The organism is Bacillus sp. FMQ74 (assembly GCF_001875785.1).
Classification (GTDB): domain Bacteria; phylum Bacillota; class Bacilli; order Bacillales; family Bacillaceae; genus Bacillus; species Bacillus stercoris.
In genome coordinates, this window is the sequence record NZ_MOEO01000004.1 from 288,008 (window position 1) to 345,678 (window position 57,671).

57 protein-coding genes and 4 riboswitches (1 of these 61 cut by a window edge) are annotated in these 57,671 nt (G+C 46.4%); of the genes, 25 read left to right on the plus strand and 32 right to left on the minus strand.

Features of this window, described 5'->3' with window-relative positions:
* The 6 genes from dltA to BLL41_RS10460 all read left to right on the plus strand — a co-directional run.
* Positions 1-65, plus strand: the 3' portion of a protein-coding gene (gene dltA, locus BLL41_RS10435; RefSeq protein WP_071577779.1) for a D-alanine--poly(phosphoribitol) ligase subunit DltA. It extends 1,447 nt beyond the left edge of the window; the window shows 65 of its 1,512 coding nt (coding positions 1,448-1,512); its start codon lies off the left edge, out of view; it ends in the stop codon at positions 63-65.
* The gene (dltB, locus tag BLL41_RS10440; protein ID WP_014665890.1) at positions 62-1,249 is read left to right on the plus strand and encodes a D-alanyl-lipoteichoic acid biosynthesis protein DltB; all 1,188 of its coding nucleotides are present in this window, start codon (positions 62-64) and stop codon (positions 1,247-1,249) included. The genes dltA and dltB overlap by 4 nt, the downstream gene beginning before the upstream one ends.
* A 16-nt stretch (positions 1,250-1,265) precedes the next feature.
* Entirely contained in the window at positions 1,266-1,502 is a 237-nt protein-coding gene (gene dltC, locus BLL41_RS10445; protein ID WP_003227325.1) for a D-alanine--poly(phosphoribitol) ligase subunit DltC, read from the plus strand.
* A complete protein-coding gene (gene dltD, locus BLL41_RS10450; RefSeq protein WP_071577780.1) occupies positions 1,502-2,680 on the plus strand; it encodes a D-alanyl-lipoteichoic acid biosynthesis protein DltD in 1,179 nt (392 codons plus the stop codon). Before dltC ends, dltD begins: the two co-directional genes overlap by 1 nt.
* A gap of 88 nt (positions 2,681-2,768) precedes the next feature.
* Positions 2,769-3,527: an SDR family oxidoreductase gene (locus tag BLL41_RS10455; protein WP_071577781.1), complete on the plus strand. Its 759-nt coding sequence runs from the start codon at positions 2,769-2,771 to the stop codon at positions 3,525-3,527.
* A 141-nt stretch (positions 3,528-3,668) separates the two neighbouring features.
* Complete coding sequence (locus BLL41_RS10460) at positions 3,669-4,760, plus strand: branched-chain amino acid aminotransferase (protein WP_071577782.1); 1,092 nt, start codon at positions 3,669-3,671, stop codon at positions 4,758-4,760.
* Between the two features lie 33 nt (positions 4,761-4,793).
* On the opposite strand, the gene licH is transcribed toward BLL41_RS10460, so the two are convergent.
* The 7 genes from licH to BLL41_RS10495 all read right to left on the minus strand — a co-directional run bounded on the left by licH (position 4,794) and on the right by BLL41_RS10495 (position 11,145).
* A complete protein-coding gene (gene licH / locus BLL41_RS10465; RefSeq protein WP_071577783.1) occupies positions 4,794-6,122 on the minus strand; it encodes a 6-phospho-beta-glucosidase LicH in 1,329 nt (442 codons plus the stop codon).
* Positions 6,119-6,451, minus strand: a complete 333-nt coding sequence (gene licA, locus BLL41_RS10470; protein ID WP_071577784.1) for a PTS lichenan transporter subunit IIA — start codon at positions 6,449-6,451, stop codon at positions 6,119-6,121. The genes licH and licA overlap by 4 nt, the downstream gene beginning before the upstream one ends.
* Before the next feature lie 18 nt (positions 6,452-6,469).
* On the minus strand, positions 6,470-7,828 hold the full coding sequence (licC, locus tag BLL41_RS10475) for a PTS lichenan transporter subunit IIC (RefSeq protein ID WP_071577785.1): 1,359 nt from the start codon (positions 7,826-7,828) through the stop codon (positions 6,470-6,472).
* A gap of 15 nt (positions 7,829-7,843) precedes the next feature.
* On the minus strand, positions 7,844-8,152 hold the full coding sequence (gene licB / locus BLL41_RS10480; protein ID WP_069150575.1) for a PTS lichenan transporter subunit IIB: 309 nt from the start codon (positions 8,150-8,152) through the stop codon (positions 7,844-7,846).
* Positions 8,153-8,279: 127 nt separating this feature from the next.
* A complete protein-coding gene (gene licR, locus BLL41_RS10485) occupies positions 8,280-10,205 on the minus strand; it encodes a transcriptional regulator LicR (RefSeq protein WP_071577786.1) in 1,926 nt (641 codons plus the stop codon).
* Between the two features lie 162 nt (positions 10,206-10,367).
* On the minus strand, positions 10,368-10,526 hold the full coding sequence (locus tag BLL41_RS10490) for a hypothetical protein (protein ID WP_071577787.1): 159 nt from the start codon (positions 10,524-10,526) through the stop codon (positions 10,368-10,370).
* Between the two features lie 28 nt (positions 10,527-10,554).
* A complete protein-coding gene (locus BLL41_RS10495) occupies positions 10,555-11,145 on the minus strand; it encodes a DNA-3-methyladenine glycosylase (protein ID WP_071577788.1) in 591 nt (196 codons plus the stop codon).
* Positions 11,146-11,273: 128 nt separating this feature from the next.
* Here BLL41_RS10495 and katX point away from each other — a divergent pair, with 128 nt between their 5' ends.
* Positions 11,274-12,917, plus strand: a complete 1,644-nt coding sequence (gene katX / locus BLL41_RS10500) for a catalase KatX (protein ID WP_071577789.1) — start codon at positions 11,274-11,276, stop codon at positions 12,915-12,917.
* A gap of 103 nt (positions 12,918-13,020) precedes the next feature.
* Entirely contained in the window at positions 13,021-14,223 is a 1,203-nt protein-coding gene (locus BLL41_RS10505) for an MFS transporter (protein WP_071577790.1), read from the plus strand.
* Here BLL41_RS10505 and BLL41_RS10510 read toward each other — a convergent pair.
* From BLL41_RS10510 to sigY, 6 genes are read right to left on the minus strand one after another with little or no spacing between them, the layout of a single operon-like run.
* A complete protein-coding gene (locus tag BLL41_RS10510; RefSeq protein WP_071577791.1) occupies positions 14,220-14,996 on the minus strand; it encodes an ABC transporter permease in 777 nt (258 codons plus the stop codon). The genes BLL41_RS10505 and BLL41_RS10510 overlap by 4 nt on opposite strands.
* Positions 14,993-15,880, minus strand: a complete 888-nt coding sequence (locus BLL41_RS10515) for an ABC transporter ATP-binding protein (protein ID WP_071577792.1) — start codon at positions 15,878-15,880, stop codon at positions 14,993-14,995. Before BLL41_RS10515 ends, BLL41_RS10510 begins: the two co-directional genes overlap by 4 nt.
* A gap of 6 nt (positions 15,881-15,886) precedes the next feature.
* Positions 15,887-16,075, minus strand: a complete 189-nt coding sequence (gene yxlE / locus BLL41_RS10520) for a sigma Y negative regulator YxlE (protein ID WP_071577793.1) — start codon at positions 16,073-16,075, stop codon at positions 15,887-15,889.
* Complete coding sequence (gene yxlD, locus BLL41_RS10525; protein WP_071577794.1) at positions 16,072-16,278, minus strand: sigma Y negative regulator YxlD; 207 nt, start codon at positions 16,276-16,278, stop codon at positions 16,072-16,074. The genes yxlE and yxlD overlap by 4 nt, the downstream gene beginning before the upstream one ends.
* Positions 16,275-16,595: a YxlC family protein gene (locus tag BLL41_RS10530; protein WP_071577795.1), complete on the minus strand. Its 321-nt coding sequence runs from the start codon at positions 16,593-16,595 to the stop codon at positions 16,275-16,277. Before BLL41_RS10530 ends, yxlD begins: the two co-directional genes overlap by 4 nt.
* Positions 16,588-17,124, minus strand: a complete 537-nt coding sequence (gene sigY, locus BLL41_RS10535) for an RNA polymerase sigma factor SigY (RefSeq protein WP_071577796.1) — start codon at positions 17,122-17,124, stop codon at positions 16,588-16,590. Before sigY ends, BLL41_RS10530 begins: the two co-directional genes overlap by 8 nt.
* 210 nt (positions 17,125-17,334) lie before the next feature.
* Between sigY and BLL41_RS10540 the strand changes: the two genes are divergently transcribed.
* The gene (locus BLL41_RS10540) at positions 17,335-18,708 is read left to right on the plus strand and encodes a cytosine permease (RefSeq protein ID WP_071577797.1); all 1,374 of its coding nucleotides are present in this window, start codon (positions 17,335-17,337) and stop codon (positions 18,706-18,708) included.
* A 14-nt stretch (positions 18,709-18,722) separates the two neighbouring features.
* Here BLL41_RS10540 and BLL41_RS10545 read toward each other — a convergent pair whose 3' ends face one another.
* The 5 genes from BLL41_RS10545 to cydA form a co-directional block, all read right to left on the minus strand.
* Positions 18,723-19,553 carry an NAD(P)H-hydrate dehydratase gene (locus BLL41_RS10545; protein ID WP_071577798.1) on the minus strand — a complete coding sequence of 277 codons (831 nt, stop codon included), beginning with the start codon at positions 19,551-19,553 and terminating at the stop codon, positions 18,723-18,725.
* Positions 19,554-19,836: 283 nt separating this feature from the next.
* Positions 19,837-21,564, minus strand: a complete 1,728-nt coding sequence (cydC, locus tag BLL41_RS10550) for a thiol reductant ABC exporter subunit CydC (RefSeq protein ID WP_071577799.1) — start codon at positions 21,562-21,564, stop codon at positions 19,837-19,839.
* Positions 21,561-23,264, minus strand: a complete 1,704-nt coding sequence (gene cydD / locus BLL41_RS10555; protein WP_071577800.1) for a thiol reductant ABC exporter subunit CydD — start codon at positions 23,262-23,264, stop codon at positions 21,561-21,563. The genes cydC and cydD overlap by 4 nt, the downstream gene beginning before the upstream one ends.
* The gene (gene cydB, locus BLL41_RS10560; RefSeq protein ID WP_071577801.1) at positions 23,264-24,280 is read right to left on the minus strand and encodes a cytochrome d ubiquinol oxidase subunit II; all 1,017 of its coding nucleotides are present in this window, start codon (positions 24,278-24,280) and stop codon (positions 23,264-23,266) included. The genes cydD and cydB overlap by 1 nt, the downstream gene beginning before the upstream one ends.
* Positions 24,264-25,670, minus strand: coding sequence for a cytochrome ubiquinol oxidase subunit I (gene cydA / locus BLL41_RS10565; protein WP_071577802.1), 1,407 nt, complete (start codon positions 25,668-25,670; stop codon positions 24,264-24,266). Before cydA ends, cydB begins: the two co-directional genes overlap by 17 nt.
* Positions 25,671-26,224: 554 nt before the next feature.
* Here cydA and cimH point away from each other — a divergent pair.
* The 3 genes from cimH (at position 26,225) to BLL41_RS10580 (ending at position 29,639) form a co-directional block, all read left to right on the plus strand.
* Positions 26,225-27,577 carry a citrate/malate transporter CimH gene (cimH, locus tag BLL41_RS10570; RefSeq protein ID WP_071577803.1) on the plus strand — a complete coding sequence of 451 codons (1,353 nt, stop codon included), beginning with the start codon at positions 26,225-26,227 and terminating at the stop codon, positions 27,575-27,577.
* Positions 27,578-27,698: 121 nt separating this feature from the next.
* Positions 27,699-29,387, plus strand: coding sequence for a M56 family metallopeptidase (locus tag BLL41_RS10575; RefSeq protein ID WP_083427984.1), 1,689 nt, complete (start codon positions 27,699-27,701; stop codon positions 29,385-29,387).
* 57 nt (positions 29,388-29,444) lie between these two features.
* Positions 29,445-29,639 carry a hypothetical protein gene (locus tag BLL41_RS10580; protein WP_071577805.1) on the plus strand — a complete coding sequence of 65 codons (195 nt, stop codon included), beginning with the start codon at positions 29,445-29,447 and terminating at the stop codon, positions 29,637-29,639.
* Positions 29,640-29,652: 13 nt separating this feature from the next.
* Here the strand turns inward: BLL41_RS10580 and BLL41_RS10585 are convergent, their stop codons facing one another.
* The 3 genes from BLL41_RS10585 to BLL41_RS10595 all read right to left on the minus strand — a co-directional run bounded on the left by BLL41_RS10585 (position 29,653) and on the right by BLL41_RS10595 (position 32,708).
* Positions 29,653-30,492 (minus strand): polysaccharide deacetylase family protein, encoded by an 840-nt coding sequence (locus BLL41_RS10585; protein ID WP_071577806.1) that lies wholly within the window; start codon positions 30,490-30,492, stop codon positions 29,653-29,655.
* 105 nt (positions 30,493-30,597) lie between these two features.
* Positions 30,598-31,695 carry a maltodextrin ABC transporter ATP-binding protein MsmX gene (msmX, locus tag BLL41_RS10590; RefSeq protein ID WP_003242648.1) on the minus strand — a complete coding sequence of 366 codons (1,098 nt, stop codon included), beginning with the start codon at positions 31,693-31,695 and terminating at the stop codon, positions 30,598-30,600.
* Positions 31,696-31,814: 119 nt separating this feature from the next.
* The gene (locus BLL41_RS10595) at positions 31,815-32,708 is read right to left on the minus strand and encodes a PucR family transcriptional regulator (RefSeq protein WP_071577807.1); all 894 of its coding nucleotides are present in this window, start codon (positions 32,706-32,708) and stop codon (positions 31,815-31,817) included.
* Positions 32,709-32,891: 183 nt separating this feature from the next.
* Between BLL41_RS10595 and BLL41_RS10600 the strand changes: the two genes are divergently transcribed.
* Positions 32,892-34,349 (plus strand): aldehyde dehydrogenase family protein, encoded by a 1,458-nt coding sequence (locus BLL41_RS10600; protein WP_071577808.1) that lies wholly within the window; start codon positions 32,892-32,894, stop codon positions 34,347-34,349.
* Between the two features lie 41 nt (positions 34,350-34,390).
* On the opposite strand, the gene BLL41_RS10605 is transcribed toward BLL41_RS10600, so the two are convergent.
* A complete protein-coding gene (locus BLL41_RS10605; RefSeq protein WP_003242615.1) occupies positions 34,391-35,227 on the minus strand; it encodes a YitT family protein in 837 nt (278 codons plus the stop codon).
* Between the two features lie 76 nt (positions 35,228-35,303).
* A riboswitch (guanidine-I (ykkC/yxkD leader) is annotated at positions 35,304-35,406 on the minus strand.
* A 388-nt stretch (positions 35,407-35,794) separates the two neighbouring features.
* Between BLL41_RS10605 and BLL41_RS10610 the strand changes: the two genes are divergently transcribed.
* Positions 35,795-36,337: a DUF4352 domain-containing protein gene (locus tag BLL41_RS10610; RefSeq protein WP_141770198.1), complete on the plus strand. Its 543-nt coding sequence runs from the start codon at positions 35,795-35,797 to the stop codon at positions 36,335-36,337.
* 75 nt (positions 36,338-36,412) lie between these two features.
* Here the strand turns inward: BLL41_RS10610 and galE are convergent, their stop codons facing one another.
* On the minus strand, positions 36,413-37,432 hold the full coding sequence (gene galE, locus BLL41_RS10615) for a UDP-glucose 4-epimerase GalE (RefSeq protein ID WP_071577810.1): 1,020 nt from the start codon (positions 37,430-37,432) through the stop codon (positions 36,413-36,415).
* Between the two features lie 228 nt (positions 37,433-37,660).
* Here galE and BLL41_RS10620 point away from each other — a divergent pair, with 228 nt between their 5' ends.
* The 9 genes from BLL41_RS10620 (at position 37,661) to BLL41_RS10660 (ending at position 45,470) form a co-directional block, all read left to right on the plus strand.
* A complete protein-coding gene (locus BLL41_RS10620) occupies positions 37,661-38,134 on the plus strand; it encodes a CcdC protein domain-containing protein (RefSeq protein WP_071577811.1) in 474 nt (157 codons plus the stop codon).
* Between the two features lie 17 nt (positions 38,135-38,151).
* Entirely contained in the window at positions 38,152-39,372 is a 1,221-nt protein-coding gene (locus tag BLL41_RS10625; RefSeq protein ID WP_071577812.1) for a sensor histidine kinase, read from the plus strand.
* Positions 39,359-40,015, plus strand: coding sequence for a two-component system response regulator YxJL (yxjL, locus tag BLL41_RS10630; RefSeq protein WP_071577813.1), 657 nt, complete (start codon positions 39,359-39,361; stop codon positions 40,013-40,015). The genes BLL41_RS10625 and yxjL overlap by 14 nt, the downstream gene beginning before the upstream one ends.
* Positions 40,016-40,064: 49 nt before the next feature.
* Positions 40,065-41,297, plus strand: a complete 1,233-nt coding sequence (gene pepT / locus BLL41_RS10635; protein ID WP_071577814.1) for a peptidase T — start codon at positions 40,065-40,067, stop codon at positions 41,295-41,297.
* Between the two features lie 104 nt (positions 41,298-41,401).
* Positions 41,402-41,530, plus strand: a complete 129-nt coding sequence (locus tag BLL41_RS23045) for a hypothetical protein (RefSeq protein ID WP_003227241.1) — start codon at positions 41,402-41,404, stop codon at positions 41,528-41,530.
* Positions 41,531-41,821: 291 nt separating this feature from the next.
* Entirely contained in the window at positions 41,822-42,076 is a 255-nt protein-coding gene (locus tag BLL41_RS10645) for a hypothetical protein (RefSeq protein ID WP_083427985.1), read from the plus strand.
* A 128-nt stretch (positions 42,077-42,204) separates the two neighbouring features.
* Positions 42,205-42,693 (plus strand): LURP-one-related/scramblase family protein, encoded by a 489-nt coding sequence (locus BLL41_RS10650; RefSeq protein ID WP_032725093.1) that lies wholly within the window; start codon positions 42,205-42,207, stop codon positions 42,691-42,693.
* Positions 42,694-42,758: 65 nt separating this feature from the next.
* A riboswitch (SAM riboswitch) is annotated at positions 42,759-42,865 on the plus strand.
* 82 nt (positions 42,866-42,947) lie between these two features.
* A complete protein-coding gene (locus tag BLL41_RS10655; protein ID WP_071577815.1) occupies positions 42,948-44,081 on the plus strand; it encodes a 5-methyltetrahydropteroyltriglutamate--homocysteine S-methyltransferase in 1,134 nt (377 codons plus the stop codon).
* Between the two features lie 69 nt (positions 44,082-44,150).
* A riboswitch (SAM riboswitch) is annotated at positions 44,151-44,257 on the plus strand.
* A gap of 76 nt (positions 44,258-44,333) precedes the next feature.
* Positions 44,334-45,470: a 5-methyltetrahydropteroyltriglutamate--homocysteine S-methyltransferase gene (locus tag BLL41_RS10660; protein WP_071577816.1), complete on the plus strand. Its 1,137-nt coding sequence runs from the start codon at positions 44,334-44,336 to the stop codon at positions 45,468-45,470.
* Between the two features lie 49 nt (positions 45,471-45,519).
* Here BLL41_RS10660 and BLL41_RS10665 read toward each other — a convergent pair whose 3' ends face one another.
* The 5 genes from BLL41_RS10665 to BLL41_RS10690 all read right to left on the minus strand — a co-directional run bounded on the left by BLL41_RS10665 (position 45,520) and on the right by BLL41_RS10690 (position 50,109).
* On the minus strand, positions 45,520-46,293 hold the full coding sequence (locus tag BLL41_RS10665) for a 3-hydroxybutyrate dehydrogenase (protein WP_071577817.1): 774 nt from the start codon (positions 46,291-46,293) through the stop codon (positions 45,520-45,522).
* Between the two features lie 16 nt (positions 46,294-46,309).
* The gene (locus tag BLL41_RS10670; protein WP_071577818.1) at positions 46,310-46,960 is read right to left on the minus strand and encodes a 3-oxoacid CoA-transferase subunit B; all 651 of its coding nucleotides are present in this window, start codon (positions 46,958-46,960) and stop codon (positions 46,310-46,312) included.
* Entirely contained in the window at positions 46,957-47,673 is a 717-nt protein-coding gene (locus tag BLL41_RS10675) for a CoA transferase subunit A (protein WP_071577819.1), read from the minus strand. Before BLL41_RS10675 ends, BLL41_RS10670 begins: the two co-directional genes overlap by 4 nt.
* A gap of 23 nt (positions 47,674-47,696) precedes the next feature.
* Positions 47,697-49,112, minus strand: coding sequence for a GntP family permease (locus tag BLL41_RS10680; RefSeq protein ID WP_071577820.1), 1,416 nt, complete (start codon positions 49,110-49,112; stop codon positions 47,697-47,699).
* 151 nt (positions 49,113-49,263) lie between these two features.
* The gene (locus tag BLL41_RS10690) at positions 49,264-50,109 is read right to left on the minus strand and encodes a putative RNA methyltransferase (RefSeq protein WP_071577822.1); all 846 of its coding nucleotides are present in this window, start codon (positions 50,107-50,109) and stop codon (positions 49,264-49,266) included.
* Positions 50,110-50,496: 387 nt separating this feature from the next.
* Positions 50,497-50,598: riboswitch (purine riboswitch) on the plus strand.
* Between the two features lie 127 nt (positions 50,599-50,725).
* Between BLL41_RS10690 and BLL41_RS10695 the strand changes: the two genes are divergently transcribed.
* Positions 50,726-51,919, plus strand: coding sequence for a NupC/NupG family nucleoside CNT transporter (locus BLL41_RS10695; RefSeq protein ID WP_014478419.1), 1,194 nt, complete (start codon positions 50,726-50,728; stop codon positions 51,917-51,919).
* 41 nt (positions 51,920-51,960) lie between these two features.
* Here the strand turns inward: BLL41_RS10695 and BLL41_RS10700 are convergent, their stop codons facing one another.
* From BLL41_RS10700 to BLL41_RS10710, 3 genes are all read right to left on the minus strand, one after another.
* Positions 51,961-52,632, minus strand: a complete 672-nt coding sequence (locus BLL41_RS10700) for a DUF3298 and DUF4163 domain-containing protein (protein WP_071577823.1) — start codon at positions 52,630-52,632, stop codon at positions 51,961-51,963.
* A gap of 144 nt (positions 52,633-52,776) precedes the next feature.
* Positions 52,777-53,061 carry a hypothetical protein gene (locus BLL41_RS10705; protein ID WP_071577824.1) on the minus strand — a complete coding sequence of 95 codons (285 nt, stop codon included), beginning with the start codon at positions 53,059-53,061 and terminating at the stop codon, positions 52,777-52,779.
* 49 nt (positions 53,062-53,110) lie between these two features.
* A complete protein-coding gene (locus tag BLL41_RS10710; RefSeq protein WP_071577825.1) occupies positions 53,111-55,171 on the minus strand; it encodes a catalase in 2,061 nt (686 codons plus the stop codon).
* 200 nt (positions 55,172-55,371) lie between these two features.
* Between BLL41_RS10710 and citH the strand changes: the two genes are divergently transcribed.
* Positions 55,372-56,652, plus strand: coding sequence for a citrate transporter CitH (gene citH / locus BLL41_RS10715; protein ID WP_071577826.1), 1,281 nt, complete (start codon positions 55,372-55,374; stop codon positions 56,650-56,652).
* Positions 56,653-56,808: 156 nt separating this feature from the next.
* Here citH and bglS read toward each other — a convergent pair whose 3' ends face one another.
* Positions 56,809-57,537 carry a beta-glucanase gene (gene bglS / locus BLL41_RS10720; protein ID WP_071577827.1) on the minus strand — a complete coding sequence of 243 codons (729 nt, stop codon included), beginning with the start codon at positions 57,535-57,537 and terminating at the stop codon, positions 56,809-56,811.
* Positions 57,538-57,671 lie beyond the last annotated feature (134 nt).

Sequence of the window (57,671 nt, forward strand, 5' to 3'; positions counted from 1 at the left end):
ACATTCAAATGACGGCTAACGGCAAAATTGACCGAAAACGCATTGGCGAAGAGGTTCTTGTATGACGCCTTACAGCTCGTTTTTATTCTTTATACTGCTTGGCATTCTTCTTCTGCCGACGATCATTCTCGGCTTAAACGGAAAAAGATTTCAAGCATACAACATGTTCATATCTATCATTATATTGGCTTTAATTTTTTCGCACGACTTACACGGGGTCATTGCACTGTGCCTGTTTACAATATGGCAGGTGCTCCTGGTCAGCGGCTATCTGGCATACCGGCAGAAAGCGAACAGCGGCTTTGTGTTTTGCGGGGCTGTTATCGCGTCGATTCTGCCTTTATTTCTGTCAAAAATATGGCCGTTTCTTTCACACCCGCAGCCGCATCATCCGCCGCATAACCTGATCAGCTTTTTAGGGATCTCATATTTAACCTTTAAAGGCGTTCAGCTGATTATGGAAGCAAGAGACGGACTGCTGAAAGAACAGCTGCCATTGCACCGCCTGCTGTATTTCATCCTGTTTTTCCCGACGATCTCCTCCGGTCCGATCGACAGATACCGCCGGTTCGTCAAGGATGAACAAAAGGCTTGGACGAAAGAAGAATACGCCGACCTGCTGTATACGGGGATCCATAAAATCTTCATCGGCTTCCTGTATAAATTTATTATCGGCTACGCGATCAATACGTACTTCATCATGAATCTTCACGCAATCACGCACAATAAGATTCTTGGGAACCTGCTGTACATGTACGGCTACAGCATGTATTTATTCTTTGATTTCGCCGGCTATACGATGTTTGCCGTCGGGGTCAGCTACATTATGGGCATTAAATCCCCGGAAAACTTTAATAAACCGTTTATCAGTAAAAATATTAAAGATTTCTGGAATCGCTGGCATATGTCTCTGTCATTTTGGTTCAGAGATTATGTGTTTATGAGATTCGTATTTTGGATGACAAAGAAAAAGTGGATCAAAAACCGCATGGCTGTCTCAAACATCGGGTATTTCCTGCTGTTTATGCTGATGGGGGTTTGGCACGGACTTGCGCCGCAATATATCATCTACGGCCTTTATCACGCCGTGCTGATGACATGTTACAACTTTTTCGAGAAGTGGAATAAGAAATATAAATGGCTGCCGTCCAACCGCTGGACAACCATACTCGCTATTGTGATCACGTTCCATTTCGTTTGCTTCGGGTTTTATATTTTCTCAGGAAAACCATTTCATCACCACCATTAAAGGAGATTAGAAAGCTATGGATTTTAAACAAGAGGTATTAGACGTTTTAGCAGAGGTTTGCCAGGATGACATCGTAAAGGAAAATCCTGATATTGAAATTTTTGAAGAAGGTTTGCTTGATTCTTTTGGAACAGTAGAATTGCTGCTTGCGATTGAAAACCGTTTTGATATTTTAGTGCCGATCACTGAATTTGACCGGGACGTTTGGAATACCCCTAACAACATTGTAAATCAGCTGTCTGAGTTGAAATAATGAAAAAGCGTTTTTTCGGTCCAATTATTTTGGCGTTTATTCTATTCGCAGGCGCCATCGCAATTCCATCTTCATGGCTGACAGGCTTCATCACCGATAAGCGGGTGAAAGAGTCAGCAACAGCCTTGAATCCGAGTATGTTTCAAGGGCTATATTTACAAGATCAGATGCTCAAAGATCCGACATATCTTCCGATTTACGGGTCTTCTGAGCTTTCACGGCTGGACGAGTTCCATCCATCTAATTATTTTCAGGTAAACAATGAGGGGTTCACGCCATACCTTGTCGGTAAAGGCGGATCCCAATCATTGATTCATTCTTTAAACTTCGCTGCCCATATGGATCAGCTGAAGGGCAAAAAAATCGTATTCATCGTGTCTCCGCAATGGTTTATTAAGCGCGGGTCTGATGAACAGCATTTCGCGCCAAACTATTCTGCGCTGCAAGGGCTTGATTTGGCGTTTAACGATCAGATCGATCCTGAAATAAAAAAGAAAATGATGAAACGCATGCTGCGCTTTAAGGCTGTGCAAAACGACGCGATTCTTTGCGAGCTGTACAAAGCAATCGTAAACGGCCAGACGTGGAAAGTGAATGCGCTAAAGCCGGCGGCGAAAGTGTATTACAGCATGCTGGAAAAGAAAGATCTGTATTATTCAACAACGGAATCATCCGGGCCAAAGCGTTATATCTCGCAGTCAGTAAAAGATAAGTCATGGTCTGAACTGAATAAACTGGCGGATCAATCAGGCAAACGCCACTCCGGGTCTAACGATTTTCGTATCGACAACCCTGTCTATAAAAAGCTGAAGCCGAAAGTGCAAAAGCTGAAAGGGAAAAACAAAGGCAAATCGTACGCTGTATCACCGGAATACGGCGACTTTGAAATAATGCTGGATATCCTAAAGGATGCGGGCGCAGAACCTATGTTTGTCACCATCCCGGTTAACGGAAAATGGTACGATTACACAGGCTTCCCGAAAAAAGGGCGCACTGACTATTACAAAAAGGTAAATAAACAAATCAGAGCCAAGGGCTTCCAGGTTGCTGATTTCTCAGGGCATGAATATGACCCGTATTTCATGAAAGACACCATCCACATCGGCTGGAAAGGCTGGGTGTATGTCGATAAAGCAATTGACGAATTTTATAAAACCGGTAAAGTCACTTCATCCTGAGCATCTCATAGGACGCGGCTGTATATTTCCTGCTAAGATTTGAAATAGTAAAGGAATCACAGCCAACTGAATAAGAGGTGTTACATCCATGAAGATGACAGGCAATACGGTTTTAATCACAGGCGGTTCAGCTGGCATTGGGCTTGAACTTGCCAAACGGCTGCTGGAGCTCGGCAATGAAGTTATCATATGCGGACGCAGCGAAGCGCGTCTTACAGAAGCGAAGCAGCAGCTCCCAAACATCCATACCAAGCAGTGTGATGTTGCAGACCGGTCTCAGCGGGAAGCTTTGTTTGAATGGGCGCTAAAGGAATTTCCGACCCTGAATATTCTCGTCAACAACGCCGGCATTCAAAAGGAAATCGACTTTAAAAAAGGGACAGAGGAGCTTTTTGTGGACGGAGATGAAATTGAACTTAATTTCCAAGCGCCTGTCCATTTATCCGCCCTTTTCACGCCTCATTTGATGAAGCAGCCCGAGGCGGCAATCGTTCAGGTCACTTCCGGGCTTGCGTTTAACCCGTTAGCTGTTTATCCGGTGTACTGCGCAACAAAAGCGGCACTTCACTCGTTCTCGCTTACGCTCAGACACCAGCTTCGCGATACAAGCGTGGAAGTGATTGAAATGGCGCCTCCTATGGTGGACACGGGCTTAAACCAAAAATCACGCGATAAACAAGGCCTGACGTACCGGGGCATTTCAGCTGAAGAATATGTTCAATATTTCTTGGATGGCTTGAAGGAAGGCAAACAAGAGATTACAAATGAACGTGTTGAAGGTCTTCGAAATGCCACTCGTGCCGATTATGACAGGGTATTCGAGCAAATGAACTCGCAGGAGAATTAATTTCTCCTGCTTTTTTCTTATGAATTTCTTACAAATTTGAGCAAACCTATTGCGAATATTTGTTGAAGGTATACAATAGAATATAAATTATTTTCAAATAAGTTTGATAATATAAACAATTTAACAGCAGGGAGATTGACCATGACTAAACAAACGATTCGCGTTGAATTGACATCAACAAAAAAACCGAAACCAGACCCAAATCAGCTTTCGTTCGGAAGAGTGTTTACAGACCACATGTTTGTAATGGACTATGCGGCAGATAAAGGTTGGTACGATCCAAGAATCATTCCTTATCAACCCTTATCAATGGATCCGGCAGCGATGGTCTATCACTACGGCCAAACCGTGTTTGAAGGGTTAAAGGCTTACGTGTCAGAGGATGACCATGTCCTGCTTTTCAGACCGGAAAAAAATATGGAACGCCTGAATCAATCAAACGACCGCCTCTGCATCCCGCAAATTGATGAAGAACAGGTTCTTGAAGGCTTAAAGCAGCTTATCGCAATTGATAAAGACTGGATTCCGAATGCGGAGGGCACTTCCCTTTACATCCGTCCGTTCATCATCGCAACCGAGCCTTTCCTTGGTGTTGCGGCATCTCATACGTATAAGCTCCTGATCATTCTTTCTCCGGTCGGCTCTTATTACAAAGAAGGCATTAAGCCGGTCAAAATCGCTGTTGAAAGTGAATTTGTCCGTGCGGTAAAAGGCGGAACAGGAAATGCCAAAACCGCAGGGAACTACGCTTCAAGCTTAAAAGCGCAGCAGGTAGCCGAAGAGAAAGGATTTTCCCAAGTGCTTTGGCTCGACGGAATCGAAAAGAAATACATCGAAGAAGTCGGAAGCATGAACATCTTCTTCAAAATCAACGGTGAAATCGTAACGCCGATGCTAAACGGAAGCATCCTGGAAGGCATTACGCGCAATTCTGTCATTACCTTGCTTAAACATTGGGGCTTTCCCGTTTCAGAACGAAAAATTGCGATCGATGAGGTCATCCAAGCCCATAAAGACGGCATCCTTGAAGAAGCCTTCGGAACTGGTACAGCAGCAGTTATTTCCCCAGTTGGCGAGCTGATCTGGCAGGATGAAACACTCTCGATCAACAACGGTGAAACAGGGAAAATCGCAAAAAAACTATATGACACGATTACAGGCATTCAAAAAGGCGCTGTCGCAGACGAATTCGGATGGACGACCGAAGTTGCAGCGCTGACTGAAAGCAAATAAGAAAAAAGCCGGCCCAGTACAGGCCGGCTTTTTTTACGCTTCAATTTTGTTGAAGAACTGTGGCAGATACGCTTTGTGCGCCTCCAGCATGTCGTCTAAAATCTGTTTGGCCACAGTATCGGACGGGACAAGCGGGTTAATCGTCATGGCAAGGAGTGCGGTTTGATAGTCACCTGTAACTGCCGCTTCTGCCGCGACACGTTCAAAGGATTTGATTTGCTGGACGAGGCCACGGACAGACACCGGCAAGTCGCCGACAGCAATTGGCTTAGGGCCGGTTTTCGTCATCACACAGTTCACTTCAACTGCGGAATCGTCTGGGATGCTTGCTATTGCACCGTTATTGATCGTGTTCACCGGCTGAATGTCATGTTTATCATTATAAATCGAGCTGATTAAGTTACATGCAGCATCACTGTAGTAAGCTCCGCCCCGTTTCTCCAGCTGCGGCGGTTTAATCGCAAGGTTCGGATCTTTATAAAGCTCGAACAGCTCTTTTTCGACCTTCTGCACGACTTCAGCGCGGGTGCCCTCCGTTTGTGATGCTTCCAGTTCGTGCTCCAGCATCTCTTTTGTTTTGAAATAGTAACGGTGATAGCCGCAAGGGATCACATTGAGCGCTTTTAAGAAATCCGGTTCCCATTCGGCGCCTAAGATATTTTTCATCGTCATCGCGTTTTTCGGGTCACCCATCGCCTCGATGACTTGCTCTTTCACACTTACGCCGTCCAAGAAAACATCCAGCCCGAATACCATATGATTCAGTCCGGCGAATTGGACTTCTACGCGGTCCACATCTACATCAAGCGCTTTGGCTACGCCCATTTTAATGCCGATTGGAACATTACAAAGACCGACGACTTTCTTCAGGTTGGAGTAGCGAAGCAAGGCTTCTGTTACCATGCCGGCAGGGTTTGTGAAGTTAACAAGCCAAGCGTTCGGGCAGAGCTCTTCTATGTCCTTTGCGATCTCAAGGATGACCGGAATCGTGCGTAATCCTTTAAACAGGCCTCCCGGGCCGTTTGTTTCCTGGCCAATTACTCCGTATTTTAGTGGAATGCGCTCATCCTTTGCTCTTGCCTGCAAAAGTCCGACGCGGAATTGAGTCGTGACAAAGTCTGCGTCTTTCAGCGCTTTTCTCCGGTCGAGCGTAAGATGAATGTCGATCGGGACACCGGCTTTTTCAACCATCCGTTTGGCGAGTTTGCCGACAATATTCAGCTTTTCTTCGCCCTCGGGGATATCGACGAGCCATAATTCACGGACAGGCAGCTCATCATACCGTTTAATGAACCCTTCCACTAGCTCAGGCGTATAGCTTGAGCCTCCGCCAATCGTTACAATCTTCAATCCTTTTGTCATATGCTTGCTCCCCTTTGCTCGGTGATTTTTTCATATAACTCAATGATCTCTGCAGCCATATCCTTCACTGTCATTGCATTCATTAAATGATCCTGTGCATGAACCATCAGAAGCGTCATTTCCGTCTTATCTCCGCCCGCTTCATTTTGGATCAGCTCTGTCTGATAATGATGGGCTTTTGACAATTCTTCAGCAGCGTCTTGAAGCTTTTTCCGCGCTTCTTCTGCGTCACCGCTTTTCGCAGCGGCAATGGCCTCCATTGCGGAGCTCCTACCGTTTCCTCCGTGAAGGATAATTTGAAAAATGATTTGTTCCATTTCCTCATTCACGCGATTCACTTCCTTTCTCTACAGAGCCGCTTCCTTGTCATCTGATGCAGCAGGTGTTTGGACCAGCTCCAAATCGTTTTCTTCTTTCAGCTTCTGCTTATCCCACATTCTGAAGAATGGGTAGTAGACAACAAAGGATACGGCGATATTAATGGCTTGCATGACCGCGCCTGAGACTTTTCCTCCTGTCGCCAAGTAGCCTGAAAAGATCGGCGGCATGGTCCACGGCACTGCGATACCCGCCGGTTTTGCGACAAGGCCTGTGCTCATTCCAATGTATGTGAGTGTCACTGTGACAAGCGGCGTGATGATAAATGGAAGTAAGAGCATTGGGTTCATGACGATCGGCATTCCGAATATAATCGGTTCGTTAATATTGAAGATGGCCGGGCCGATCGCAAGCTTTCCGAGCTGTTTCATTTGTTTGCTTCGGGCACGCAGGAACATCGTGACAACCAGTGCCAATGTCGCGCCGCTTCCGCCAATATTGACCCAGATATCGAAAAATTGCTGGGTGAAAATCTTAGGAAGCTCCTCACCGGCTTGGAACGCGATCCGGTTAGCATCCATTGCGCCGTACCAAATCGGTGCCATGACGCCGCCGACAATGTTGGCGCCGTGAAGTCCGCAGGCCCATAAAAGCATTTTGACGGCTTCGGCGACAAGGCTTCCTCCAAGACTTCCTCCAAGAATGGAAAGCGGGGTCCCCAGTAAAACGCTTACAATATTATGAAGGCTTTCAAACGGTGTCGCTTCAACTACCAGCCGGGCTGCCCAAATCAGAAAGATGACGGCAAAGCCAGGAATTAAAGCGACAAATGACTTGCTTACCGCTGGCGGAACGCCGTCCGGCATTTTGAAGACTAAATTGCGCTGGATAATGAGGCGGTAAATCTCTGTGGACACCATCGCGATAATCATGGCGACAAACAGGCCTTTGCTTCCCATGAGCGAAAGCGGAATCCCGCCGCCGACCATGATTTCTTTCGTCGCTCCATCCGGTGTAAACGGCACTTGATAAGGTGTTGCTAATAAAAATGCCGCAAGGGAAATGGCTCCGGCCGACAAGGCATCAACGCCGTATTTCTCGGCGAGCCGGTAGGCGATGCCGAACGCGGCGACTAGACCCATAATTTCAAAGGTGGCGTCGACTGGGTAGGCCAGTTTTTCAGACCAGGAGCTGCCAAACGTTTTCGCCATAAACTCAGCGTATCCCGGGATTGGGAGGTTGCCGATGATAAGGAAAAAGGAACCGATGATAATCAGCGGCATCGTGAGGATGATACCATCACGCAATGCCTGCAAATGACGCTGTCCTGCAATTCTTCCCGCTATAGGCATGACCTTTTCTTCTAAGATCTGATTGACTTTATTCACATAGCCCGCCCCTTTCTATGACACATTTCCAAGCTGTTCAGCCGATTTCAGCACTTCCGCCCCGTTGCAAGTGCCATAATGGACGGTATTAATGACGTCTACCGGAACCCCCTTTGACTCTCCTAATTTTTTGAGCTGCGGAAGCATATAACGGACTTGCGGCCCGAGAAGCAGTACATCCGCTTTATCGATATGATTTTGTACAGAATCGCCTGAAACTGCCCAAATGGTATAGTCTTTTCCTTGTTCCTGCGCACTTTTTTCCATCTTGCTTACCAGTAAGCTAGTAGACATGCCTGCCGCACACACGAGTAATATATTCATGTAAAGACCCCCTAATGTTTGATCAATCTTGTTATATCCTGCTGTTGCTATCATCATATTATGAAATCGCTTTCATAAACACTCAAGGTTTTTCCGCAGGAAACGGAAAAAAGGTATATACAGTCTGTCAGCTCATCTTTTTTTGGTCAAACACATCCGAAAGCTCTTGATACGAACGGCATTTGATCAGCTGGTTCACCGCCGCCGGGTCATCCAAAATGCTGCCCAGAAGTTTATACATGCTTTGCAAATCCGTTGTATTCTCCTTCTCGACACAAAGCAGACAGACAAATTGAACACGCTGATTCTCCCAATCGATCGGTTTTTTGAGCGTGCAAACGGCCCAAAACGTAGTTTTTGTCTGCGGAACGAGCGGGTGCGGGATGGCAACTAGATTGCCAAAGCACGTTGGCGACATGTCTTCTCTTTCAAAAATGGAATCTATGATTTCTTCATCTGCATAGCCGCATTCGAACGCTTTCTGCCCTAAAAATCGAATCACTTCTTCTTTTGAGCGCAAATCCTCCTGAAAAAAAACGAGTTCCTTTCTAAGATAGCGGACGGCTTTTTCCTTTTCATCACTTAGAATGGATTCTATTTTTGTAAAGTCAGTTCCGCCTAAGAGTGTGTTAACCTTCAGTACGGGTACAGGGAGCTCTTTTTTCATCGGAATGGTGCTGATGACAAAATCGATGGATTCATAGGATATTTGGTCAAGACTGTAATACTCAGCCGTTCCAAGAATATCGAGCCGATTGCCGAAATGGGAACGGAGTTTTTCGCGCAGAAGCTGGGCGCTTCCGGCACCCGATGCGCATACAATGATACAGCGTTTCGGCGGGCTTTCTGTTTTTTTTCGTTCAATCGCGGCACCAAAGTGCAGAGCCAAATATCCAATTTCATTTTCATGAATGTCGATGCCTGTTTGTTCCTTTATCACTAACCCCGCAATGATCCCAGCTTCAAAAGCGAGCGGGTAATGTTCCTTGATCGCTGCCAGCATCGGATTTCGAAGATTCATGCCGTATCGGTTGCGGCTGATCGCCGGCTTCACATGCAGGGCCAATCCGATTTTCAGCTCTTTGTCATGCAGAATGCCGAGCTTCAGTTCACGATCAACGGCTTTGATCATGGCAAATGTCAACTGATCGGTTTCTTCTTCTATTGAAAATGTGTCCTCTCCGCATTGTGATTGTGTCATTCGTTTTGTGCCAAGGAGATGCATGGTGATGTACGCTGTCTCGTCTTTCGGAAACGTAACGGCAAGCGCTGATTCCAGTTCTTTTACGATGGCTTCTGCAGCCTGGTATTCTTTTTGATGCAGGATATGATCCATATCTTCAGGGAAAAGAGATACATAGTTTTCCGTTCTGATCCGTTTACAGGCGATAGCGATATGGATAATGAGGTTATTCAGTCCCAAGTTGGACAGAGGAATGCGGTCGTTTCTCATTTTTTTCAGGATGGCGGAACGGATGATCTCAATTTCCTCCCTTGGCAAAATATCAGCCTTTTCATTCAAAACATCCATCTCCGTTTCTCTTTCATCGACAATGTACTCCGCCATACAGTACCTCATCTGCACCTCTTCCCCGCGCAGCTTGAAGCCATAATTCGGACGTGTTTCCATGACGATGCGGTAAGGCAGCAGACGTTTCTTTACTTCCTTTAAATCCGATTGGAGAGTAGATTTTGAGATGAATAGTTCTTCAGCCAGTTCATCGAGCTTGAGGTAATGATCCGCCAGCAGCAGACGTTTCATAAGATAGGCCATTCTCTCCTCAGGCAATACCGGCAGGCCCTTTTTTTGCTGAAACACATCTTGCAGCAGCACCCTAAAAGTCTGCTCGTCATTAATGCTGAGCTTGTAGCCGGAGCCTCTTACCGATTGTACAAAGGCACCGTGGCCGCTTAGTACACCTTGCAGTTCCTTTATATCATTGCGGACCGTCCGCGTCGTTACGTTTAATTGCGCGGCAAAAAACGAGCTTGTCAACGGGGCTTCAGCCGCCATCAGCAAGCGCAGAATATCACGAAGTCGCCCATGAAGCATGAGAAAAACCTCCTATCTAGTAGATGCAGGGATTCAGTAAATAGGCAGAAAGGATGATGAAGGGATTCGAAATGTATATAAATTCTATAATGGAGAGAATGGCAAGTCAATGAACACCCGGAGGACGAGAGGGAAAACTGACCTATAAAAAAACAGCCGGGGTCAGCCGGCTGTTCTGGATGCGGACATCTTCTTTTGTTTAGACGCCTTTCGATCCTTCATGATTTTTCGAACAATCGGGTAAATGAGCGGCGCCCATTTGATAACGGTTTTGATCATCTTTTTCAAAGCTCCGATTCTCCCTTCTTTTTTCTCAACCATTCCCCTGATTGCCTCTTGCTTAAACATGCTAACGCGACACGTACCTGTTTCCCGTCACCCAGAAACGCCATGGATAATCGCGGGCCTCCCCGCTGTTGTCGATGCCGATGCGCGGACCGGTTGAAATCTGCTCCGGTGTGTACCCGCTTTCAATGTAAAGCGGCTGTTCCGTGATCCAGCGTCCGTAGTCATTCATCGTCACGCCTAGCGCTTTTGTGAGCTTTCCGGGCCCGTTTGTCCATTCCCTAGGACTTCTGCCCGGCCTTCTCTCCTCCATTAACAGCTGGCCTTCATGCGGCTCAATCGCCCTGATTAATACCGCTTGCGGGATATTCTCTTCCGCGGCAACGACATTCAGCAATGTATGTGTGTGCATCACATATGTATACACCCGCCCAGCTTCTGCAAACATGATTTCAGTCCGCTTCGTCCGGCGGTTGTTAAAGCTGTGTGCCGCTCTGTCCCCAGCCCCCATATAGGCCTCTGTTTCCACAATATAACCTGACGCTATGCCTTCGTCTGTTTCTTTTACAAGAAGGCAGCCGAGAAGCGATGGGGCAAGCTCAAGAGCGTTTTTTTGATAAAACGTGATGGGCAGCGGATTTTTTTCTCTCGTCACGAATCGACCTCTCCTTTTACCGATTTTTGTACATTGTACCATTCCCGAAGCAGATCAAAAAAAACGGCTGTTTTAAAATCTTTCCATTCAGGGAATATTGTTACCGTTCAAAAAAGGAGGGCCAACCATTGAAAGATGATCATCAAAACAAGCAGCACCAATCAAATTCCCAAGGAAGCGAGGAAGCGCTTTCTCATAAGACGTCCGGGAAAAATGAGTCAGAGGATACCTTAACGAATAGGCAGGGGCATCCTGTTACTGACAACCAAAATGTGAGAACCGTCGGGAACAGAGGGCCTACTACACTTGAGAACTATGATTTTCTCGAAAAAATCAGCCACTTTGACCGGGAACGCATCCCAGAGCGCGTTGTTCATGCCAGGGGAGCAGGTGCACACGGGTATTTTGAAGCGTACGGAAGCTTCGGAGACGAACCGATTTCAACATACACCCGGGCCAAGCTCTTTCAGGAAAAAGGCAAGAAAACACCGGCATTTGTCCGTTTTTCAACTGTGAATCATGGAAAACACTCACCTGAAACATTGAGAGACCCGCGCGGTTTTGCCGTAAAGCTATATACAGAAGACGGAAACTGGGATTTGGTCGGGAACAACCTGAAAATCTTTTTTATCCGCGACCCGCTGAAATTTCCGGATCTTGTACACGCATTTCAGCCTGATCCAGTGACCAACATTCAGGATGGTGAACGTATTTTCGATTTCATTTCTCAGTCTCCTGAAGCGACACATATGATCACTTTCTTGTTTTCGCCTTGGGGTATTCCGGCCAACTACCGGCAAATGCAGGGTTCAGGCGTACATGCCTATAAATGGGTGAATGAGGAGGGCAAGGCCGTTCTCGTGAAATACCATTTCGAACCAAAGCAGGGCATCCGCAACCTGACACAGAAGGAAGCAGAAGAGATCCAAGGGAAAAACTTTAACCATGCCACACAGGATTTATATGATGCGATCGAAAATGGCGATTATCCGGAGTGGGAAGTGTATGCCCAAATCATGAGCGATGATGAACACCCTGAACTGGACTTTGATCCTCTTGATCCGACAAAACTGTGGTATAAAGACGATTTCCCATGGAAACCGATCGGCAAATTGGTGCTTAACAAAAATCCGAAAAACTACCATGCGGAAGTGGAGCAAGCTTCATTTGGAACGGGAGTGCTTGTCGACGGTCTTGATTTTTCCGATGACAAACTGCTTCAGGGACGGACGTTTGCCTACTCTGATACGCAGCGCTACCGTGTAGGCGCAAATTACCTGCAGCTCCCGATCAACTCGCCGAAAAAGCATGTCGCCACCAACCAGGAAGGCGGGCAAATGCAATATCGGGTCGATAGAGCAGAAGGACAAAACCCGCACGTCAACTATGAGCCATCCATTATGGGCGGGCTCAATGAAGCGAAGCAGGATGGAAAAGATCATACCCCGCATGTCGAAGGTGATGTAAAGCGTGAAGCAATTGACAGAACAAACAACTTCGGACAGGCTGGGGAAACATACCGGAGATTTACTGAATTTGAACGGAACGAATTGATTACGAATTTGGTGAATACGCTTTCTACGTGCCGAAAAGAAATCCAGGATCAAATGATTGAGAATTTCACAAAAGCTGATCCTGACTACGGAAAACGCGTCGCGGAAGGGCTGAAAAAAGTTTCCGAAAACAACAGCAACGGGCCGATCGGCACAACTGAAACGGAACAGGCTGCAAAGCAGGCTGAACAGGAGAGCCATCCGTCTGATCCGTATTAAAAACAGCGAACAGGGCTTTTTTAGAAGCCCTGTTTTTTTATTTTTCTATTGAAACGCTTTCAACAATTGTGTTGTACTGGAAGGAAAGGGGTGGAGAGATACGATGGAATTACAGCAGGACTTGATTCCTCAGAAAAAAACAATCGGCGCTTTAGATCACGCCGTTTTTTTATGCATGGTATTTTGTTTCTGGTTTTCAGGCTATATTTACGTTCCTGTATTCAGCCTGTATTTGGAGGATCTGCACTTTTCATATGGCGCAATCGGCATCATTCTCGGCAGCTACGGGGTCACGCAAATCCTTCTGCGATTCCCGCTCGGCCTTTTGTCAGATATCCTGTTTTCCTTGCGCAAGCAATTGTTAATTGCCGGGTTCGGCTTTTCCGTCCTCAGCAGCCTGCTTTTTCTGATGTTTGATTCTTTCTTCTTCGTGCTGGCCGCCCGGCTGTTTGCGGGAATCACTGCTTCTATGTGGGTGATGGCGACCATTTTATACGCACATTATTTCAACAATGGCAATGCATCAAAAGCAATGGGCATCATGCAGTTTTTTACCGTCATGCCTCAGTTTGCCAGTATTGTGTTCTGCGGGCTCGCCGCAGCCCATTTAGGCAGACAGATTCCATTTTGGATGGCGCTGGCAGCCTCTGCCGCAGGTCTGGTGATCTGCTGCTTTATTAAAGATCCGTCTGCTCCCCCAGCGAATCGTGACACCATCCGTGTCAATCAATACATCAAAGACACATTGCGGCTGCCAAAGCTGAAGCTTTTCACCATCTTGTCTATGACGGCTCATGCCGTATTATTTATGACAGTGTTTGGTTTTACGCCGCTTTACATCAATCAGCTCGAAATGGGGGACGCAGAGCTGCTTTGGGTGATGAGCGCCTTTTTCCTCCCTCACGCAGCCGCCACATTAAGCTTTGTTTTTCTGCGCTTTACAAGTCGCATCGCCTACTCCGTAATGCTCATCAGTTTTGCTGTCACCGGGGTCTGCTTGCTATATGTTCCTTATTCAGCCACATTGTTCACGGTTTGCATCACACACGCCTGTATCGGGCTGGCGCTCGGCTTCATTTTTCCTCTGCTGCTAAGCCATGTCGTCGAAATCAGTTCTGTCCGTTTAAAAATGTCAGTGATGGGGTTTTATCAATCATTTTATGCGCTAGGCATCTTCCTCGGGCCCCTTCTTGCCGGGAAAATCGCACAGCTTTTCGGGCTTGCGGGAGTTTTTTATGGAGCCGGGTCGCTGGCATTTACCGCCTTTTTTGTGATGCTCGCGCAAAAACGTAACATGATCAATTAATAGCTTTCATACCGCTGGAAGCGCCACACAGAAAACATGGCAAGAAGCAAGATGCACAGTATGGAGAAAGTGAGTGACCATCCGAAAAAACCTGCCCGCTCTCCATGAAGAAGGATATGCTCCGCCTGCTTGCAAAGCTCGGCCGGAAGCCACTTCGCATGATCTGGGAATAGTGAAACAGCAAAGGAAACAACTGCTGGAAACCCGATCCCGAAAGCCGCAGCTGCTCCGAGAGACCGGAATATCGTGCTTCCGGCAAGGCCGGCAGTCACAATAAATATCACCCAAAGAGCGTAAAGGCCGAGACTTGCGGCAAACCGGCTGAATGATGCGTCCTCAAACAGCAGCCGGACGTAATAATAAGCAAGCGCGTATCCAGCTGCGAACGACAGAATGCCGATCACACTTTGGGTGAGCCATTTACTCACGATATAATGGGCTGCCGTCACAGGACGTGACATGATCAGAGCTGTTATCCCTTGATTCCTTTCATTGGCTACACTGCCCATCACGCTAAAGATGATCAGAGCCATGCCAAGCGTGTTAAATTGAGAAAGCGTGCTGACCATCACTTCAGACCCGGAGGGCATCGTAAAACTGATTTTCATGCCGTCAGGAAGGTTTCCTCCATGTGCGATGATGTCCGGCATATAATAAATGGTCAGCGGCTGTGTCAGCCCGACGATCATCATCGCAATCGGCAGCCAAACCAGCTTGCCGCTTTTCCATCCTTCCAGCCATTCCTTCTGCAATAGCGCCATCATCACCTTCATGCGTGCACCACCTTGAGATAGACGTCTTCAAGAGACTCGTTTTTCTGTTCAAAACGGGTGACGGTCAATCCCTTCCGGATACAATCACTTAATAATGACCGGCCAGCGTGTATATCAGGCAGCTCGAAAACAGCTTGGGATTGATTCTTATAGACAATAGCTGAGACGTAAGGCTTCTCTTCAAGCCAGCCCTTCAGCTTCTCTTTCACTGTAAGGGTAAAAACGTTCGTTTGATGCTGTTTTTTCAGCTCCTGCAGCTCACCTTTCCATGAAATCTCACCGTTTTTCATAATCACCACTTGATCACACACCTGCTCTGCATCGTGCAAAACGTGTGTAGAAAACAGAACGGCCATATGCTTCTTCAGCTCCCGCATCATGTCCAGCACCTCGAACCGTCCTGTCGGGTCAAGTGCAGACACCGGTTCATCCAATATCAAAAGCTTCGGGCTATGGAGCAGTGCCTGTGCCAGACCGAGTCTTTGTTTCATGCCTCCTGAATAGCCCCCGATCCTTTTGTGTGCCGCTTCGTGCAAACCGACAAATTCCAGCATCTCACCAATCTCCTCTTGGCACTTTTTCTTTGGAAGACCGGATAGTCGCCCTGCAAATGTCAAAAATTCATTTGCGGTCATCCACGAATAAAAAGCAGGATACTGCGGGAGGTACCCAATCAATCGCCGGTCCAGCTTTTTCTCCCCTAACAGCTTAATGTTTCCGGAAGTTGGCGAAAGCAGTCCGGCCAGCATTTGCAGGGATGTGGTTTTGCCGGCTCCATTAGGTCCTAATAGTGCGACACACTCATTTTCATTCACATGAAAACTGACATTCTTTACAGCTTCATGATGCCGGTACGATTTGTATAATGACTCAATAGACAGCATGCCCGCTCACCTTTGCTTTCTGCCGACGGTGAAAAATAAAATCGGCCCGATAATATTGATACATACGATAATTGCAGCCCACATCCACTTGGACCCGTTTGTCCGCTCTTCTTTTATACAGCTGATGAGAGCAAACACCGCCAAAGCCAACTGTAATACAATCAGCGGCAAAATCATTTCCCAAGAAATATTCATTGCTTGATCCCCCTTTTCTTCCGATCCGGCCTAATGACAAAAAAGTAATAACAAATCAGAGGCACCGGTGCTTGAATCAATCCGACAATCCCCCAAACCCATGCCATGCGATTACGTTTTTTCGCATCAATAAATAAAAAGATTCCCTGTGACAATACGATGAGACAAGCCGCAACTGTTATGACAATTTCTGTTTGTGTCATCTGCGTTTCACCTCGCATTCGCCGAGATGCCTTTTTTTCTCAGCCGCAATCAAAATCGGCAGCACCGCAAGCACACAAACCTGAAGCACAATAAACACAGCGGGAGCTTGAGTGAATGCCAGGATCGCCGCACTCACAACCATCAGCGCGCAGAATACAAATAAGATAATCTCTTTTAGCAGTTTTCTTCTGCGTTCTGCTTTCATTTGTGACAGCTGGTAAAGCAGTTCTTTTTGATTCGGTATAGGGGGATTGGCTGTTTGATCAATTTTCTGCCATTCTGATTTTAAATGCTCAGAAAGCTTTTCTTTATTCATCGTCCCACTCCTTTCTGATTTGCTGAAGCCCTTTATGAACTCTGGACTTTACAGTGCCTTCTTTGATTTGAAGCATCATCCCGATTTCGGCGTAGGTATAGCCGTAGTAATGCCTTAATAAAACTGGTGTGCGCAGTTTAGGGTCCAGCTTTGAAAACAGATCGAGCGTTTCACTCCACTCTGCCCCTTTCGCCGACACGTCCCACTTGATCTTGCGGATAGTTTCCTCCGTAACTGTCTGATTCCGTTTCCATTCTCTCTTTCTCTTTTTCTGGTGATCGAGATAGAGCCGCGATGCAATGGAGATCAGCCATGTGGAGAATTTTGAACGACCCTGAAAGCTTCTTAAATGGATGTACCCTTTCAGAAAGGTTTCCTGAACAAGCTCCTCGCTGAGATCAGGGTGAAGGGAAAGCTTTAACAAGTATTTATATAAGAAAGAATAGTGATAGTGGAAAAGGGCTGTAAACGCCTCGTCGTTTCCCTCTTTCGCCTGCTGGATCAGCCGCTGTTCTTCATGTGTATCCAATGACCGTGATCCCCCCTTTTTTGTTTTTCTGCCTTATGTGACGACACCGGATTTAAAAGCGTTCATCTTTTTTTACAATTCTTTTCAGCCATTGACAGATCAGGCTTCTCGGCCGTATGGCTGCACATCCGCATTTGTAAACCCCCGCACAGTCTGTTAAGCTATGACTTTATGTCGATTTTAAAAATATCCAATATGGAGGACGATGCATTGAAAGTAGAAAGGCGAACGATTGAATATATTCCTAATGAAGAAAGACATGGTAAGGCGAAAGATTTATTTCCCGTATGGTTCGGGGCTAATATGCATATCACCACGTTAGTGACCGGCACGATTCCCGTTGCAATGGGACTTAATCTATTTTGGAGTGTTGCCGCTATTATTTGCGGAACATTAATCGGTGCCATATTTATGGCGTCTCATTCCGCGCAAGGCCCTCAGCTTGGCATCCCGCAAATGATTCAAAGCCGTGCCCAATTCGGCGTAATCGGAGCGATTCTTCCCCTCTTCTTAGTCATGTTTATCTACCTTGGTTTCTTCGCAAGCAGCACGATTCTGGCAGCCGGAACCTTAAGCAGCTTTGTTCCCATCCCGGGATCATGGAGCATTATAGGCTTAAGCGCCGTATGTTTTTTACTCACCATTTTCGGCCATGATTTGATTCACAAAATGCAAAAAATCCTTTCTTGGACCTCTTTTGCTGTATTTTTTGCTGCAACGATTCTCATTTTTCAATTGCCGATTCCGGCAGGCAGCTGGATTCCCGGAGCGATTGATCTGCCAATTTTCTTGGTGGCAGTCAGCGCAGTTGCGACATGGCAGCTTGCCTACGCGCCGTATGTTGCCGATTATTCAAGATATCTGCCAATACAAACACCGGCTTCAAAAACATTTTGGTACAGCTATGCGGGTACATCTGTCAGCTCCATCTGGATGATGCTGCTCGGCGCATTGCTGACAACCTCACTTCCTGACTTTACGGCAAACTCAGGCAGCCAGATTGTCCAATTGTTCGGTCCCTTCTCGTTTATTATGCTGATCATTGTGTTATTTGGGCAAATGGCGATCAATGTTTTTAACCTGTATGGGGCTTTCATGTCCACGACAACAACGCTGGAGCCGTTTCTGAAATTAAAAGTCACGCCCAAAGTCAGAATCATCATGATCCTGGGTGTCACGCTTGTCGGCACAGTCTTAAGCCTACTGGGACAGAGCAACTTTATGGAGCTGTTTTTGAATTTTATCTTTTTCATCAGTTATTTCTTAATTCCGTGGACGGCAATCAATTTAGTCGATTACTACTTTGTCCGCCACGGAAATTATCAAGTTAAAGCCATGTTCGACGTAAACGGGCCTTATGGAAAGGTCAATTGGATCACCACGATTGCGTTCGTTCTGTCCATCTTGCTGGAAATTCCGTTTATCAATACAAGCTTTTACATCGGACCGCTTGCCAAAATGTTTGGCGGCGGTGACATCGCATGGATTATCGGATTGGCCGTGCCTTCTGTGCTTTACTATGTATTAATGAAGCCGCGTTTGAAAAAACGGGCGGGGTATCAAGAAAAGCTGTCTTCTCTATGAAGACAGCTTTTTTATCATTCAAATCGCTTCCACACGCGCGGCAACATGTCAGATAGCTCATGAGCGAGCAACGTATGAGCGGAGTGCTCGTCCGTCCAGAGCTCGGCGCACGCACCGTGCAGATAGACTGCGTTTAATATGGCATGCTTCGAGTCCTCATGGCAGCAGAGCATCCCCAATATCATACCCGTCAGCGTGTCACCGGTTCCGCCCTTGGCGAGCGCCCCGTTTCCGGTTGGGTTGAGCCAGCAGTCGCCATCCGGAAACGCGATGACGGTTTGATTTCCTTTTAATACAATGACAGTCTGCAGCCGAGCCGCCCATTCCTTTGCATATTCCGCTCTTTTGTTTTGCAGCTCATTCACTGGCACTCCTGTCATGCGGGAAAATTCGCCCGGGTGCGGCGTAAGGATGACAGGCGCCTCCCGTTTCGGATATTTGCGCTTCGCCAGAGCTCCGGCATCCAAAATAACAGGGCAATCAGCTGTAAGCACATGATCGACCGCCTGCTGTACGCTTTCCGTTTGCGGAAGGCCCGATCCGATTGCAATGGCCCGGTACGTCTCTTCAAGCTGAGCCTCCGCCGCTTTTTTCCAGCCGTTACGCCAATAGGTCGCCTCAGGCAGAACAGGAACAATCAGCGGGACCACGCTTTCAGATGTACCAATGACAAGCTTGCCGAGACCGCTCCGCATGGCTCCAAGCCCTGCAAGCAGCGCTGCTCCCGGCATGTCGTCGCTTCCAGCCAGCAGCAAAGCCGTACCGTACGTGCCTTTATGGCTCTCTGCATCTCTTTCAGGGAGCGTGGCCCTCACATGCTCCTCCGTCCAAAATGGAACATTCATCTCTATCCCTCCTCTGCTTTCTTTTCCTATTTTTCCTGTACCTTTTCTTTTTCAAACAAAAAAGACAGCCTTTTAGGGCTGTCTTAGATTGTTGATAAAATCATAAAATGGTTTTCATTTTATGATTATGTCATCTATTCAGCGTGATTGAGAACCCTTGAAGTCTAGGAAGGGTGAGCATCGGAGCACAGCGAATGTTCTAATTCGTGAGCACCGACGCGCAGGCCTGACAACGAATGCGAGGGTTTGTCGACACGCTGAGACAGCCTTTTAGGGCTGTCTTCTATTTTACAGGAACATCAAGGTGATACAGGCGGCGATATCGTTCGTTTGCCGCCAACAGCTCCTCATGGGTTCCTTCCATTTCCGTTTTACCGTTTTCGAGAAATACGATTTTATCGGCTGCTTCCACTCCCGCGAGATGGTGTGTGATCCATAGAATCGTTTTTCCTTTCAGCACCTCAAACACCGTTTCCATCAATTCACGCTCAGTGATGGGATCGAGGCCGACTGTTGGCTCATCAAGGATGATGATCGGCGTATCCTGCAGCAAGATCCGCGCAAGTGCGATCCGCTGGCGCTCTCCACCGGAAAAACGGATGCCCGTTTCCTGTACAGAGGTATGATATCCGTCAGGAAGCGACTCAATGTAGTCATGCAGCTTAACCTGCTTTGCGGCACGGCGCACATCATCGTCGCTTGCTTCTCCGTTTCCGAGCCTGATGTTGTTCAAAATACTCGTATCAAACAGATGCGGTTTTTGATTTAACACAGCCACCGCATCAGCAATCTGATCCTTTAACAGCGCTGTCTCCACTCCGTTTAACGTCACAGAACCGGAGTCCGGTTTTAAGGCGCCTTCGATTAACGCAAGCGACGTTGATTTCCCAGAGCCGCTCCGACCAAGCAGCGCCATTTTTTCTCCTTGGCGCAGCGTAAAGGAAAAGTTGTCAAGCACTTGGCTGCTGTTGTCATAAGAAAACGTCACATCACGAAAGGACAGGGTAACATCTTGGAGATCGAGCATTTGAGCCCCTGATTCTGTTTGTGACGCCTCCGGCTGAGGAGCCACCTTGTTCATGCGTCTGATAGAATCCTGATAGCCCGGCACTTCGCCTAAGGCATCCGAAAGCGGCAAAAAGGCTTCCGTCAGCGGGAATACCACAAGCACAAAAGCAGCTATCATCGTTTTAGCAAGCTCGCCGTCCGCTTGCTGTCCCGCCGTCCAAAACAGCATCAACAAGATAAGGCCGGCGACAAGGCATTGCGCAGCAAAGTCCCGCCACCTTGTAAAGCGTTGTTTATTCCGTTCAAGCTCAAACCAATCATGTTCCTCTTTTTCATACGCATCAATAAAAGCATGCCGGCGTCCGCTGAACATCCAGTCGCTGACACCCATCACGGCATCTGTCAGACGGCTGTACAGCACATTCCGTCCGCTTTTCAGCTTCGCATTCTTCGCTCTCGTCACGAGTAAAGACACAACCGGAAACAATACAACAAGAACAAACAAATAAAGCGCAAGCAATATGGCAAACGGCCAAGAGAAGAAGCCGAGCGCTATCACTGACACAGCATACAGGAGCAAGGCTGAGATCGCAGGAAAAATTGTTTTTAAGAAAGCATCCTGCAAATGTTCAATATCCTCAGACAAAATGCCGAGCATATCCCCCGTGCGAAAACGGGAACGCAGCATCAAAGCACCCGGCTCAAGCATATTGTAAAGGCGGACGCGCATGTCGGATACGATTTTCAAAATGATGTGATGTCCGACGAGCCGTTCCACATATCGCGACACAGACCGTGCAATTCCAAAGGTGCGGACAGCGACAATCGGCACATAAATAAGCAGAATGTTTTCCGGCCTTGTCGCTGCTTTAGAAATCAAGAACCCTGAGGTGAACATGAGAAAAGCAGCAGAAAAAATCGTCACCGCGCCCAAAAAGATAACCAGAACGAACAGGCGGGCATTTTGCTTGATATACGGCAGAATCCATTCTTCTTTCTTCATGCTCTTTCCCCCAGTTGTGCCTTCACGAGTTTGGTGTACACACCGTTTTTCTTCAGCAGTTCATCGTGAGTTCCGATTTCCGCAACCCTGCCCCCGTCAAGCACGATAATTTCATCCATATCAAGCATCCAGTGAAGGCGGTGAGTCGCGAGAAAGACGAGCTTATCCTCAAATAAATCCAGCATCGTTTCTTTTATTTCATATTCTGTTTCGATATCAAGATGGGCAGTCGGCTCATCCAGCAGCAGAATCGGGCGGTTTCCCAAAAAGGCGCGGGCCAGCGCGACACGCTGTGCTTGTCCGCCGCTGAGCGCCCGGCCGCCTTCCCCGATTCGCCCCTCTAATCCGTCAGGAAGCTTATCCACCAGCTCCGTCAAACCCGCCGCAGCAGCGGCACGGACTGTATCCTCTGCCGAAGCGCTTGGGTGGTAGAAGCGAATGTTATTGCTAAGCGTATCATCAAAAATGTACGGATGCTGAGGGATGTACAGAAGGTTTTTCTGCCAGCTGCCGTCCTGCAAATGGGACCGGCTTGTGCCATTAACCTCAATCATCCCGCCATCCGGCTCCAAAAATCCGCCGAGGATATCAATTAATGTTGATTTTCCGGCACCGCTTGCACCGATAATGCCGATTTTTTTCTTACCTTTGAATGACAGGTGAATATCAGAAACCGAACGGCCGACTGACACGCCTGACAGCTTCAGCTCATCCTGACCGGACCAAGCCTTGAGCTGAAGCGGCGTCTCTTCTTTAAAACCAGGCTGCGACAAAATCTCTTGAATGGTTTTTCCTGCTTCCTGGCCGTTCAGCGTTGCATGATAATCATTCCCCACTTCCCGCACCGGCAAAAAATACTCAGGCGCCAGAATAAGCGCCGTTAAAGCAGGGCCAAGCAAAATATCGCCGTCAATGAGGCGCAGGCCTAGAAATACTGCGACTGTCGCCACCGACAGCATCGTGAAAAAATCGAGGGCGAATGATGACAAAAACGCCACCCGGAGTGTACTCATCGTTGCCTTGCGATACCGCTCACTCACATAGAAAATATTTTTGCTGTGTGACTTGCTCAAACCTAGGAAACGCAATGTCTCCAGCCCGCGAAGAGAATCAACAAAATGATTGGAAAGTCTTTGATAGGATTTCCACTGACGATCCGCTTTTCTCTGTGCGACAAGGCCGAGGAGAATCATAAAGATGATCAGAATCGGCATAGCAGCGACTAAAATGATGGCTGATGTGCGATCCTGAAAAAACACATAAATGACAACCGCCGCAGGCACAATCGCCATGCTGACCATTTTCGGCAGAAACAGCTCCAGGTAGCGGCGGAACTGGCTGATGCCTTCCATCGCCAGCGTCACCATTTGCCCCGTCCCCTCTTTCTTTGCAAAGCGGGGCCCTAAACGGAACAGCTGATCAAGAAAACTTTTTCTCAAATCTGCACCTGTCTGGGCGGCATATTGATAGACGATTTTCTGACGCGCCACCGTCACCCCGTGCCGTGCGACAAAAGCGATGAGGAAAAAGCCGATCACCGGATAAAGGGAGGTAATGCCCTTCCCGTTGAACAGTCCGGTTACGGCTTCACTCAGCCACTCTGCCTGCATAATAATAGCGGCTGTCTGAATCAGCGTTAAACAAGTAATCACAGTGAGTATCCGCTTCATTCCTTTATATCGAAACAGGTCTTTTCCCATTAATAAGTCATAGGCTCCTTATGGCTGACGCGCTTCCGGAAAACATAATAGCTCCAGATCTGGCTGCCGATGACGAACGGCAATAGCGTTAATGCTGCAATTGACATGACTTTAAGCGAATAATCACCGGAAGAAGCGTTAGCTACTGTTAAATCGTATGCGCTTTGAAGCGAGCTGACCATTACGCGAGGGAATAGGGAAATAAAGATCATTCCCACGGTCAGCGCAAGACCAGCGCCTGTCATCCCAAATGTCCAGCCGTCTTTTTTCTTACGGATAAATACAGCCGCGAGCATAAAGCAGATGACAATCAAAACAACGAGCGGAATGGTAATTTCTCCGCGGCGTGTAAACATGTCTGTCTGATACGCAGAAAGAGCCGCAAAGGCAAGAACCGCTACAAAAACAACACCCATTATGTTTTGCGCCATTTTTCGGGCGCGTTTTTGCAAATCACCAATCGTACGCAGCGTGATAAACATTAATCCGTGCAGGAAGCAAAGAAGTGTTACCGTCACACCGCCAAGTATAGAATATACATTGATATAATCAGATACATGTGCGTGAATGTTCATGTCAGCATCAATCGGCATTCCGCGGAATAATGTCGTAAACAGAACACCAAGCACAAACGGAGGAATCAGACTGCCGAAGAAAACGACCCAGTCCCAAACCTTTACCCATTTTAAATGATCCACCTTGCCGCGAAACTCAAACGCGACCCCGCGGCCCATTAACGCAAGCAGCACAATGACAAACGGAATGTAATAACCGCTCAGCATCGTTGCATACCAGTTTGGAAATGCCGCAAAAATGGCGCCCGCGCCAGTCAAAAGCCACACTTCATTCGCGTCCCAGAACGGTCCGATCGTGTTGATCAGCACTCTGCGTTCTAATTCATTATGGCCAAGAAAACGGGTCGCCATGCCGACCCCGAAATCAAAGCCTTCCAAAAAGAAGAATCCTACAAACAATACAGCAACGAGTATAAACCAAAGATCATGAAGAGATGCCATGGTATACCTCCTGACTAAATGGATCTGTTGATACAGGCACTTCATGATGATCATCATGCTCGGCACCTTTTTTAATCTCACGGATAAACAAGAAGACAAGCAGCGCGCCCAGAATCATGTACATTACACCGAATGCGATGATTGAGAATAACAAGGAGCCCGCTGTTACGTTAGGCGACACGGATTGAGCCGTTGTCATCAAGCCCATAACCGTCCAAGGCTGACGCCCGATTTCTGTCATAATCCAGCCCGCAGAATTCGCAAGAAACGGGAAGGATATCAAAGCGATCATGATGCGCAAATACCATTTGCTGTTTTCAAGCTTTTTGCGGCGGTTCAGCCAGAGGCCGCCTAGCGCTGCAAGAATCATGACAACGCCTGCGCCAACCATGATGCGGAAGCTCCAGAATGTCGTTTTTACCGGCGGAATATAGTCGCCTTTTCCGTATACTTTTTCGTACTCAGCCTGAAGGGTTTTCATCCCTTTGACACTTCCGCTGAATTTCTGATAAGCCAAGTAGCTCAAGGCATAAGGAACTTTGATCTCATTTGAGCTTTTTTCATTTTTTGTATCGATCGTGGCAAAAGCGGTCCAAGCAGCAGGGTCACCGCTGTCTTCCCATAGGCCTTCACTGGCAGCCATTTTCATCGGCTGTGATTCCATTAAGTGCTCAGCCTGCATGTGTCCGCTGAGGCCGACGCCAAGGCCTGCACAAAGGCCAACGATCATTGCGAGTTTAAAAGATTGCTTAAAGAACGGCACTTCTTTTTTCTTCAATAGTTTAAAAGCACTTACTCCGGCAATAAAGAAAGCCCCGGTGGCAAGCGCACCGAAAATAACGTGCGGGAATTCAACCCAAAGCTGAGGGTTTGTGATCAGCGCGCCAAAGTCGTTCATTTCCGCGCGGCCGTTTTTGATTGCAAAGCCGACCGGCTCCTGCATAAAGGAGTTTGCTGTTAAAATCCAGAAAGATGACATGATCGTTCCAAATGATACGAGCCATATGCAGAGAGCGTGAATTTTCTTCGGCAGGCGGTCCCAGCCAAATATCCATAATCCGATAAAAATAGATTCCATGAAAAACGCCAATAAGGCTTCAATCGCAAGCGGAGCGCCAAATACATCTCCGACAAAACGGGAGTAATCAGACCAGTTCAGTCCAAACTGGAATTCTTGCAAAATCCCCGTTACAACACCGACTGCGAAATTTATTAAGAATAAGTGCCCCCAAAACTTTGCCATTTTGAGATACAGCTCATTTTTCTTCACAAGATAAAGAGTCTCCATCAACGCAACCATAAACACAAGCCCGATAGACATCGGCACAAACAAGAAATGAAACAACGTTGTGGATGCAAATTGTATGCGGGCTAATACCAATTCACTCATGCTTTCTCCTCCATTTCCGGTTGAAACTGTTATTTGCTCATCACTTCACAAATAGAACCAAAACTTTGATCAGTAATTCACAAAATAGACGAAAAAAATATTGTTCAGTATTTCACAAATGTATCAAAAAGTCGTCCAATATGATGCAAGATTGCTAGACTGACCAAATGATACAATCTCTGACTGGTTCATATTAAGTACTTTACAACGATTCATTTCAAAAATAAAGCCTAAAACACCTAAAAAGTCCCGTACTATGTGACGGTTTTTTGTCTATTTTGTTGCTTATTTATGTCGGCTGCTAGGATAAATGACCCTTTATCATCGTACATCAACACATTGTTCCTTGCGAACAAAATGCTCAGCCCCGCCCCAGCACTCGATTCTCAGCATTCCGTCATAAACCGATTTTAGTCAGAATGCCTCTTTCCATTTGAACCGGCGAGAGGGGAAAAGCTGAATAGTAAATTTTTAATATATTAATAATTTCAATTTTTTAGTATACTTAACATAGTGAACAATTTCACTGCATCAAGAATAGGGGAGGTTTTTCAATGGGAGAGCTTCAAACACAACCGCAATTGCAAACGGATACAATTCACGAAGGGGTTCGAAAAGAGAATTGGTTTGCGAAAGCCATGAATATAAAAGTAGGCATCATACCGCTTCCTGTGTATGCCTTGCTGTTTATATTAATCACTGTTTTTGTTATGCATCACGATGTAAAAAGTGACATTTTGACATCCATTGCCGTCATGGCGTTTTTCGGGTTTACCTTTGCCCAAATCGGCAAATCGATACCGATTGTTCGTTCTATCGGCGGCCCGGCCATCCTAGCTACTTTTATTCCATCCGCTGTCGTTTACTATCACCTGCTGCCTAATGATATCGTCAAATCCACCACTGAATTTACAGAAAACTCAAACTTTCTATATTTGTTTATCGCCGGCATTGTCGTTGGAAGCATCCTCGGCATGAAAAGAGAAACACTCGTAAAAGCATTTATGAAAATCTTTATTCCACTTATTGTCGGTTCTGTCACAGCCGCTATTGTCGGACTGGCTGTCGGGACTTTGCTCGGACTCGGATTTCAGCATACCCTGCTGTACATTGTCATTCCGATCATGGCTGGAGGAGTCGGAGAAGGTGCTATCCCGCTGTCCATCGGTTATTCTGACATCATGCCCATTTCTCAAGGGGAAGCGTTCGCACTTGTTCTCCCGTCGATTATGCTGGGCAGCCTGTGTGCGATTATTCTAGCGGGCTTGCTGAACAGAATCGGAAAGAAAAAACCGGAATGGACAGGCAACGGCAAAGTGGACCGCTCCGAAGAAGAGTCCCCTGCGCTGGAGGAATCACAAAGCGGACAGCAAATGTTCAACCTTTCTTTATTTGCGTCAGGCGGTATCCTTGCTGTTTCTTTATACTTAGTCGGCATGCTCGCTCACGATTTTTTCGGTTTTCCGGCACCCGTTGCCATGCTGTTACTGGCTGTTCTCATAAAGCTGTTCAGATTGGTGCCTGCCTCAATTGAAAATGGCGCGTTTGGCGTGTCCCGCTTCTTTTCAACAGCTGTGACCTATCCGCTGCTCTTTGCGATCGGGGTATCCATGACGCCGTGGGACAAGCTTATCGCCGCCTTTAACCTCAGCAATATCATTACGATTCTGTCTGTCGTTGTGACCATGATGGCCGTCGGCTTCTTCACCGGAAAATGGCTGAACATGTATCCGATTGAAACCGCTATTATTAATGCATGCCATTCAGGGCAAGGCGGCACCGGTGACGTCGCTATTTTAAGCGCGGCGGAAAGGCTTGAGCTGATGCCGTTCGCCCAGGTGTCTACCCGCATCGGGGGAGCGATTACAGTGTCCTTAACCCTATTGCTGCTGCACCAATTTTATTGATACACCGCAAGCAAGTTCTTCGGAAAACGAAAGAGCTTGCTTTTTGCATGTCCGTGTTTTTGTAAGTTCCCATCCCATGCTATAGTAATAGTTGGAAATACTAGATAGAAAGGAATCTGGCATGCCTATGGGAACTCATCTATTTCTCTTTATGCTTCTCGGGCTGGGATTTTATTTGATATCAGCCCTGGCAGCAAAACTCATTCCGGCCGTAGACTTCTGGATTGATATTGTTCTTTGGGTCGGCGCTGCAGTTTACATCTTCTCTCATCTCTCATTCATGGACGGCATTGTCTCAATCGCGACAATGTTCTTCTGCTATTGGACCGCAATGGATCTCATTGTTTCAGAGCGTGCGGAAAAACCTTCGGGAGACTGGCAGGAAATCGAGCTGGCCAGAAACAAAACACGTCTCCTGTCAGACATTACGCTGACCGCCATTGTGTTTGCAGGGGCTGTTATTTTTTTCATCTATGGACCTGACACAAGCCCTCTCAAATATGTGATCCTTCTCGGCATGATCTCTGGCGGAGGGGCACTGGTGAAGCGCATACTGAATGTTTTCAGCGTAAAGGTTTTTTATTCGGCTGCCTTAGAAAAATTGCATATCAGCTCACACTATGAAACCCGTACATACCCACTTTCCGATTTGAAGGACATTCAGCTTGAATCAACGGCAGATCTCTTAAAGCTCCATCCGCTTATGACGATGTATTCACCCCGTTTAGATTTGACAACAAGCTTTCAGCAAGTCATTAAACTGTCTCTTCCCGGCGAAACACTGTTTCTGACGGTGAAGGAACCGCAAAAATGGAAAACGATTCTCCGAGAATACACAGATGAAGAAAACAATGTGGACAATGTGATTTCTGTTTTGCCGTTTTATCATAGAAAAAATGTGAAGCGGCTGCTCGGGAAGCTTTATTTTGCCGCCAGCGTAAAAGGGGTATCCGCTTACGCCTTATTGGTGCTCGCGTTATACGCATTACACGCCTCTCCATGGGTCATGGCTGTTGCCGTAATCCTGTATTGGGTATTCAACATGTATATGTCAGACCGTGTGTTGCAGGCGGCGATGGACGCCAAGCCTTGTCATCATCCGCATGTACAGGCAGCGGCCGATAAGATTTTCCGATCGGCCGGCATTTCCCATGTCCGCATATACGAAACGGAGAGTGATGATTACAACGGAATGGCAGTAGGCATGAATGTCGGGAGGTCAATGGTCATCCTGACAAGCGCCACACTAACACTTCCACAGCGTGTCATTGAAGGCATTCTGGCCCATGAGGCGATTCATATCAAAAAACGTGACGTTCTGTCATCACAGCTTTTGCGTTTTCTATATCTTGGAGCTGTCGTTGGGATTTTCCTCTTGTTTGAGCAGCATATCACCCATCCCGAGGCCCACAAAATTGCGCTTTGGGCTTTCATTATGGCAATCATTATCCTGTTCCAGCTCTATCAATCCTTTTGTTCACAATGGATGGAGGTGCGTGCTGACAACCTTGGCGCATCATTGCTGGAAGGCGGTTACAAACAAATGGCTGAAGCCTTGAGGATCTTGGCGGTTCGGCAGGATGAGGACATACAGAAACAAAGTGCCTATAGCTCTGAAGCAGATGAAGACGAGCTTCAAATTGACTCTCTCACCCGTGATAAAAGCTGGCTTTTCAGATTGATTGATTTTCAGTTCGCCCCTCATCCCCCTATGTATTGGCGTGTCGGCACTTTATTGTCAAATAAAGGACACGGGGTGCTGAAGCGCTGGCTCAGAGACCGCCTGAAAGAATCGATCACTTTGAAATGAAACCGGTCAGCGTTTCATCCGTATAACAGATATGGTGTAAAAAGGGAGTGACGCGAAGTGATTGTGATCATCTTATTGTTTATATCTATTATTGTTTTTCTTTCAGTCATTCAGCCGCAGCCCTCGGAAAATAAAAGCCGCCAGCAGGCGGACAGCGGGTATTTCGGTTATTCAGATCATAGCTCGCACCATGATGGATGCGGCAGTGACGGAGGTTTCAGCGATTCCGGCTGTGGCGGCGGAGGCGATTGAGCGCCTCCTTTTTTTATTTCATCGACTCGATGTACGCCCCAAAAGCCGAGCCTGACATGCCTGGGGACACGCGCACGCGGTGAAGGGCATACATTCCCTGGTCTCTCGATGCCGCGCCCGGTTCTGTCGTCACACCCATTTGATAGCCCGTTTTTTCAGCGGCCTTCAGCGTCTCCTCATTGTAGCGCCCTACCGGATAGCTGATGATGGTGGTTTGCTGATGAAACATGTGGTCAAACAGTTTCTTCGAATCTGCCATCTCGCTTTGCTGCCGTTGAGGCGTTAACCCGTTCAGTTCAAGGTGGTCAATTGTATGGCTTTCAATCGATATGCCGTGCTGTATCATTTCTTTCATTTGGTCCTCTGTCAGATGGTGCTTATGTCCGATCGATTTGCCGATCATAAAAATCGTCGCCTTCATCCCGTACTTTTTCAGCACCGGATACGCATCTTGATAATTGTCGGTGTACCCGTCATCAAATGTGATCAGCACGCATTTCTCACTCGGTTTTTTATCCTGCATCAGCATGAGATATGCCTCTTTCGGCGTTAATGTCTGATAGCCGTTATCATGAAGCCACTTCATATGCGCCTCAAATTCTTTCTTTGGCACACGGAGGCTGTTTCCCGAGGAAATGCTGTGGTACATCAAAATCGGCAGCTTTGCCGGTGTCTCTGTTTCGATCCATCCGGCTGTATCGTCTTCTTTTTTCTGAACTTGTACTGCCTTTTCTTCCGGTTTCTTTTGTTCCGCTTTTGGCATCGGCTGCTCTGCATTCGCCTCTTGATCAGCGCAAGCCGCAAGAGCCAAGCAGCTTCCCAAAAGAAAAATACATAAAATCAATCGTTTCATCATTCTCCTGCTTTCTGTCTATTTCTTCCTCCTTTTTCATCGGTCTGTTTCTGAGATTTTCAATAGCAAAAAACCGGACATGTCTCCATGTCCGGTTTCGCTGATCTATCGAATTCTCACTTCTGTCTCACTGTCAAAGAAATGGCCTTTATTCATATCAAATGCAACCGTCAGCTCATCGCCTGATTGAATATCGAGGCGGGCGTCGATCCGCGCAATAAAGTCTTGGTTGTCAATCTGCGAATAAATCATGATTTCAGAACCGAGCAGCTCTGCGACATTGATTTTCGCTTTAATCGAGGAGTTCTTATACGATTCCACAACAATCAATTCATCATGAATATCCTCAGGACGGATGCCGAAGATGACCTCTTTGCCGATGTAGCCTTTTTCACGCAGCACCTTCATTTTTCCTTCCGGGACGGTTAATGCCGCAGAACCGATTTTGATTAAGCCATCCGTGAGCTTTCCTTTGAAAAAGTTCATCGCCGGTGATCCGATAAACCCGCCGACAAAGACGTTTTCAGGAAACTCGTATACATCCTTCGGCGTCCCGATCTGCTGGATTTTCCCATCTTTCATGACTACGATCCGTGTCGCCATCGTCAGCGCTTCTGTCTGGTCATGCGTCACATAAATCGTTGTGGTTTGCAGTCTCTGGTGGAGCTTAATGATTTCCGCCCGCATTTGCACCCTCAGCTTCGCGTCCAGGTTTGACAAAGGCTCATCCATCAGGAACACCTTTGCATCCCGCACGATTGCCCGCCCAAGCGCGACCCGCTGTCTCTGTCCTCCTGACAGCGCTTTCGGTTTGCGGTGCAAGTATTCCTCAAGCCCGAGAATTTTAGCAGCTTCCTCTACTCTTTTTTTAATTTCTGGCTTCGGCATTTTCCGAAGCTTCAGCCCGAACGCGATATTATCGTAGACCGTCATATGCGGATAGAGCGCATAGTTTTGAAACACCATCGCGATGTCCCTGTCCTTTGGCGCTACATCATTGACCCGTTTTCCTTCAATATAAAAATCGCCTTTCGAAATTTCTTCAAGTCCTGCGACCATTCGCAGTGTCGTTGATTTCCCGCATCCGGACGGGCCGACGAATACGATAAATTCCTTATCGGCAATATGAAGGTTAAAGTCATCAACCGCCGGTTCCTTCTGATCATAAAATTTATAAATGTGCTCCATCCGCAATTCAGCCATCTAACATCCCCCTTTGTTATTGTAAACGCTTTCTTATATTGAGTGTAACAGCATTTTCCTCTCGCTAAAATGGGCAGTGTTCATAAAATCACCCAGCCTTTTTCGTGCATATTTCCAATTTATTCTGAACTTTCACTTTGCAGGCAGATAAAATAGGCAAGAAGCGCGCCTTTGTACGATTTGATATCTATCCCTGACCGCTCAATAAATTTATCAATCCGATATTGCAGGCTGTTGCGATGCAGATGCAGCTTTTTCGCTGTTAATGTGACGTTTGAGTTGTTTTCAATAAACAGCTTAATGGTCTTCCTTAGCTCAGATTCACTTCCAAATAAAAGCTCAGCTTCTTCAGAGAGCAGCGTTGCCAATTTTTCTTTTTCTGTTTCTAATAATAGAAAAGGAAAAATCATCTCAAAGGTCACACTCTGCACCTGAGGCAGCCGTTTTTCTGCAAACAGAAAATACGCCTGTTCACGAGCGTAATGTTTTCGCAGACTCTCATCCGGCTCGTAAAATCTTCCGGCGTAAAAACGGACACTGAAGTAGAAATCACTTTCAAGAACCTTAGCGAGCGATTCTAGTTCGTCCTTCTCCGCGGCCGCTTCACTTTCCTGCTCAACAATCACGCCTCTGTCCTCATGAATCCACACAATCACAAAAGACACCGGCCAAAAATGACGAACCGCTTCCATAAAGGATGTCCTTTCTATTTTGCCGAATAAATGAAAGTGAACAAACCTTGTCCGTTTCTTTATGTTCGCCGGCAATTCTCCTCTGGAAAAAAGGAACGAAAACCACTTGTTTTCCTCCGGTGATTTCATAGACATTTGATTGCCCTCATCCGCAGCCGTCAAAAATGACTGCAGCACCAAAACCTCTTTTTCGCTGATCTCTTTTTTCGGAATAGAGATATATCTCTGACTGCTCTCATCAAAAAAACATAGACAGCCTTCCCTCATGCAAAGCTCCTCAGACACAATCGAACCGGGATAAATAGCCAGCAGCGATTTCATAGAGTCTCCTCTCTTATGTAAGGATCTGTATATTCAGTATAAGGCGAAACACACATGTTCTCCACTAAAAAAGAGTATATCCGATATAGATAGACGAAAAACTGAAAGGGAAACCTCATTCGTTTACATATTGGCGTCAGCGGAAATAGAAGAGGACATGCAGGACCAAAGGAGGGTCATCTTATGAGTTTCGAAACGTTAAACAAAAGTTTTATCAACGGAAAATGGACTGAGGGAGAAAGCGGACGTACGGAGGACATTTTGAATCCGTATGACCAGTCTGTGATCACAACAGCAGCTTTGGCAACGGGCAAACAGCTGGAGGATGCGTTTGACATTGCACAGAAAGCCCAAAAAGAGTGGGCCAAGAGCACGATGGAAGACCGAAAAGCCGTGCTGCAAAAAGCGCGCGGCTATTTACAGGAAAACCGTGATGACATCATCATGATGATCGCCCGCGAAACTGGCGGAACGATTATTAAATCAACGATCGAGCTGGAACAAACGATTGCCATTTTAGATGAAGCCATGACGTATACTGGTGAATTAGGCGGCGTCAAAGAGGTTCCATCCGACATTGAAGGGAAAATCAATAAGATTTACCGCCTTCCGCTCGGTGTCATTTCATCGATTTCTCCATTTAATTTTCCGATGAATTTATCTATGAGGACCATTGCGCCCGCGATTGCGCTGGGAAACAGCATTGTTCACAAGCCTGATATCCAAACCGCTCTTTCCGGCGGAACCATCATTGCGAAAGCGTTTGAACACGCTGGTCTTCCTGCCGGTGTCCTTAACGTCATGCTGACGGATGTAAAGGAAATCGGGGACGGCATGCTCACCAATCCAATCCCAAGATTAATCAGCTTTACAGGATCAACAGCAGTCGGGCGCCACATCGGTGAAATCGCCGGGCGTGCCTTCAAACGGATGGCACTTGAGCTCGGCGGCAACAATCCATTTGCCGTCCTTTCAGATGCGGATGTCGATCGTGCTGTGGATGCCGCGGTTTTCGGTAAGTTTATTCACCAGGGACAAATCTGTATGATTATCAACAGGATCATCGTTCATCAAGATGTGTACGATGAGTTTGTAGAAAAGTTCACCGCTCGTGTCAAACAGCTTCCGTACGGCGATCAAACCGATCCGAAAACCGTTGTCGGCCCGCTGATCAACGAGCGCCAAATCGAGAAAGCGCTGGAGATCATTGAGCAGGCAAAGGCAGACGGCATTGAGCTTGCGGTTGAAGGAAAACGCGTCGGAAACGTGCTGACGCCGTACGTCTTTGTCGGTGCGGACAACAACAGCAAAATTGCCCAAACGGAGCTGTTTGCCCCAATCGCAACCATTATTAAAGCTGGCAGCGACCAGGAAGCGATTGACATGGCAAATGATACTGAATACGGCCTCAGCTCTGCGGTTTTCACTTCTGATTTAGAAAAAGGCGAAAAGCTCGCCCTGCAAATTGACAGCGGCATGACCCATGTCAACGACCAGTCCGTCAATGATTCGCCGAATATTGCCTTTGGCGGAAACAAAGCAAGCGGGGTCGGCCGCTTCGGCAATCCGTGGGTCGTCGAGGAATTTACCGTGACGAAATGGATTTCTATACAGAAGCAATATCGCAAATATCCGTTCTAAACGAAAGAATCCCTCTGCTGCAAGTACAGAGGGATTTTTCTTTATTTTGATATGTCCACAAACCCTTCGCCAAACACGTCGCGTACATCATGAACAATCACAAACGCTTTTTTGTCGCAGCTCCGAATGATTTTTTTCAGCATGGAAAGCTCCTGTTTGTTAATGACGATATACAAAATCTCTTTTGACTGGCCCGTATAATTTCCCTTCCCTGATAAAATCGTCACGCCCCGATCCATCAAGGTATTTACCTGCTCTGCAATCTCACTCTTATTTTCTGAAATGACCGTAATGGCTTTTTTCGTATTCAAACCTTCAATAATGAAGTCCATCACTTTCGTACCGATATACAGCATCACGATCGTAAACATCATTTTTTCCGCACCAATAATAAAATAAGAGCTAAATACTACAATTAAATCAAAAAACAAGAGCGCATAGCTGATATTCCAATCTAAATATTTATTGGCAATTCTGGCCAGAATCGCGGAACCGGCTGTCGTCCCGCCGACCCGGATAATCATGCCGATCCCGACTCCCGCAAATACTCCTGCGAAAATCGTATTAATAATCAATTCATCAGACGGAATGCTCCACCCATGTGTCAGATGAAGAAAAAGCGAATTTGCCGCGACCGCAATGATCGTATAAACGGTTGTTTTTCCATCCAGAAACTTATAGCCAATTAAAAGCAAAAACGCATTTAAGATAAAGTTCGTGACACCAGGAGACCATTGAAACAGATAATACAATATCAGCGTAATACCAGTGACTCCGCCTTCCCCAAGATCATTGGGAATCGCAAATAAATTAACCGCAAGCGCGAAGAAAAAAGCGCCAATCACAAGCATAAGTACATCCAGCATTCTCTTTTTCATCACAAAACACTCCTTCTCATAATTCTGTTCTAGCAAATAAAAAAACCCAGGAGAACGCTCTCGCAAAAAGAGCAGAAACTCCTGGGCTTTTATCCCACCGTGTCATAACAGCCAAGCTGCTATGTGTTTTCTCTCGGTCACAGTCCAATTTGCATTGCGGAACCCTAGAAAACCACTGTTTTTATCATATCCTTTTCACTTTCCAATATTAGCATTATAAGGGACGGTTCGAATTGGTTCAAGGGGTATTTGCGGAGATTTCACCAGAAAAGCTGATAGAAAAAACGATTTATCTATTAAAAAAGAGAAGATATAACCGATAAGAAAAAAAGCATATATTTTACAAGGAAATTTAACTATAAATGATAATAATTATAAGAAATTCATAATTTTATATTGACTAAGTGAAATAATATGGGCATTATAGTACATATGTTTTGTACATTTAATTACATAGGAGGAAATAGAATGGCAGGAAAACTAGTACCCTGTAAAGCTTGCGGTCAAGAAATTGCAAAGGGTGTAAAAAAATGTCCTAACTGTGGTAAGGATCAACGTAACTTTTTTATGCGACATAAAATCATTACGTTTATTCTCGCAGTTGTAGTCATCATCATTATTGGTAATATGATTGGCGGCGGAGGCGGTTCAGAAGCCACTTCCAAAACATCAAGCAGCAGCAAAGCAGAAACTGAAAAAACATACAATATCGGTGATACTGTAAAAACTGAAAAAACTGAAGTGACAGTTACGAAGGTAGAGGACAGAGATACTGTCGGTACTCAATATGTTGAAAAGAAAGCATCTGATGGAGGTACTATTGTAGCTGTTCAATATACAATTAAAAACGTATCTAAAAAGCCAATAAGTTCTTTTTCAATTCCAACTGTTAAATTAGTTGATGCTGATGGCACTTCTTATGATTCTGATATTGATGCTTCTGTAAACTATGCAACTGAGACAAAAGTTGATAACTCTAAAATTTTGAGTGATCTAAATCCTAATATTAAAGTAACAGGTGTGAAAGCATTTGAGGTGGACAAGGATGCTTACGCTAAAGGAACTTGGAAACTCAAATTTAGTAATGATGTTATTGTGAAAATCAAATAACAGCTAACAAGGGTGCCCTTAACAGGCACCCTTGTTCTTTAAAAAAGGCCTTCTCTATGGAGAAGGCCTTCATTTTTATTCTACACTCTTATACCCATTCACATTAGAAGACTGCCATCTCCAGGAATCAGCACACATTTCCTCAAGGCCGCGTTTCGCTTCCCAGCCCAGTTCCCGCTTGGCTTTCGCAGGATCTGCGAAGCAGGTGGCGATGTCTCCCGGGCGACGATCCGCAAAACGGTACGGAACCTCTTTCCCTGACACTTTTTCAAAGGCTTTGACCATTTCAAGCACACTGTAGCCTGTGCCTGTTCCAAGGTTGTATGCATCGGCCCCAGTGGAGTTCAATACTTTTTCCAACGCTTTGACGTGGCCTTCTGCGAGATCAACGACGTGAATATAATCGCGTACGCCTGTCCCGTCTTTTGTCGGATAGTCATTGCCGAACACGCTTAATTGCTCAAGCTTGCCCACAGCTACCTGTGCCACATACGGCATGAGGTTATTCGGAATTCCGTTCGGGTCTTCACCGATCCGTCCGCTTGGATGAGCGCCGAACGGATTAAAGTAACGAAGCAGCGCAACGCTCCACTCTTTGTCGGCTGTATGCAAATCACGCAATATTTGTTCCAGCATAAGCTTCGTCTGTCCATAAGGGTTTGTCGCGCCTAATGGAAAGTCTTCCGTAATCGGTGATGTTTCCGGAACGCCGTACACTGTCGCAGATGAACTGAATACGATTTTCTTGATGCCGTATTTCTCCATGGCCTCGCATAAAATAAACGTTCCTGTCAGATTGTTATGATAATATTTGAGCGGAATCGCAACAGATTCACCGACTGCTTTTAATCCCGCAAAATGAATCACAGCTTCGATTTCATTTTCAGCAAAAACGGAATCTACCGCTTCCCGGTCCAATAAATCCGCTTCGTAGAACGTTAAATCTTTTCCTGTAATCTCCTTTACACGGTTCAGCGCTTCAGCCGAACTGTTGGACAGATTATCAAGAACAACAATCTCGTAGCCGCTGTTCAATAGTTCAACACATGTGTGGCTGCCAATGTACCCGGCACCGCCAGTAACAAGTATTGCCATGATGTAAACCCTCCTAAAAAATGACCTGTTTTCATTATATAGTGTTTAGAACCGGTCCACATCCATTTTTAAGAAGTTTAATCGTTTATTAATAGTTTCTTCATATATTATCAGCATTTTCATACCTTTATGCAGCGCGAACAAGTCTAGCAGCTGAAAAATCAATCTGCCGGTTGACGTTTTTCTTTCCTATTTTCGCTATGCTTAATGCAGAAAGGATTTGATGACATGGCGATGGGCCCTTATATTTTTATTGTATTGATTCTTATTATTTTATCGATGTATCGAGAAAGAACGGTAAAGCCCGGGAAGTTGCTGATCATTCCGCTGTTGCTCTTATGGGGCGTATCCGCATCGTTTCAGCCGGCGTATTTTCATTCCGTATTACATGTGGCGATCAGCGGCATTTTATTACTGATCGGGCTGGCCTGCGGGTTTGGCATTGGGAAGATGGTAAATGTGCGGATTCACCCAGAAACCGGAAAGGTCACTTCACGCGGCTCCCTTGGAAGTGTTATTCTCATTCTAGTGATACTTTCTTTGCGCATGGCCGCGAGAACATGGCTGCCTGAGAGCAACGAGATGTTTATTGCCATTATTCATTCTATGTTCTTCATTCCCCTCGGCACCATCACAGCTCGTAACGTCATGCTTTATAAAGCATACAGACGGCTGACCGCTGGCAAAGTATCCATTCAATAACCGAAAGAAGGACCAGCATGAACGGACAATCTCCAGCTCGGCACTACAAGAAGCTTGTGCCGAGCCTTATTCTCATTTTGAATTGCACACAATTTTTATCTCACCCAGCCAAAGCTGATCCTATGTTGTTGGCATTTGTATTTGCGGTGTACCTAGCATTCATTTGGGTCATCCCCTATGTGGCATCCGCTGCTGTTAGTTTGAGCATATTCGTCGGGCTTTGGCTCCTGACCGCTTTTCTTTGGGCTGTTTCAGGCCAAGTGCAGGGAGCCGCCTTTTTCTTACTCGTATTTTTAATGGTTTATGCAGTCATTAAGCTTCCTGCACGGCTGTCTTTGATCTTTACAGTGTGCCTAATTGGGGGCAATGTTTTCTTTTTGTATTCTGTTTTTAACAGCAGCTGGGACGATATCGTCAGCAACATCTCGATCATGATAGGGTTGTACGTCCTCTTCTCCTCCTTGCGTTTCAGACGAGAAGCGAGAAAGGAGGCTGAACGAAATCATGCTGAATTGGCGAAAATGCATGTGCAGCTGGAGCATGCTCATCAAGAACTCCAGAAAGCGCATGCAGAGCTGCAGGAGGCTTCTGTTCTTTCATTAAGGTACGCGGTCCTTGAGGAGCGTACAAGAATTGCCCGCGACATTCATGACAGCATCGGTCACGAGCTGACTTCTGTGATTGTTCAGCTTCAATCTCTTCCCTATATCCTCAAAAGCAGCAAGGAGGATTCAGAAAAAGTCATTCAAAATGTACTGAGTGTCGCCAGAGAATGTCTTCAAGAAGTTAGGTCTGTCGTTCATCAAATGGGCCGTAGTGAATCGATGGTGGGGCTTACTGCATTGCGGGGGCTGATTCATCAAGTGGAGGAACGGAGCGGCTTGCACGTTTCTTTAGATACTGCCGGACTGTCAGAAGAGTCTTGGCCTCAAAACATAAGCGAAACGATCTACCGCATCTTTCAGGAAGCGCTGACCAATATCATTCGTCACGCCGAGGCTTCTCATGCGGCGACGGTCATTTCTAATGACGAGGCCCATCTCTATGTCACAATCACCGACGACGGACAATTCACCGGCAGCCTTACTTATGGATTTGGCCTGACAGGAATGAAAGAACGCGTTGAAAAAGCAGGCGGTTCTCTTACTTTTAGCGCCGTGCAGCCGAGCGGCCTGCAAATTGAGCTGTCATTGCCGCTCACGACAACGAATAAGGAGCAAAAAGATGAACAAAGATAAAATACGCGTCGCGCTTGCCGATGATCAGCCGCTTGTGCGTGAAGGCTTCCGGTACGTCATCAACGCCCAGACGGATATGACAGTTTCTGGCGAGGCCGGCGACGGTCACGATATTATAGCACTCGCAAAACAAACAAAACCTGACGTCATCCTCATGGATGTCCAGATGCCGCATTGCTCAGGCATCGAAGCGGCGAAAGACATTATGTCCGCACTTCCAGATACAAAGATAGTCATTTTAACCACCTTTGACACGGAAGAATACGTATTTGAAGGCATCCGTGCGGGCGCAGTCGGCTATCTGCTGAAGGATACACTTCCTGAAGAGTTGATAGATGCGATTCGCGCTGCGGCCAGAGGCGAGGCGATTTTCCGTACAGTCACAGCCGCTAAAATTATCAGCGAGACATTTCGAGCTAAGCAACAGCCTCATGCAGAAGAACTGGCAGAGCCGTTCACCAAAAGAGAGCTTGAAGTTCTTCAGCAAATGGCCTACGGGCTGAGAAATGAGGATATTGCTGAAAAACTTTTCGTCAGTGAAAGCACTGTGAAAACCCACGTGCACCGCATCCTGCAAAAATGCAATGCCCAAGACCGGACACAGGCAGTCGTTTTTGCCATTCGAAACGGTATTGTGCAATAGAAATCTCTTAACCCGCCATGATAAAATAAGACAAAGGAGATGATTGGAAATGAAAGAAGAAATCATTGAACGGTTTACTACATATGTAAAAGTCGACACACAGTCCGATGAATCCGTTGACACCTGTCCTTCCACACCCGGCCAATTGACATTAGGAAACATGCTCGTTGATGAATTGAAGTCCATCGGCATGCAGGATGCAGCCATTGATGAAAACGGCTATGTCATGGCAACTCTTCCCTCCAATACCGAAAAAGACGTGCCGACAATCGGCTTTCTCGCTCACGTCGACACCGCTACAGACTTTACCGGCAAAAATGTGAATCCGCAAATCATCGAAAGCTATGATGGAAAAGACATCGTTCTTAACGAACAGCTGCAGGTCACCCTGTCACCTGATCAATTCCCTGAGCTGTCCGGCTATAAGGGCCACACACTCATCACCACAGACGGCACCACCCTTCTCGGCGCAGACAATAAGGCAGGTATCGCTGAAATCATGACGGCCATGGATTACCTCATCAAACATCCTGAAATCAAGCACGGCACAATCAGAGTCGCCTTTACGCCTGATGAAGAAATCGGAAGAGGACCGCACAAATTTGATGTGAAACGGTTCAATGCATCCTTTGCCTACACGGTTGACGGCGGCCCGCTCGGCGAGCTTGAATACGAAAGCTTCAATGCCGCTGCCGCGAAAATTACGATTAAAGGCAACAACGTACATCCCGGAACGGCAAAAGGGAAAATGATCAACTCTGCGAAGATCGCGATGAAGCTGAACAGCCTGCTGCCGGCAGACGAAGCGCCTGAATATACAGAAGGCTATGAAGGCTTCTACCATCTGCTGTCGATTCAAGGAGACGTAGAGGAAACAAAGCTTCACTACATTATCAGAGACTTTGACAAAGAGAACTTCCAAAGCAGAAAAGAAACAATGAAGCGTGTCGTTGAAGAACTTCAGAACGAATACGGGCAAGACCGGATTCTGCTGGATATGAACGACCAGTACTACAACATGAGAGAAAAAATTGAACCTGTCATCGAAATCGTAAATATTGCCAAGCAAGCGATGGAAAACCTCGGCATCGAACCGAAGATTTCCCCCATCCGCGGCGGCACCGACGGATCACAGCTGTCCTACATGGGACTTCCGACGCCAAACATCTTTACCGGCGGGGAAAACTTCCACGGCAAATTTGAATACATCTCAGCCAATAACATGGTCAAAGCCGTAAATGTCATCGTTGAGATTGCAAAGCTGTTTGAAGAGCAAGCGTAATGCCAAAAGCCAGTCCAAAAAAGGGCTGGTTTTTTTATGTGAAAATGAAACATTTTAAACACGTCCTCCGTAAAACAAGTATCAACAAATGAGGAGGAAATACAATGACAAAACATGCAATTGCGGCAAAGAGTCTCTTGAAAAAATGGATCATTTCCAGGCCGCTTAACATGCAAAAGAAATCCAGCCCATTTCAAAAAATCAGAAAAATGTTCAAACGCTTCTTCAAATAAAACATTCTAATCCCCGAAATACAACTCACCCGTACCGCCCAAATGCTCCGTAATTTGGGTTTTTTGTGTTCAATTCCGCAAAATAGGGTATAAACTAATCAAGAAAGATAATGGCATCCAAAAACAGGTAATTTGAATTACTTTAATTTAGGTTAAAAGTTATATAAAGGAATTCATTTCATCGTCGATAGTAACTATAGAACCAATCATCAACAAGAACAATCACCATAATGCAAGACTATTTTCAGGTCTTCAGGTTAGACTGTTTTTGAGGGCAGTTATTTATTTTTAATCGATTTAGAATTTTTTGAATACTTTTTGACGTTTTATCCGTACAATAGAGAGTACCAAAACTTTTTTTGGGAGGTATGTAATATGATCCTATTTATTATCATCGCATTATGCGGCTATCTTCTTTTTTCTTTCAGCAAGGACAATCGCCGCAAACCGCAAAAGACAAGCCCTCTGCCAGCAGCCGCATCTCATCACAACAACCTAATCGACCTTGACGCTATCCGCCAAAAACGCCGGATGCATCTTTCCTAATTCTATATTTCAAACGAAAAGGCTGCTGAATCACGCAGCCTTTTAAAATTGATTTGATTTAGAGCCTGAAACCTTTTCGCCACCTATCCGTAATTTCATACAAGGCAAATCCAAAGGAGACTTCAGCAATGATCGAGTTATTTATGAAACAAAAAATGTTCTCATTTAAAGATGCATTTCACATTTATGACCGGGATGAACAAGAAACATTCAAGGTGGAGGGACGTTTTTTCTCGTTAGGAGACTCATTACAAATGACAGATTCATCCGGGAAAACACTCGTTTCCATAGAACAAAAACTAATGTCTTTATTGCCGCGCTATGAGATTTCAATTGGCGGGAAAACAGTTTGTGAGGTAACGAAGAAAGTAACGTTTTTCAAACCGAAATTTGTGATTTCCGGGCTTAACTGGGAAATCGATGGTGATTTATGGAGGGATGAATTCCAGCTGACGGACGGGGAAAATGTCCGGATGTCAGTGAGCAAAAAGTGGCTCAGCTGGGGTGATTCCTATCACTTGCAGATTGCAAACGAGGAAGATGTTCTGATTTGCACTGCCATCGCTATCGTGCTTGATATGGTTTTATATAACGATGAAGATGAAAGTATTTTCTAAAAAGCATTGACAATTGATCCAAAAGTAATAATATTAAGATAATTGAAATCTGAATATGAAGTTGTACCTTATCAAGAGAGGTGGAGGGACTGGCCCTATGATACCCGGCAACCGCTGTTTCAAACAGAATGGTGCTAAATCCTTAAGAACATTGCGTTCTTGCAGATGAGGCGGAGATTTGATCGTTCAAGCTCTTCCTTACACAAAGGAAGAGCTTTTTACATGCTCAATATTTCAGAAAAGAGGCGAATAACATGGCTCAACAAACGAATGTTGCAGGACAAAAAACAGAAAAACAACGCAAAGCACCTTTCCGCGCCGATCATGTCGGCAGTTTGCTTCGTTCCGTTCCGGTAAAGGAAGCCCGGCAAAAAAAAGCGGCAGGTGAGATGACAGCGGAACAGCTTCGTGATATCGAAAATCAAGAGATCACCCGCATCGTGGAAAAACAAAAAGAAATCGGTCTCGATGTGGTAACAGACGGGGAATTCCGGCGTTCCTGGTGGCATTATGACTTCCTCGAAGGGCTTGACGGTGTGGAACCGTTCATCCCAGCTGAGGGGATTCAGTTCCATAACACGAAAACGAAAGCGCGCAGCATCAAAGTGACAGGAAAACTCGATTTTACGAGCCACCCAGCGCTTGCTGATTATCAATTTTTGCATGAAGTTGCCGGTGGCGCGACGCCAAAGCTGACGATTCCGAGCCCGAATATGCTGTTTTTTGGCGAAAAGGCGGATAAAGGCATTTATGACGATCAAGAGGAATATTTTCATGATTTGGCCCAAGCGTACAAAAAGGCAATCAAAGCCTTCTATCATGCTGGCTGCCGTTATCTCCAGCTTGATGATACGTCATGGTCTCTCTTCTTTGAGGAAAAAGGCAGAGAGGTTGTCCGGGTACTCGGCGGCGATCCAGAAACATTGCCTGCCTTGTTTGCCAAAACGATTAACGATGCAGTGGCAGACCGGCCTGATGATTTAACAATCACCATGCACATTTGCCGCGGCAACTTCCGCTCAACCTGGGCGGCATCAGGAGGGTACGACGCTGTAGCGGAAACGATTTTGGACGGCTTAAACCTTGACGGACTTTTCTTGGAATACGATGATGACCGCTCCGGAAACTTTGATCCGCTCCGTTTTGTGAAACGCAAGGATCTGCAAATCGTGCTCGGCTTGATCACCTCGAAATACGGCGAGCTTGAAAATCCAGAGGTTGTGAAACGCCGAATCAATGAAGCGGCGCGTTTTGTCAGCTTAGACCAGCTGTGCCTCAGCCCGCAGTGCGGTTTCGCCTCTACAGAAGAAGGCAATCTTTTGACAGAGGAACAGCAATGGGCAAAGCTTCGCCATGTTATCGACATCGCCAACGATGTGTGGAGATAATCTATCATTGACAGAAACAGAAAATGTGTGAATAATAGATACTATCAGAAAATTTCATAAAAAAGGTTTTCCTTATCAAGAGAGGTGGAGGGACTGGCCCTGCGATACCCGGCAACCGCTGTTTAACAGAATGGTGCTAAATCCTTTAGAGCAATGATTGCTCTTGAAGATAAGGTTGAGATTGTCACGCAAGCTCTTCCTTATCCAAAGGAAGAGCTTTTTATATTTGAATGGAAAGAAGGAATGGACAACATGTCACAACAAACAACACCCGCAGAAAAAAAATCACTTCAAAGAAAAAAACCGCCGTTTCGCGCGGATCAAGTCGGAAGCCTGTTGAGATCTGAGCCCGTTAAAAAAGCGCGGCTGCAAAAAGCGGCCGGCGAAATTACCGCTGAGCAGCTTCGCCAAATTGAAAACGATGAAATCATCCGCATTGTGGAAAAACAGAAGGAAACCGGCCTGAACGTCGTGACAGATGGTGAATTCCGCAGAGCGTGGTGGCACTTTGATTTCCTTGAAAACTTAGATGGCGTTGAGCCATTTACTCCTGAGCACGGAATCCAATTCCATAACGTACAAACAAAAGCACGCGGCATTAAAGTCACAGGTGATATCGATTTTTCAACTCACCCAATGCTTGAAGATTATTCATTTCTCCATAGCATTGCCGGTGATGCGACGCCAAAAATGACGATTCCAAGCCCGAATATGCTGTTTTTCCGCGGAAAACTGGAAAAGGATGCGTATAAAAACGACTATCATCTTTTCCAGCATGATGTATCCAAAGCATATAAAAAAGCGATTCAAGCGTTTTATGACAGAGGCTGCCGCTACCTCCAGCTTGATGATACAGCGTGGGCCGTTTTCTTATCAGAAAAAGGCTTAAAACAAATCGAAGCGTTCGGAACAACTCCTGACGAGCTTCGTCAGCTGTTTGCGAAATCCATTAATGACGCGATTGCAGACCGTCCGGATGACTTGACGGTAACCATGCATATTTGCCGCGGCAACTTCCAGTCCACTTGGACAGCGGAAGGCGGCTATGACGCAGCAGCCGAAACCATTTTTGACGGCTTGAATCTTGACGGCCTTTTCTTAGAGTATGATGATTCACGCTCAGGCGGATTTGAGCCGCTCCGTTATGTGAAGCGCTCTGATCTTCAGCTTGTCCTTGGATTAGTGACATCTAAATTCGGTGAGCCTGAACATCCCGACGATGTAAAACGCCGTATCGAAGAAGCATCCCGTTATGTGAGCTTAGACCAGCTTTGCCTCAGCCCTCAATGCGGATTCGCTTCAACTGAGGAAGGCAACAAGCTGACTGAAGAACAGCAATGGGCGAAGCTCCGCCATGTGGTTGAGATTGCGAATGATGTTTGGAAATAAGCAAAGAAAAACACACTTGATTCCATAGCGGAGCAAGTGTGTTTTTATGTCATTGTGCAGTGTAGCCCCCATCAAGGACGACAGCCTGCCCAGTAACGCCCTTCGCCTTCTCGCTTGCTAAAAACACGGCATAATCCGCAATTTCCTTGACGGAAAGAAGCCGTTTTTGCGGCACAAGCGGAAAAATGACCTCTTCAAGTACCGAGTCGTAAGGGACATTTCTTGCTTTTGATAGATCGCTAAGCTGATTGCGGACAAGCTGGGTATCGACATAACCCGGACAGAGCGCATTGACTGTAATGCCGTGGGGCGCGCCTTCCAGCGCCCCGACTTTTGTGAGACCGATTACGCCGTGCTTGGCGCTATTGTAAGCGGATTTCCCTGCAAAGCCGACTAAGCCATTAACAGACGCGATATTAATGATTCGGCCAAACTGCTGTTTTTTCATTATCGGAAAAACATGCTTCATCGCAATAAAGGGCGCTGTCAGCATGACCTTGATCAGCAGTTCAAAGGTTTCTGTCGGAAACTCTTCAATCGGGGCGACGTGCTGTATACCGGCATTGTTCACCAAAATATCCAAGCGGCCGTATCGTTTTTGGATGGCGTCCACCATATCAGCAACCTGCGCTTCCTTTGTCACATCACACGGAATGGCCGCCGCGTCAAAGCCTTCTTCTGCAAGCTTGGAGGCTGCTTTTTCACATGCTTCCGGACGGAGGTCTGAAACGATGACGCTGGCGCCTTCACGGGCAAATTCTCTTGCCATTTCGAATCCGATTCCGCCGGCAGCCCCTGTCACCAAGGCGACTTGTTTTCTCATGTCAAACACCTTCCCATTAAGAATGAAGTACAGACTGGCTTACAGCGAAATCCGCTTCTGTTTTTTCATAAACCTCTTCAATTGTGACACCTTCCTGAAGTTCCGTTAGTGTCATGCGGCCGTTCACAAAATCAAAAACAGCCAAATCCGTAATCAGCCTGTGCACGACTTTCTGGCCTGTCAGCGGAAGAGAGCATGTTTTTTTCACCTTTGATTCGTCATGCTTATTGACGTGCTCCATGATGACAACGATTCGTTTCGCCCCGTTGACGAGATCCATGGCGCCGCCCATTCCTTTTACCATTTTGCCCGGGATCATCCAATTGGCCAAATCACCCTGCTCCGAAACCTCCATTCCGCCAAGGATAGCCAAATCGATATGCCCGCCTCTTATCATCGCGAATGACTCAGCGCTGTCAAAATAAGAAGCGCCAGTCACTTCGGTAATTGTTTCCTTCCCCGCATTGATCAAATCCGCGTCTTCTGTCCCTTCCAAAGGATAGGGGCCGATTCCGAGCAAGCCGTTTTCTGACTGAAGCATGACGTGAATGCCATCGGGTATCTCATTTGCGACAAGCGTCGGCATTCCAATCCCGAGATTCACATTCATGCCGTCCTTAATTTCTTGTACAGCCCGTTTGACCATTCGTTTTCTCGCTTCCTTCACTTCGCCTCACCCTTTCCCGATGCTTGCTGAACTGTTCGCTTTTCAATCCGTTTTTCTTGGCTCGCACCAAGCACGACATGCTGTACGTAAATTCCCGGCGTATGAATGTGATCTGGATCGAGCTCTCCCGCTTCCACGATTTCTTCCGCCTCGGCAATCGTGATCTTGCCTGCCATGGCGGCAACAGGATTGAAATTTCTCGCCGTTTTCCGAAAAACCAAATTGCCCATGGTGTCCGCTTTCCACGCTTTGACGATCGCCACATCACCGGTAATGCCTCGCTCCAGCACATATGTCCGGCCGCCGAATGTCTTATGTTCTTTTCCCTCGGCTATGGTAGTGCCGACGCCTGTCGCCGTATAAAATCCCGGTATGCCCGCACCGCCTGCACGAATTCTCTCAGCGAGCGTTCCTTGGGGAACAAGCTCGACCTCAAGCTCTCCGCTTAAAAACTGCCGCTCAAAAATTTTATTTTCACCGACATAGGATGCGATCATTTTCTTGATTTGCTTGTTAGCCAGAAGCAAACCGAGCCCCCAGTCATCAACTCCGCAATTGTTGCTGACAACGGTTAAATCCTTTACTCCTTGATCTCTTATCGCCAAAATGAGCTGTTCAGGAATGCCGCACAGCCCAAATCCTCCCGCAATCAGCGTATCCCCATCATGAATCAATTTCGCAGCTTCCTTACTAGATGACAACACTTTTCCCATATAAATGCCCCTTTCGTTTTCTCTTACACTAGACCGGTCAAACTGTAAATTGCGATCACAGCAAATACGGCAGCCGTTTTAATGAGCGTGATCGCAAAAATATCGCGATAGGATTGCCTGTGAGTCAGTCCCGTCACAGCCAGAAGCGTAATGACGGCGCCATTATGCGGAAGTGTGTCCATCCCGCCTGATGCCATTGAAATGACCCGATGCATCACCTCTGGCGGAATATTGTAAGCCTGAATCGCCTGTAAGTATTGTTCTGACATCGCGCTTAACGCAATGCCCATTCCTCCTGAAGCCGAGCCGGTGATTCCCGCCAGCGCAGTTGTCGTAACGGCACCATTGACAAGCGGATCGGTAAAAGTATGTGAAATTCCGCTGCTCAGCTTATGAAACCCCGGCAGCGCGGCGATAATGCCGCCGAACCCGTACTCAGCACCCGTATTCATAGATGCCAGCAAGGCACCGCCGATCCCTTCATTCAGCCCTTCCTTCATTTGGGCAAACACGCTTCTCCAATCAAATAAAATCGTTGTGATGATGCCGATCACTAAAGCAATCTCCACCGACCAAATGGCAGCTGCTGAAGAAATTTCAAGCCTGCCGAACTCCTTTAATCCTATGGAGGAAAAATCAAATCCATTCGGATACCACTTTGGCAGGTAGATGGTGAAGCATTTATTCACTGCACCGACAAGAATAAGCGGGACAAAGGCAAGTGCATCCCGAATCGGGCTTTTGTCCGGTTTAGCCGCGGACTCAGTCGATTCAGGAGCAGCATTCAGCGAATCAATACCGCCATAGCCCTCGCCAGTTGCCTGCGCTTTTTTCCGCCTTGATTCCAAATAGAGCATCCCAGCTGCCAGCACAATGACTGCGCCCATCAAACCCAGCCAAGGGGCGGCATAAATGTCTGTTTTGAAAAACGCCGTCGGAATGACATTTTGGATTTGCGGCGTTCCCGGAAGTGCGTCCATCGTAAACGTAAAAGCCCCTAAAGCAATCGTTCCGGGGATGAGGCGTTTCGGTATGTTTGCTTCTTGGAACATGTTTTTCGCAAAAGGATATACGGCAAATACGACAACAAACAGACTGACGCCGCTGTACGTCAAGACAGCGCCCATCAGCACAATGGCAAGTATCGCTCTTTTTGCCCCGACAAGCCTGACAATCGTTTTCGCGATCGATGCCGCAAGCCCGGCCATTTCAACGATCTTTCCAAAAATCGCACCGAGCAAAAACACTGGGAAATACAGCTTAATAAAACCCGCCATCTTCTCCATAAAAATTGATGAAAAAAAAGGAAGCACATGGCTTGGATCTGTCAGCAGCACCGCGAATAACGCGCAAATCGGCGCAAACAATATGACAGAAAATCCCCGATACGCCGTAAACATCAGCAAACCTAACGCCAATAGAATGATGATCAGTTCCACACACATCCCCCGTTTCCGCGAATCAGAAAGCGTTTACAAAAACCTGTCCGCATCGGCTGTTTCCGTCCCCTTTCCATATGTACGAGAAGCGTGGGCCAACTATTCCGATTAAAAAAGGAAAGCCCCTTTTTTCGGAGCTTTCCTCTGCCATTCATTTCATTCCTATTAGGATATCAACATCAACCGTGATATCGGCTGATTTCATCTCTTTCAGCAGGCTGACTCGGTCTTTCGGCGCCGACCAGGCAAGCGGCGTCATCTTGAGAAGCCAGTGGATCGCCTGCTGGTCAAGCGTTTTGACATAGCGCAGCCTGACAGGACGGCTGTGTGCTGCATGTGCTGTAAAACGCTCAACAGCTGCCGCATTGGAGTACGTACGCCTTGGTGAATCAGTATATAAAAATTGCCTTAATTCTATTAAATAATCGCTTCGCGGCACTACTTTTATGAGCATGCCATCATCCTTCAGCAGTCTATGAAACTCTGCATAATTGGATGGCGAAAAAATAGACAGAACAACATCAAATTGGCGATCATGAAAAGGAGCACGTGCCACATCGGCAACCGCCCACATCTGATCTTTGAATGTCTTAGAAGCTTTTAAGATCCCATCCTTCGAAAGATCGATGCCGATTCCCATCGCTTCTTTCCCTAAATAATCAAACCCGCAAAGCGCGTTCAAATGGGAACCCTCACCGCAACCGCTGTCCAGAATGGTGAATGCCTCTTGACCGGATTTGGGATGGCTGATGAGTTCTGCTATCGTATCATGGAGCGGCTCAAAAAAACCACATTCTCCAATCAGCCTGCTTCTCGCTTCAAAAAGCTCGGCACCGTAACCGGATTTGACCGGCTTCGTCAGGAAGTTCACGTAGCCGTGCCGAGATAAATCAAATGTATGCCGTTCTGTACAAATCAAGCTTTTTCCTGATGCCGCATCCATGGAAGAACCGCAGAGCGGACATCGAAACAAGCTGAAATCAACTGTTTGCTTCATGATAAAAAACACCTCATTCATTCATTTTTAGATAAATGAAAAAGGCATAGACAAATAAACCTAGGCCTATCTCAAAAATTGGCCAGGTCTGGCAGTTTGTCTACACCTGTCATTATCTATAACGAATGAATTGGATAATCATGAAAAAAACTCCCTTTTTGCTGTATGGGTTTTCCCCGTTTCCATGATACAACAAATCTCCAAGAGCTGGAACCTTATAGTGAAGAAAAATCAGTACTGAAATGCTGGTATCCCGCCAACATCATATAAACATAGCAATCCAGCATGTTTTTCCTTTATTTTCCTATTTTAGAATATAAATTTTATTATTGTGAAAATAGTTAAAAAGGTTGATTTTCAAAAAGTGAAAGGATAAAATACTGCTATCATCTTAGAAAAAGACATTCTTGTATATGATCAGTAATATGGTCTGATTGTTTCTACCTAGTAACCGTAAAAAACTAGACTACAAGAAAGTTTGAATAAATTTGAACGAGTTGAAAAGGACAAGTTCTTTTCTGTTTGCTCTTATTTTTCACACTTTCTGCACTTCCAGAATTTGTGAAGAATAAGAGCTTTTTTTGTTTCCATAATAACCCTCATAGGAGTTGCTATCATGTACTTTTTACTAAACCTTGTCGGTCTCATTGTGATTATGGCAGTTGTATTCCTATGTTCTCCGCAGAAAAAGAAAATCAAGTGGCGCCCGATCATGACGTTAATTGTTCTGGAATTGCTGATTACTTGGTTTATGCTGGGAACAAAAGTCGGAAGCTGGGCCATCGGTAAAATTGGTGATTTCTTCACTTGGCTGATTGCTTGCGCCAGTGACGGTATCGCGTTTGCCTTTCCGTCAGTGATGGCGAATGAAACAGTAGACTTTTTCTTTAGTGCGCTTCTTCCAATTATCTTTATCGTCACATTCTTTGATATTTTAACGTATTTCGGCATTTTGCCTTGGCTGATTGATAAAATCGGATGGGTGATTTCAAAGGCTTCCCGCTTGCCGAAATTAGAAAGCTTTTTCTCTATTCAAATGATGTTCCTGGGAAATACCGAAGCACTTGCGGTTATCCGCCAGCAGCTAACGGTTTTAAGCAACAACCGCCTGCTCACATTCGGCTTAATGAGCATGAGCAGCATCAGCGGCTCCATTATCGGATCTTATCTGTCAATGGTGCCTGCGACATACGTGTTTACAGCCATTCCTTTGAACTGCTTAAACGCGCTGATTATCGCAAACCTGCTGAATCCTGTTCACGTGCCGGAGGATGAAGATATCATCTATACACCGCCTAAAGAAGAGAAGAAAGACTTTTTCTCTACAATTTCTAACAGTATGCTTGTCGGCATGAACATGGTTATCGTTATTTTGGCAATGGTGATCGGATATGTCGCACTAACGTCAGCAGTGAATGGCATTCTTGGCGTTTTCGTACACGGCCTGACCATCCAGACGATTTTTGCTTATCTGTTCAGTCCGTTCGCATTCCTGCTTGGGCTGCCCGTACACGATGCGATGTATGTCGCCCAGCTGATGGGTATGAAATTGGCAACGAACGAGTTTGTTGCGATGCTTGACTTGAAAAACAATCTCAAATCCCTTCCGCCTCACACCGTTGCGGTGGCGACGACATTCCTGACGTCCTTCGCAAACTTCAGTACGGTCGGCATGATTTACGGCACGTACAACTCGATCCTTGACGGAGAAAAGTCAACGGTCATCGGGAGAAACGTGTGGAAGCTCCTCGTCAGCGGAATTGCGGTATCTTTATTAAGTGCTGCGATTGTCGGCCTGTTTGTGTGGTAGAAACATTGAGCCATATCCCTTTTCGGATATGGCTCTTTTGATTATTGATAAATAGAGGCTGGAACCTGCACATCCCGAATTCCTGCTACATAAGGCCCCAAGTCATACTGCCCGAAGACGATGGCGATCCCGTTTGCGGTAAAGTAAAACATTGTGTTTTGGTTTAGGATTATATCCTCTTTCTTTACATCAGGGAAAAACAGCTCATCGTGTTTTTTGATATAACTATACAGATAATCTCTCGTTTTGCTAACCTTTGTTTTGGTGTTCAGAATCTGATTCAGCATCACCCGCTTTTGTGTGTTCAAGTCATAGTTGAAAGACTGAACAGACGTTAAACCATGGGCGCCGCCTGAATAGATATAATTGAGCGTTTGAATGCTAAGCTTGCCCGCCGCATTGTATTTGACGCTGAAGGATGTTTGATATTCCGTTTGGAAGCCCTGCTGTTCACCTGCTTTTTTGTTTTTCAGGTATTCCTGATACGATTGTTCAATGTAGGTTTTCAGCTCTTGATTGATTTTCTTTTCAAACGCGGCATTCCCGATGTGATGCACTTGCGGATACTTTAACTCCTTGATTTTTTTGTACGTATGGGTGCTGACAGTCGGTTTTTTCGCTTGAACTGCATGTAAAGATGGGGCCGCATATGCAAATACGGAAAAAAGCAAGACTGCAATCCCCGCAGCTTTCAGTATGTTATTCCACTTCATTCGATCTCCTCCTTTGATGTTGTTGTTTATCATTCCCTTATTTAAGCAATTCACACTTTTATAGACTGATTAAATCGAAAGAAGTTTCTAGGTCTAACAGCATGATTTTTCCCAATAAAAAAAGAGACACAGGATGTCTCTTTTTTATCGCCCAGAAATCGCTTCATGAACGGCCTGTGCCAAATCAGTATTTCCGAACATCTCTAATACCGCAATGACAGTCTGATCCGGAATGTGCTCTGCTTCGTGTTTTGGCACGACCAGATCGTCCATGGTTTTTTTCAAGCTTTCATTCAGCTTTTGCTGCGGATACGCTTTGGTGTACAGCTCCATCGGATCAAGGTCATGGTTCACACACCATTGGGCAAACACCAAAATCATCATATTTTCATCGCGTTCGTAAGCTTCAGCGAGCTGTTTTTCGTTCATTTGTCATGCTCCTTATGAAAAGTATCTTTCTTTAAGATACAGGAGCCGATCAAATTCGTCTATCCCAATGGCGATGAGCGGCAACTGCATCGATAAATGCCTTGCTGAATGCGGTGTAGTCAGATTCATCTTTAGCAGTCACGATGCCTGGTCCCTCTGTTGTCCCGACAGAGGATTGAAGAAGGTCAATTCCTTCATTTGCCGCACCGATCGCCTTGTAGTGATTGTAAGCTTCTCTGATAAACGCCATCGCTTGTTTGTTGTCTTTTAACTCTGGCCCTCCTGCGGCATAGACGGCATCATACAGAACAGAATCAGCCGTCAGGAACGTGCCGCTGGCCTCAAGCTGCTGTCCGGTGCCGCTTGTCATATACCCCAGATTTTGACTGATGATATCCACTGTGATTCCTTCTTGCTTTAAGGCTTCCAGCACTGTTTGCAGCTCTTTTTCATGAAATCCGTTTCCGGCGAGTACAGCGACTTTTCTTGTTGACGCGTTTTTCACTGTACGGGCTTGGCTTAACGCAGGCGAAGTAAGAATTTCTTTAGATGCTTTACGCTTCGCGGGCGTCGCCACGCCTACTCCTTTGGCGATTTCTTCTGCTAAATCTGCATCGACATTGCTGAAGACATCAACGACCTGCCGCTGTACGTCCTTGCTTTTGACCTTCCCGACCTCGAAGCAGAAAGCAGAAATGATGTGCTGTTTCTCCACAGGAGACATGCTGTTCCAGAAAAGCTTCGCCTGTGAGTAATAATCGTTGAAGCTGTCGCTTCGCTGGCGGATTTTTTTGCCCTCGACTTTTTCCTGATAGTGGACGTAGCCGCCTTCTTCAGCTGTCGCTGGCGACGGATCATTGTTCTGCAGAGAGTTTTTATGATAAGCGACAGGTCCCTTATTGATCGTCATTCGGTGATAGCCGTCGTATTGATTGTTATGGAATGGACATACCGGCCGGTTAATCGGAAGCTCATGGAAGTTCGGGCCGCCAAGACGGATGAGCTGTGTGTCTGTATAAGAGAAAAGCCGTCCCTGCAGAAGCGGGTCATTTGTAAAATCAATGCCCGGCACGACATTTCCAGGGTGGAATGCGACCTGTTCTGTTTCCGCAAACACATTATCCTGGTTCCGGTTCAGCGTCATTTTTCCAATGATTTTCACCGGTACGAGCTCTTCCGGCCACAGCTTTGTCGGGTCAAGAATATCAAAATCAAACTTGAATTCATCCTCCTCGTCAATCATCTGCACGCCAAGCTCGTATTCAACTGTGCCGCCGTTTTCAATCGTTTCCCACAGGTCGCGGCGATGGAAATCGGGGTCTTTGCCGGCGATTTTCTGCGCTTCATCCCATACGAGAGAATGCACGCCGAGCACCGGCTTCCAATGGAATTTCACGAAACGCGCCTTCCCTTGTTCATTGACAAAACGAAACGTGTGAACGCCGAAGCCTTCCATCATTCTGTAGCTGCGAGGAATGCCTCTGTCAGACATCGTCCACATCACCATGTGAGCAGACTCAGGATTATTGGCGACAAAATCCCAAAACGTATCGTGAGCGGTCGCGGCCTGGGGCATTTCATTGTGTGGCTCAGGCTTAAACGCGTGAACCAAATCCGGGAATTTGATCGCATCCTGAATGAAAAACACCGGAATGTTATTACCCACAAGGTCATAGTTTCCTTCTTCAGTATAAAATTTTGTCGCAAAGCCTCTGGCATCCCGCACCGTGTCTGCGGAGCCTTTAGAACCCGCAACCGTAGAGAAACGGACAAATACCGGTGTCTTCACTGAAGGGTCCTGAAGAAATTTGGCCCGTGTGTACTCGGTCATCGGCTCGTAAACCTGAAAAAAGCCATGCACGCCATACCCGCGCGCATGCACAACGCGCTCCGGAATCCTCTCATGGTCAAAGTGTGTCATTTTCTCCCGGAAGTGAAAATCCTCCATCAGCGTCGGGCCGCGAACCCCGGCCTTTAACGAGTGCTCATCCTCCGACACCCGCACGCCTTGGTTTGTCGTCATTTTCTTCCCGCTGTTATCGTTTCTGTACTGTTCAAGCTGCTCGTCCTTTGAGTGTTCATTTACACGTTTGTTTTGATCATCACTCATGTCTGTTCCCCCTTTTTAAAACGAAACATTCTACAGCACATTTACCCGTGGCGTTCTTCAGATAAACTGCCAATCCGCTCAATAGGATTTTAGGTCTACATATCAGGATGAGGTCATACACATTTGAAATAAGCCTTCTTTACAGAAAGAATATATGGAAGCGCTTACCAAAATAGCTGTTGAATAGGGGAGGTCATATCGTGCTTGCCATACTCGGTTTTGTGATGATCATTGTCTTTATGTACCTTATTATGTCTAACCGGCTTTCCGCACTTATTGCTTTGATTGTCGTTCCTGTTGTGTTTGCCCTGATCAGCGGATTTGGAAAAGATCTTGGCGAGATGATGATTCAGGGTGTTACAGACCTCGCTCCTACCGGAATTATGCTGTTATTCGCCATCCTGTATTTCGGCATTATGATCGACTCAGGCCTGTTTGATCCTCTCATTGCCAAGATCTTATCGTTTGTCAAAGGAGATCCGTTAAAAATCGCCGTAGGCACAGCGGTTCTGACCATGACCATTTCGCTGGACGGAGATGGGACAACAACCTATATGATTACGATTGCGGCGATGCTGCCACTGTACAAACGGCTCGGCATGAACCGTTTGGTGTTAGCTGGAATAGCGATGCTCGGTTCGGGGGTTATGAATATTATCCCGTGGGGCGGGCCGACTGCGAGGGTTTTGGCCTCCTTAAAATTGGACACGTCAGAAGTCTTCACGCCGCTGATTCCCGCTATGATCGCCGGCATTCTCTGGGTGATCGCCGTTGCTTATATCCTCGGAAAAAAAGAGCGAAAGCGGCTCGGCGTCATTTCGATTGATCACGCACCGTCTTCCGATCCAGAGGCTGCGCCGCTCAAGCGTCCCGCTCTTCAATGGTTTAACCTGCTGCTGACTATCGCTCTGATGGCCGCTCTGATCACCAGCCTGCTGCCGCTCCCTGTTCTTTTTATGACTGCGTTCGCCATCGCATTGATGGTCAACTATCCAAATGTCAAAGAGCAGCAGAAACGAATCTCGGCGCATGCGGGTAATGCGTTAAATGTTGTCTCAATGGTGTTTGCTGCGGGCATATTCACAGGCATTCTCTCCGGCACAAAAATGGTCGATGCCATGGCGCATTCTCTCGTTTCACTCATCCCTGATGCCATGGGCCCGCACCTGCCGTTGATCACTGCGATCGTCAGCATGCCCTTCACCTTTTTCATGTCGAATGACGCCTTTTACTTCGGTGTCCTTCCCATCATCGCCGAAGCCGCTTCCGCTTACGGAATAGACGCCGCTGAAATCGGAAGGGCCTCCTTGCTGGGTCAGCCTGTGCATCTGCTCAGCCCGCTTGTGCCTTCCACCTATCTATTGGTCGGAATGGCAGGCGTCAGCTTTGGCGACCATCAAAAATTCACTATTAAATGGGCCGTGGGGACGACGATTGTGATGACGATTGCGGCGCTTTTGATTGGGATTATTTCTTTCTAAATATATGAGCTTGATCTAGCATTGAGTGAGTACGTGATTTACAGAGGGGAGAAGATCAAATAGGATATTATGAGTGAATAGAAGATTCATGCCAACAACTTCTCATTACAATCATAAGAGCCTGCTATATTGCAGCAGGCTCTTTCACATTTGGCATTATTTTTTTGTATAACGCACCCAGTCGTAATGTGCGTATAGCGGATTTACACCATTGTAGGAACCGAGCCAGTCATCGACACCTATCCCATTCCACAAGTTCATCATGATTTTCCCTGGAGTTGTCGGAATTTGGCTTGTCGCAGTATGTTTTAATTGCCCATCGACATACCATTTAATAGAGTTTGGCTGCCAATCGAACGCATACGTATGATAGGCATTGGCTGCATCAAACCCGAGATCAACAATCTTCTCATGGTTTCCTGCACCATTTGTATAATAGTTAAATTGAACCTTTGTTGTGTCCTTTCCTAAAAATTCGATATCAATCTCATCCCAAGGAGTTCCATCCGTTGGACCTGTGTAAGTGAAGAACGATGAAACGATCCCTGTGTTTTTAGCTGGTTTCATTCTGACTTCATAAAGTCCATAGCCATATGTTTGAACAGAACGGTTTTCCCCGCAGTCAAACTTGTTATAAGATGGGCTTGTTAGCGCTAAACGCATTTCACCCAATGACGTCACTGATACGTTATTAGCCCGCCACGTGCAGTTGAACATATTTCCATTTGAATAACCATCTGCTTTTTGCCAAAAACCGGAGTTATAGCCGTTAAAAGGGTCAAAAAACGATCCACCTGTTTGAGCCGAGGCAGTAGAAGTGACTGCAAACAAACTCATAAACAATCCAGTGACAAGAAGCAACAACACTCGTTTCAGATAAGGCATATTGGCATTCCTCTTTCATTGAAAGCGTTTTCTATGTTGATCTTACATGATTCTTTTAAAAGGGAACATCGGTCAAAATAATGATAATACCGAATCTTACTTATTCCTATCATCACCCTCCCTCTGAAAAAATA

Bases quoted from the DNA above. Each gene is read 5' to 3' on its own strand.
- BLL41_RS10610 (WP_141770198.1), top strand. From the start codon at position 35,795: ATGCGACATAAAATCATTACGTTTATTCTCGCAGTTGTAGTCATCATC.
- yxjL (WP_071577813.1), top strand. From the start codon at position 39,359: ATGAACAAAGATAAAATACGCGTCGCGCTTGCCGATGATCAGCCGCTT.
- galE (WP_071577810.1), bottom strand. From the start codon at position 37,432: ATGGCAATACTTGTTACTGGCGGTGCCGGGTACATTGGCAGCCACACA.
- BLL41_RS10710 (WP_071577825.1), bottom strand. From the start codon at position 55,171: ATGAGTGATGATCAAAACAAACGTGTAAATGAACACTCAAAGGACGAG.
- BLL41_RS10705 (WP_071577824.1), bottom strand. From the start codon at position 53,061: ATGAACGAAAAACAGCTCGCTGAAGCTTACGAACGCGATGAAAATATG.
- BLL41_RS10665 (WP_071577817.1), bottom strand. From the start codon at position 46,293: ATGAGAAAACAAGTCGCCTTGGTGACAGGGGCTGCCGGCGGAATCGGA.
- cydD (WP_071577800.1), bottom strand. From the start codon at position 23,264: ATGGGAAAAGACCTGTTTCGATATAAAGGAATGAAGCGGATACTCACT.
- BLL41_RS10515 (WP_071577792.1), bottom strand. From the start codon at position 15,880: ATGCTGTCTATTGAGTCATTATACAAATCGTACCGGCATCATGAAGCT.
- BLL41_RS10620 (WP_071577811.1), top strand. From the start codon at position 37,661: ATGGCGATGGGCCCTTATATTTTTATTGTATTGATTCTTATTATTTTA.
- pepT (WP_071577814.1), top strand. From the start codon at position 40,065: ATGAAAGAAGAAATCATTGAACGGTTTACTACATATGTAAAAGTCGAC.
- cydA (WP_071577802.1), bottom strand. From the start codon at position 25,670: ATGAGTGAATTGGTATTAGCCCGCATACAATTTGCATCCACAACGTTG.
- BLL41_RS10700 (WP_071577823.1), bottom strand. From the start codon at position 52,632: ATGAAGTGGAATAACATACTGAAAGCTGCGGGGATTGCAGTCTTGCTT.
- dltB (WP_014665890.1), top strand. From the start codon at position 62: ATGACGCCTTACAGCTCGTTTTTATTCTTTATACTGCTTGGCATTCTT.
- BLL41_RS10595 (WP_071577807.1), bottom strand. From the start codon at position 32,708: ATGAAATCGCTGCTGGCTATTTATCCCGGTTCGATTGTGTCTGAGGAG.
- BLL41_RS10530 (WP_071577795.1), bottom strand. From the start codon at position 16,595: ATGAATAAAGAAAAGCTTTCTGAGCATTTAAAATCAGAATGGCAGAAA.
- bglS (WP_071577827.1), bottom strand. From the start codon at position 57,537: ATGCCTTATCTGAAACGAGTGTTGTTGCTTCTTGTCACTGGATTGTTT.
- licH (WP_071577783.1), bottom strand. From the start codon at position 6,122: ATGACAAAAGGATTGAAGATTGTAACGATTGGCGGAGGCTCAAGCTAT.
- BLL41_RS10650 (WP_032725093.1), top strand. From the start codon at position 42,205: ATGATCGAGTTATTTATGAAACAAAAAATGTTCTCATTTAAAGATGCA.
- BLL41_RS10460 (WP_071577782.1), top strand. From the start codon at position 3,669: ATGACTAAACAAACGATTCGCGTTGAATTGACATCAACAAAAAAACCG.
- BLL41_RS10660 (WP_071577816.1), top strand. From the start codon at position 44,334: ATGTCACAACAAACAACACCCGCAGAAAAAAAATCACTTCAAAGAAAA.
- yxlD (WP_071577794.1), bottom strand. From the start codon at position 16,278: ATGACACAAACAGAAATTGTCATAACAGTTGCGGCTTGTCTCATCGTA.
- cydC (WP_071577799.1), bottom strand. From the start codon at position 21,564: ATGAAGAAAGAAGAATGGATTCTGCCGTATATCAAGCAAAATGCCCGC.
- dltD (WP_071577780.1), top strand. From the start codon at position 1,502: ATGAAAAAGCGTTTTTTCGGTCCAATTATTTTGGCGTTTATTCTATTC.
- BLL41_RS10510 (WP_071577791.1), bottom strand. From the start codon at position 14,996: ATGAAGGTGATGATGGCGCTATTGCAGAAGGAATGGCTGGAAGGATGG.
- BLL41_RS10690 (WP_071577822.1), bottom strand. From the start codon at position 50,109: ATGAAGCAAACAGTTGATTTCAGCTTGTTTCGATGTCCGCTCTGCGGT.
- licR (WP_071577786.1), bottom strand. From the start codon at position 10,205: ATGCTTCATGGGCGACTTCGTGATATTCTGCGCTTGCTGATGGCGGCT.
- BLL41_RS10585 (WP_071577806.1), bottom strand. From the start codon at position 30,492: ATGAAACGATTGATTTTATGTATTTTTCTTTTGGGAAGCTGCTTGGCT.
- BLL41_RS10695 (WP_014478419.1), top strand. From the start codon at position 50,726: ATGTACTTTTTACTAAACCTTGTCGGTCTCATTGTGATTATGGCAGTT.
- yxlE (WP_071577793.1), bottom strand. From the start codon at position 16,075: ATGAATATTTCTTGGGAAATGATTTTGCCGCTGATTGTATTACAGTTG.
- cydB (WP_071577801.1), bottom strand. From the start codon at position 24,280: ATGGCATCTCTTCATGATCTTTGGTTTATACTCGTTGCTGTATTGTTT.
- BLL41_RS10490 (WP_071577787.1), bottom strand. From the start codon at position 10,526: ATGGTTGAGAAAAAAGAAGGGAGAATCGGAGCTTTGAAAAAGATGATC.
- BLL41_RS10625 (WP_071577812.1), top strand. From the start codon at position 38,152: ATGAACGGACAATCTCCAGCTCGGCACTACAAGAAGCTTGTGCCGAGC.
- licB (WP_069150575.1), bottom strand. From the start codon at position 8,152: ATGAATATATTACTCGTGTGTGCGGCAGGCATGTCTACTAGCTTACTG.
- BLL41_RS23045 (WP_003227241.1), top strand. From the start codon at position 41,402: ATGACAAAACATGCAATTGCGGCAAAGAGTCTCTTGAAAAAATGGATC.
- BLL41_RS10655 (WP_071577815.1), top strand. From the start codon at position 42,948: ATGGCTCAACAAACGAATGTTGCAGGACAAAAAACAGAAAAACAACGC.
- cimH (WP_071577803.1), top strand. From the start codon at position 26,225: ATGGGAGAGCTTCAAACACAACCGCAATTGCAAACGGATACAATTCAC.
- BLL41_RS10505 (WP_071577790.1), top strand. From the start codon at position 13,021: ATGGAATTACAGCAGGACTTGATTCCTCAGAAAAAAACAATCGGCGCT.
- BLL41_RS10675 (WP_071577819.1), bottom strand. From the start codon at position 47,673: ATGGGAAAAGTGTTGTCATCTAGTAAGGAAGCTGCGAAATTGATTCAT.
- msmX (WP_003242648.1), bottom strand. From the start codon at position 31,695: ATGGCTGAATTGCGGATGGAGCACATTTATAAATTTTATGATCAGAAG.
- BLL41_RS10605 (WP_003242615.1), bottom strand. From the start codon at position 35,227: ATGAAAAAGAGAATGCTGGATGTACTTATGCTTGTGATTGGCGCTTTT.
- BLL41_RS10545 (WP_071577798.1), bottom strand. From the start codon at position 19,553: ATGAATGTTCCATTTTGGACGGAGGAGCATGTGAGGGCCACGCTCCCT.
- BLL41_RS10600 (WP_071577808.1), top strand. From the start codon at position 32,892: ATGAGTTTCGAAACGTTAAACAAAAGTTTTATCAACGGAAAATGGACT.
- BLL41_RS10455 (WP_071577781.1), top strand. From the start codon at position 2,769: ATGAAGATGACAGGCAATACGGTTTTAATCACAGGCGGTTCAGCTGGC.
- dltC (WP_003227325.1), top strand. From the start codon at position 1,266: ATGGATTTTAAACAAGAGGTATTAGACGTTTTAGCAGAGGTTTGCCAG.
- BLL41_RS10575 (WP_083427984.1), top strand. From the start codon at position 27,699: ATGCCTATGGGAACTCATCTATTTCTCTTTATGCTTCTCGGGCTGGGA.